Origin of the sequence: Microbispora sp. H11081, assembly GCF_012999535.1 — a bacterium.
Taxonomy (GTDB): Bacteria; Actinomycetota; Actinomycetes; order Streptosporangiales; family Streptosporangiaceae; genus Microbispora.
Genome location: NZ_JABBWV010000012.1, coordinates 1 through 57671, shown reverse-complemented (window position 1 = coordinate 57671; position 57671 = coordinate 1). Strand labels below are relative to the sequence as shown.

Genomic DNA, 57671 nt, shown 5'->3' with positions numbered 1-57671 from the left:
TGCTGGTCCTCGCCGTTGATCGGCGGCACGGGCTGGCCCGCGTCCTCGAACGCCTCGACGGCCGCGACGGCCGTGGCGCCCGCGTCCATCCAGACACCGTCGAGCTTGCCGTACCGCTGGATGTAGTCGCTGACGATGCTCTTGGTCTTCGCGGCGTCGCCGTCGGTGAACTCCACGCCGACCACCTGGAGCTCGCTCTTGTCGAACGCCACCTTCGCCGCCGACCAGCGGGTCTCCAGCACGTCCACGCCGGGCAGGATGCGCAGGGCCAGGATCTTCCCGCCCGCCGGCACCTTGTCGACGAGGAACTCGGCCGCCGCGGCGCCGAAGGCGTAGCCGCCGATCGGCTTGATGAAGGTCACCGGGCAGTCGGTCTGGACGCCCCGGTCGAATACGATGACCGGCACCTTCGGGCAGGCGCCGGACACCGCCGGGGTCAGCGTCGCCGTGGTGTTGGGCGAGACGATGAGCGCGTCACAGCCCTTGCCCTGCAGTTCGGCGATGTCGGAGATCTGCTTGTCGTCCTTGCCCTCGGCGTCCAGGGCGGTGAACTTCGTGATCTCCTTGTGCAGGGCGACCTCCGCCTGCATGGTCTTCCAGCCCACCTGCCGCCAGGGGTTGTCGACGGCGGCGTTGGAGAAGCACAGGTGGTAAGGCCCGTCCTTCTTGTACTCGGCGGTGTCGACGAGCTGGGGATCGATGCTCTGCTCCCACGGCTTGTCCGCCGCCCCGGTCGGCTGCGCCCCGCGCATCGCCATCTGGGCGTCGTAGTCGGCCTGCACGAAGAACTTCGACTGCTCCCCCGTGCCCTTGTCCGCCGCCGCCGCGGCGGCGGACGTGGCCGGCGCCCCCGACGCGGAGGTCGCGGGTTTGTCGCTGGTGCACGCGGCCGCCGCCAGGGTCAGCGCGGCCAGCGCGGCGGAGGCGAGGAGCCGCCGCGAATATGAACGCATGGTCTTCCTTCCGTCACGAGACCGCCGCGGTTCTCCTGCGCGGGAGGTTCACGACCCCCAGCGCCACCGCGGCGATGATGATCACACCCTGTACGGCCGGCTCCAGCGCCCCCGAGATGCCGTACAGGTTGAGCAGGGTGAAGAGCGCCTCCAGGGTGAAGGCGCCCGCCATGGCGGCGACCACGGAGCCGCGGCCGCCACCGAGGGCCACGCCACCGAGCACGACAGCGGTGATGGCCTGGAACTCCAGGCCCTGACCGACCTGCGCGGACACGCCGGCGAAGCCGCCGAGCAGGATCGCGGCGACCGCCGCGGACAGCCCGGAGATCATGAAGGCCGCCGTCCGCACCCGGGCGACGCGGACGCCGGACAGCGCCGCTGCCCGGTCGTTGTCGCCGGCCGCGACCAGCGTGTGGCCGAAACGCGCGCGCATCGCGCAGATCGCGGCCGCCGCCACCACGACGAGGATGAGGACCGACCAGGGCACCGGGCCGAGGCTCCCCCGGCCCAGCTCGCGGAACTCGTCGGACAGCGCGCCCCGGGGCGAGCCGCCCGTCCAGAGGAACACCACCCCCGACAGGATCAGCAGCATGCCGAGGGTCGTGATGAACGAGGGCACCCGGAGCAGCGTGGTGACCACCCCGTTGACCAGCCCGGTGAGCAGCCCGATGAGGATCAGCAGGCCCAGCACGGGCCAGGTGGCCTCCGCGGAGCCGTCGATGAGCCGGGCGGCGATCACCACCTCGGCCGTGACGAGCGAGCCGACCGACAGGTCGAACTCGCCGGACACGACGACGAAGTACTGCCCGGCCGCGAGGATCACCAGCGGCGCGGCCCGCTTGAGGAAGGCGAGGAAGGCGGCCGGCTCCAGGAAGTACGGGTTGACGACCGCGATGGCGACCAGCAGCCCGGCCAGCACCACGAAGATCGGCAGTGCGCGTCTCATGCGGTCCGCCTCCTGCGGGCGTAGATCGCCAGGGCGGCCACCAGGACCACGCCCCGCACGACGTCCTTGGCGAAGGAGTTGACCTCGAGCTGGTTGAAGATGCTGTCGAGGACCGCGAGGAGCAGAACTCCCCCGACGGTCCCCGCCACCCCGCCGCGGCCTCCGGCCAGCGCGGTCCCGCCCAGCACCACCGCCGCGATCGACTCCAGGTCGTAGCCTCCGTCGGTGCCGACCGTCGGCGCACCGGCCCCGAGCCGGGAGGCGAGCAGCAGCCCGGCGATCCCCGCGCAGACCGAGCAGAGCACGTGGGCGATGACCACGACCCGCTCGGTTCGCACCCCGGAGAGCCGCGCCACCTCGGCGTCCCCGCCGACCGCGTAGATCCGGTATCCCAGGCGCGTACGGCGGAGCAGGAGCCATGCGCCCGCCGCCACCGCGGCCCACAGCAGCGCCGACGCCGCCACCGGCCCGATGCGGTCGTATCCGAGGTGCTGGAAGGACTCGGGCACGCTGCCGGCCGGGCCGTCGTACCGCTCGTCGAGCGCTCCTCTGAGGATCAGCGCGACCCCGAGTGTGGCGATGAAGGCGTGCACCCGGAGTCTGGTGATGATCAGGCCGTTCACCAGCCCGACCATCGCGCTGACCGCGAGCGCCGCCGCGACCGCGCCCGGCACTCCTCCGTCGGCGCCCGCCATGATCTCGGCCGCGACCAGCGAGGTCAGGCTGATCAGATAGGCCACGGACAGGTCCAGGCTCCCGGCCAGGATCACCAGGGTCTGACCGACCGCGACGATGCCGAGGGCCGCCGATCGCTGCTGGATGCCGACGATGTTGTCCCGGCTGAGGAACTGCCCGCCGTCCAGGGCGAACAGCAGCCAGCCCAGCACGACGAGCAGGGCCAGCGCCACGTAGACGGCACGCGCGGGCCGGTCGGCCGACAGCCGCCGCAGGAACGAGCCCTCGGCCGGCACGCGCCGGAGTTTCAGCTGCTGGGTCATGACGCGGCCGCCAGGTGCATCACGGCTTCCTCGGTGGAGCCCGCGGGCAGTTCCCCGGCGACGCGGCCGTCCCGCAGCACCACGATGCGATCGCTCATGCCGATGAGCTCGGGCAGCTCGGAGGAGATCATCAGGACGGCCATGCCGTCGCCGGCGAGTTCGCGCATCAGGTCGTGGATGGCGGCCTTCGCGCCGACGTCGACGCCACGGGTCGGCTCGTCGAACAGCAGCACGCGCGGCGCCACCGTCATCCACTTGGCCAGCACGACCTTCTGCTGGTTGCCCCCGGACAGCAGCCGGACCTCCTGCGCGGGCCTGGGCGGGCTGAGCCGCACGCGCTCCAGCAGCCGCTCGACCCCGGTGCGTGGCCCCCCGGTGGCCCTGGCGACGAGCAGGGCGTTGTCGCGCACCCGCTGGTTGAGCAGGAGCCCTTCGGCCTTGCGGTCCTCGGTGACCAGGCCGATCCCCGCGGCGATGGCCTCGCGGACCGAGCGGGGACGGCGGGGCGTCATCTCGCCGGTGGTGAAGGGCTCCGCGCCGAACAGCGCCTTGGCCAGCTCGGTGCGGCCCGAGCCCTGCAGCCCGGCCACCCCGACGATCTCCCCCGCGCGCAGGTCGAGATCGATGTCGTGCAGCCGGGCGTTGCCGCCGCCGCGCACGCTCAGCATCACCTCTCCCGGCGGCCCGGCCGCGCGGGGCGGGTAGTAGGAGTCGAGTTCCCTGCCGACCATCAGGCGGACCAGGCTCGCGGTGTCCAGGCTCGACGCCTCGGCGGTGGCGACCCTGGCGCCGTCCTTGAGCACGGTGATCCGGTCGGCGAGGTCGAAGATCTCGCGAAGCCGGTGGGAGACGTACAGGACCGCGATGCCGCGCGCGGTGAGCCGCCGCACCAGCGTGTAGAGCAGTTCCACCTCGTGGTCGGCCAGGGCGGCGGTCGGCTCGTCCATCACCACGATCCGGGCGTTCAGCGACAGCGCCTTGGCGATCTCGACGACCTGCTGCCGGGCCACGGAGAGCCGCCGGACCAGGTCACGCGGCCCGAACGACTCCTCGCCGAGAGATTTCAGCAGCTCGCCGGTCGCGGACTCCATCGCCGCCCGGTCGACCAGCCCCCGCCGTACGGGTTCCCTGCCGAGGAAGACGTTCTCCGCGACCGTCCGCTCAGGCAGCAGGGTGAGCTCCTGGTAGATGATCGCCACGCCGGCCCGCTGCGCCTCGACCGGGTGCCCGAACGTCACGCTCCGGCCGTCGATCTCGACAGTCCCCTCGTCCGGGGCGTGCACACCGGCGAGGATCTTCATGAGCGTCGACTTGCCCGCCCCGTTCTCACCCACCACCGCGTGGACCTCGCCGGCGGACACCTCCAGATCGACTCCACCGAGCACCCGGACGCCCAGGAAGCTCTTGCCGATGCCGGTCATCCTCAGCACGCGGCCCACCCGTCGGGCCGGGCGGTCGAGCCGGGGGCCGCGGGCGGCGCGGTGGCGCCGCCGGCCGGGAGGAGACCCGGGAGGAGACCCGGGAGGAGACTCCGTGCGGTACGGAGTGAGGAGTGATGCACGAGGATCTCCAAATGGGAGAGGGGGGAGTCGTGCCGTGCGGGGGGTGTGACCGCTTCGGCCGGTCGCCTACCGGCGACGCCACGGCCACCGGACGGCGTCCGGACAGCGCGTCCCGGATGGCCCGGCAGCGCCGGGCGTCACGAGCATCCGACCTGACCTGCGACGACTAGTCGAATCGATTCGGAACGAACATAGGTCTGCCGCTGGGGCCTGTCAAGCATGCTTATCCGCGAACCAGCGGACCGCTGCGCGCCCCACCGGAGCGAGGCGCTCACCATTCAAATCAAGTACGTCCATCTCAGAGACGCACTTATCATGCAGAATCCACCCCAGCACCGCCAGAGTCATCTTGATCAGTAGTACATTTCGAGTGCTCGCCGGAGAATGAGTCTGAAACTTTCACGCCCCGCGCGGAGCGCGTCCCCGGCCCGGAGCCGGGTGGACCGGCCAGCGCGCCGGCGGACCGCTCGCCGCCGCCCGGCGCGCCCCCGCCGAAGCGGGTGAGCCGGGCCGTACCGGGAGGTCGGGCGGGTGGCGCGGCGGTCCCGGCGGACACGCGCTTAAGGCGCCAGGACCGCCGGGGGTCCCGACGATGAAACACGCCGTTCACGGCGTGAAACACGCCATTGACATCCCGCGCCGTCGCGACCTAGGCTGCGGGCGAATCGATTCGATGGTATGTCCGCGGCGGCAGCCGGGCGGTCTCCCCGGAGTCGGCCGCCGGCGGACGGCGTCACTCCCCACCCCCTCTGTCCAAGGAGCCATGAGTGGACGCGAAAGCCAGGAGGCGGCGAACAGGCCGCCGCACGATCGCCGCCCTGTTCGCCGTCGGCGCGCTCGTCGCCGGATCCCTTTTCACCGCCGCGGGTCCGGCACAGGCCGCGGACGAGTCGATCACCGTCGACTTCTCCGTGACCGGCGGCTCTCCGGCGCACCGGGCCTCCGGGTGGATCTACGGCATGACCGAGGACGGCGCCAATCCCCCGAACCGCTTCTTCACCGACGTCGGATTCCGGTACATGCGGGCCGGCGGCGCACAGCTGGACGGCCCGGGCGGCTGGGTGTCGGGCAAGTACGACCGCCGGTGGAACGCCACCCGCGCGCAACTGCTGCGCACCAGGTCGCTGGGCGGCGAGTTCATCCTGCTGGTGCACGACCTGTGGGGCGCGGACGGCTACCCGATCTCCCGCTTCCCCGGCGACAACGGCGACTGGAGCGACTACGACGCCTTCCTCACCCGCCTGATCGCCGACGTCCGGGCCACCGGCGCCCCGGTCCAGTGGGACCTGTGGAACGAGCCCAACATCACCCTGTTCTGGAACCGCCCCATCTCCCAGTATTTCGCGATGTGGACGCGTGCGTACCAGCGCATCCGCGCCGCGTTCCCGTCCCACCTGATCGTGGGACCCAGCTGCGCCTGCGTGCCGTCCTCCGGCGGCTTCTGGACGCAGTACCTCGACTACGTCAAGGCCGGCAACGTCGTCCCCGACATCATCAGCTGGCACTCGCTGCCCGGCGACCCGGTGGCCAACGTCGCGACCGCCAACGCCGCCCTCGACGCCCGGGGCGTCCCCCACCCCAGGCCGTACCAGATCAACGAGTACGGCGCGTCCAACGAGCAGAACCCGGGCGACGGGTCCTGGTACATCGCCCGGCTCGAACGGGCGGGCGCCGACGGCCTGCGGGCGAATTGGGCCGGCGGCGGCAACCTGCACAACGACCTGGGCAACCTGCTCGTCCGCGACTCCTCGGGGCAGTACCAGCCCAAGGGCGAGTGGTGGGTCTACCGCTTCTACGGCTCGCAGACCGGCCAGATCGTGTCGGTCACGCCCAGTTCCTCCTACGACGCGTTCGCGACGAAGGCGAGCGGCGAGGCGAAGGTCCTGGTCGGCGGAGGCCGTACGACGGGCGAGATCGCGGTCGGCCTGCAGCGGCTGGACGCCACGAGCGGCATCGTGCAGAACAACCAGGTCAGGGTGGTGGCCGAGCGCATTCCCTACAACGGCGGGGGCGCCGTCGCCGGTCCCGTGACCGTGCAGAACACGGTGGTGACGTTGTCGGGCAACGGCACCACGGTGCGGCTGCCGCACACCAACGCCGACGAGACCTTCACCATCACCCTGCTGCCGCCCAGCACCCCGGGGCCTTCACCGACGCCCAGCCCCACGGGCGGCACGGGGAGCACGAGCGCGCTGCGGGGCGTGGGGTCGGGCCGGTGCCTGGACGTCAACGGCGCCTCCCAGTCCAACGGCGCCCAGGTGCAGATCTGGGACTGCAACGGCCAGGCCAACCAGCGGTGGACCTCCACCAGCGCGAGTGAGCTGCGGGTCTACGGCAACAAGTGCCTCGACGTGAACGGCGGCGGCACCGCCGACGGCACGGCAGTGATCATCTGGGACTGCAACGGCCAGAACAACCAGAAGTGGCGCTTCAACTCCGACGGCAGCATCACCGCCGTCGGCGCGAACAAGTGCCTCGACGTGTCCAACAACGGCACCGCCAACGGCAGCAAGGTGCACATCTGGACCTGCCACGGCGGCACCAACCAGAAGTGGACCCGCGTCTGACCCCGTGAACCCCCATCCTCGCCGGGGACGGACGACCCGTCCCCGGCGAGGTGCTGTCCGCGGCGCTCACCCGCCGGCCGGCGGCCGCCCTCGGTCCGGCGGCCGGCGGCTGGTACCGTCGAACCGGTTCGTACGGAGGCGGTGCCCGCCGATCTCGTACGTCGGAGGGTCCGGCGGACACGGCCGGGTGCGCCGGCTCCATCGATTCGACCTACGATGATTGGTCTGGGACGAGCGGCTGAGGAGCGGGATGAACATCGGGGAGATCGCCCGGAGATCGGGCGTGTCGCGCAGCACCGTCTCCTACGCCCTGAGCGGCAAGCGCCCGGTCTCCGAGGACACGCGGCGGCGCATCCAGGCGGTCATCGACGAGCTGGGCTACCGTCCCAACGCCACCGCGAAGGCCCTCAAGGAGGGCAGGACCCGCACGATCGGCCTGGTCATCCCCCCGGCGAGCCAGCGCCTCACCGAGATGCAGCTCGGCTTCGTCGCCAGCGTGGTGGACGCCGCCGCGCGCGCCGACCTCGACGTCCTGCTGTCACCCTCCGGTGGCGAGCACGACCGCTCGTTCGAGCGGGTCGTGGGCGGCAGGCGCGTCGACGGCGTGATCCTCATGGAGATCCGGCTGGAGGACGACCGGGTCACCCGCCTGCGGCAGTCCGGGCTGCCGTTCGTCGGCATCGGCCGCACCAGCCGTCCCGACGAGATGTCCTGGGTGGACATCGACTACGAGACCCTGATCTCCCAGTGCGTGCACCACCTGGCCGACCTGGGCCATCGCCGGGTCGCCCTGGTCAACCGCTCCACCGAGCTCATGGCCGCCGGGTACGGCCCGGCCCACCGGGCACAGGCCGGTTTCACCCGGGCCGTGGCGGAACGCGGCCTGGAGGGCGTGCAGACGTGCTGCGCCGACGACGCCCGCGCCGGAGTGACCTGCGTCGGGCGGCTGCTCGCCGACGACCCCGATCTCACCGCCATCGCGACCATCAACGAGGCCGCCATGCCCGGCATGTACCGCGCGCTCGAGCGGGCCGGCCTGGCCGTGCCGCGCGACTTCTCCATCGCCGGTGTCGCGGGCCGGCACTGGGCCGAGAACCTGCATCCGCCGCTCACCGCCGCCGACGTGCCCGCGGACGAACTCGGCGCCCAGGCCGTCGACCTGCTCATCCGGCAGATCGCCGACCCCGCCACCCCGCATCGCGGCGCTCTCGTCGCCCCGCCCATCTCCCTGCGCGGGACGACCGGGCCCGCACGCGCGCGCTGAACCCGGCGAGCCCGGGGCTCCCGCAGGCGCGGCACGCGCGGTCGGCCCCGGCGCGGCCCCGTCGGGGGCCTCGCCGGGGCCGAGTCACCCGGGGGGTGGCCAGGAGAGCCCGGTGTCCGAGCTCTCCTGGCGGGAGGGGTGACCTCAGACGCGGGTCCACTTCTGGTTGGTGCCGCCGTGGCAGCTCCAGATGTGCACCTTGCTGCCGTTGGCGGTGCCGTAGTTCGACACGTCCAGGCACTTGTTCGCCCCGACGGCGGTGATGCTGCCGTCCGAGTTGAAGCGCCACTTCTGGTTGTTCTGGCCGTTGCAGTCCCAGATGATCACCGCTGAGCCGTCGGCGGTGCCGCCGCCGTTCACGTCCAGGCACTTGTTGCCGTAGACCCGCAGCTCACTCGCGCTGGTGGAGGTCCATCGCTGGTTGGCCTGGCCGTTGCAGTCCCAGATCTGCACCTGGGCGCCGTTGGACTGGGAGGCGCCGCTCACGTCGAGGCACCGGCCCGACGCCACGCCCCGCAGCGCGCTCGTGCTCCCCGCCGACGACGGGGACGGCGAGGGCGACGGAGACGGAGACGGGGACCGCGGCGGGGACGGCGAGGGCGACGGAGACGGCGAGGGTGAGGGAGACGGCGAAGGCGAGACGCCGGCCAGTTCCTTGATCCGGATGTTGCGGAACGCCGCCACGTCGCCCGACCCGTGGTTCTGGATGCCGATGTAGCCCTGCTGCAGCGAGCGGACCGGGTCGCTGTTGGTGAAGTCGTTGATCTTGGTGCCGTTCAGGAACACCTGCAGCCGCTCGCCCTCCACCAACAGCTCATAGGTGTTCCACTGGCCCGGCGGGTTCAGCGCGGCGTCGCGGGCGGCGATGTCGGCCGACTTGAAGCCGTAGATCGAGCCGGTCGTCTTGTCGGAGGTGTCGGTGGCGTCGATCTGCACCTCGTATCCGGTGTTCAGCGCCGCGTTCGGGTCGCTGGTGGCCGGGAACCCGACGATCACGCCCGAGTTCGAGTCTCCGGTCAGCCTCCAGTCGAGCTTCAGCGAGTAGGAGCGGAACTCCTTGGCGTTGTACCACAGCATGCCCATGCCGCCCTGCGAGGTCAGCGTGGCGTCACTGTTGGAGAACGACCCAGGCCCGGCCTGCGACCAGCCCGTCGTCGAGCCGTTGTACAACGCCGTGTAGCCGTTCTCCGGACGGCAGTCGGCGTTGGCCGCCTTGGCCGCGTACCGGATCCCGCCCAGCAGCAGCGTGCGGAAGTTCGTGTCCGCGTACGACTCCTGGGTGTGTCCCAGACCGGTGTAGAACGAACGGCCGGAGGACTGGGGGTGGCACCAGGTGATCGGGTGGTCGCCCATGCCGCCGCCGCTGTAGCTGCTCTCGTCCAGGTTCTGCAGCACCCGGACGTTCTGGCGGGGGTTGGAGCGGAAGCTGTACCACTCGTCCGTACGCGACCAGGTCGCGCCCAGATGAGAGGTCGCGGCGTGCGCCCGGTCCTCGTTCCGTACGGTGGCCCGCTGGATGGCCGGGTGGCTGCTGAACCAGGCTCCCATCAGCTGCCCGTAGTAGGGCCAGTCGTACTCGGTGTCGGCGGCCGCGTGCACTCCCACGTAGCCGCCACCGCCGTCCACGTACGACTGGAAGGCGGACTGCTGGCTCGTGTTGAGCACGTCCCCTGTGGTGCTGAGGAACACCACCGCCTTGTACTGGGCGAGGTTGCCCGTGGTGAAGGCGTTCGCGTCCTCGGTGGCGTCGACCGTGAAGTCGTTGGCGGCCCCCAGGTCCCGGATCGTCTGGATCCCCGTGGGGATCGAGTCGTGCCTGAACCCGGCGGTCTTGGAGAAGACCAGCACCTTGAACGCGGCGGCCTCGGCGGGCACCGCGGGGATCGCCGTCGTCGCGGCGGCGGCGGCGAGTGCCACCGCGGTCACCGACAGGCGGCGTAACAGGGAGGTCTTCCGGTCGTGCCCCGCGACGCGCCCGAGCGCGGCGGCGGTCAGATGTCGCAGCATGAATGTCCTTCCGTCGCGGCCCCGGCACGGCCTCTTTCCGGGTGGGAAGTCAGGCCGTGCCGGGTGTCGCTTGTCTCGGTGGTCGGGGTCAGACGCGGGTCCAGCGCTGGTTGGTTCCTCCGGCGCAGGTCCAGATGTGCACCTTGCTGCCGTTGGCGGTGCCGTAGTTGGACACGTCGAGGCACTTGTTCGCCCCGACGGCGGTGATGGTGCCGTCGGAGTTGAAGCGCCACTTCTGGTTGTTCTGCCCGTTGCAGTCCCAGATGATCACTGCCGAGCCGTCGGCGGTGCCGCCGCCGTTCACGTCCAGGCACTTGTTGCCGTAGACGCGCAGCTCACCGGCGCTGGTGGAGGTCCACTGCTGGTTGGCCTGCCCGTTGCAGTCCCAGATCAGCACCTGAGCGCCGTTGGCCTGGGAGGCGCCGTTCACGTCGAGGCACCGGCCCGACCCCACACCTCGCAGCGCGCTCGTGCTCCCCGCCGACGACGACGGCGAGGGAGACGGAGACGGAGACGAGGGCGGAGACGCCGACGGCGAGGGCGAGGGCGAGGGCGACGGGGAGGACGTCGTGCCGGTGCTCAGCGTGAAGGCGTCCAGGTCGAACAGGTAGCCCTGTCCGGTCGGGCCGCGGAAGACCAGGTACAACGTCGTCGTGCCGGCCGGCGCGCCGCTGAGGTTCGCCGAGACGTCGGTGAAGGTCTCCCAGCTCCCGGTGCTCGTCACGGTCGCCGTGCCGAGCAGCGTGCCCGTGGCCGAGCCCGCCCGCACCTCGATGCGGCCGCCCGCGCCCGCGGAGGACACCCGCGCGGTGATCCTCGTCGCGTTGCTCAGGTTGTACGGCTGGAAGGAGATCCAGTCGCCGTCGTCGGTGAAGCCGACGGTCTTGCCGCCCTCGGCGGTGGTGTGGTCGGCCGTCTGGACGCCCTGCTGCGCGCCGAAGTGCTCGGCCTGCCGGTGTCGCGGCTGGAGCGTGCGGACGCTGGTGGAGGTCAGGCCCCCCTTGTCGGTGTAGGAGGCCTCGAAGACGCCGAAGATGTTGGCCGCGGAGTCGTGCTCACCGTCCACCGGCACGTTGATCGAGCCGGTGCAGCCGCTCCTTGAGGTGATCTGGTGCGCGTGGCTGTCGTGACCGAGGAAGTAGGTGACGGTCACCTTCGAGCAGTCGATCGTGCCGTCCTCCGGGTCGCTGACGTTGACCTGGAACGGCACCGTGTCCCCGAAGGAGAACAACTGCCCGTCGCCCGGGGTGGTCAGCGTCACCGCCGGGGCGGTGTTGCCGACGTTCACGATCACGCTCGCGCTTCCGGTCAGCCCCTGCGGGTCGCGCACGGTGAGAGTGGCGGTGTAGGTGCCGTTCGTGGTGTAGGTCTTGCTCGGGTTGGCGGCCGTGGAGGTGGTGCCGTCGCCGAAGTTCCACGAGTACGTCAGCGTGCCGCCCTCAGGGTCGGAACTGCCCGAGGAGGAGAAGGCGACGGTCAGCGGAGCGGGTCCCGAGGTCTTGTCGGCGGCGGCCTTCGCGATCGGGTTGCGGTTGGCCTTGCCGATGTACTCGACCCGGTACAGCGCCTGGTTGTTGCTTCCCGTGCCGTAGTCGAGGACGTACAGGGCGCCGTCGGGGCCGAACGCCATGTCCATCACCTGGGTGCCGCTCCAGGGGAACGCGGAGATCTCGCCGTAGTTCCCGTCGCTCTTGACCTCGATGGCCTTGATCCAGCGGCGGCCGTACTCACCGGCGAAGAAGCGCCCTTCCAGCGTCTGGGGGAACTTGACGGACGAGTTCAGGTTGGGGTCGTAGCGGTAGACCGGGCCGCCCATCGGCGACTCGGAGCCGCTGCCGAACTCCGGCGGCGAGCCGGCGTCCCCCGCGTACCTGATCCACGCCGGCTTCGCCGCCGGCAGCGTGGTCAGCCCGGTGTTGCGGAAGGAGTTGTTGGTCGGCCCGCCCGAGCAGTTGTACTTCGGGCCGGTGCTGTTGGAGCCGAAGTCCCACTCGTTGTACGTCTCGCTCGTGGTGTTCGTCCCGGTGCAGTACGGCCAGCCGTAGTTGCCCGGGGCGGTGACGCGGTTGAACTCCACCTGGCCGCTCGGCCCCCGGTTGGAGTTGGTCACACCCGAGTCCGGTCCGTAGTCGCCCAGGTAGACGACGCCGGTCGCCTTGTCCACGCTCATCCGGAACGGGTTGCGGAAGCCCATCGCGTAGATCTCCGGGCGCGTCTTCGACGTCCCCGGCGGGAACATGTTGCCGCTGGGGATCGTGTAGCTGCCGTCCGGCTGCGGCTTGATCCGCAGGAGCTTGCCGCGCAGGTCGTTGGTGTTGCCCGCCGTGCGCTGGGCGTCGTACTGCGGGTTGCGGTTGGTCCGCTCGTCCAGCGGGGAGTAGCCGCTCGACTCGAACGGGTTGCTGTCGTCGCCGGTCGTCAGATACAGGTTGCCGGCCGCGTCGAAGTCGATGTCGCCGCCCACGTGACAGCACATCCCGCGGTCGTTCGGCACCTCAAGCACGACCTTCTCACTGCTCATGTCGAGCGTGTCGTCCGACTTCAGCGTGAAGCGGGACAGGTTCAGGTGTCCCTTCCACTGGTCGAACTGCGACTGCGTGCCGGTGCCGGGCGCGTCACCGCTCGGCGTGCTCAGCCGGGGCGAGTAGTAGAGCCAGACGTAGCGGTTCGACGCGAAGTTCGGGTCGACCGCCACCCCCTGCAGGCCCTCCTCGTCGTGGGTGTAGACGCTGAGCCTGCCGGCCACCTTCGTGTTGCCGTTGACATCGGTGACGCGCACCGTGCCGTCCCTGGCCGTGTGGAGCACGGAACGGTTGGGCATCACGGCCAGCGACATCGCCTCACCCAGCTCCGAGCCGCCCGACGCGAGCGACACCTGCTGGTAGTCGGAGGCGGGGATGGTCAGCGCGTTCGCCGTGGAGGCGGTGACCGCGAGGGCTCCTGGAGTGATCAGCGCCATCGTGGTCAGCAGTGTGAGCCACGGACGTCGGGACATCGGGGTTCCTTCCTGACATGCGGGGGACCAGTCAGGGCATGGCGCGCGCCGTCGCGCTGCTGCCTGGGTTGTGGGGGGAGTGTGCTGCTCGTCCCGCCTGATCGCTTCCGATCAGGCGGGGCGAAGGTGCCCTCGCCCCCGTGCGGGCGGCGAGGGCGGGTCGGAGGCCGTCAGACGCGGGTCCACTTCTGGTTGGTGCCGCCGTGGCAGCTCCAGATGTGGACTCTGCTGCCGTTGGCGGTGCCGTTGTTGGACACGTCGAGGCACTTGTTCGCGCCGACGGCGGTGATGCTGCCGTCGGAGTTGAGACGCCACTTCTGGTTGTTCTGGCCGTTGCAGTCCCAGATGATCACCGCTGAGCCGTCGGCGGTGCCGCCGCCGTTCACGTCGAGGCACTTGTTGCCGTAGACCCGCAGTTCACCGGCGCTGGTGGAGGTCCACCGCTGGTTGGCCTGGCCGTTGCAGTCCCAGATCAGCACCTGGGCGCCGTTGGACTGGGAGGCGCCGTTGACGTCCAGGCACCGGCCCGACCCCACGCCCCGCAGCGCGCTCGTGCTCCCCGCCGACGACGACGGGGACGGCGAGGGTGACGGGGACGGAGAGGTGCCGTTCCTGGGCCCCGCGGCCGCTATCACGGCCTGGGCGCCGGACGGCCAGTTGCCGTTGGAGACGGTGACGTTGCCGTTCACGACATTGCCGCGGTCGCCGTTGGTGACGTTGGTGCTGCCGTTGGTGGACCAGTTGCCGGTCACGGTGAAGTTCCCCATGTTCTCGGCGAACCAGTAGTTGGCGGTGGCCCAGGTGCCGGTGGACGAGAAGACGTTGCCGCTCGCGGTGTAGTAGCGCGAGCCCTCGTCGAAGTAGAGCCCGAACCAGCCGTTGGTACGCAGGCAGTGGTTGTCCTTGATCAACCCGTTCGGGTTGGCCGACAGGGTGTAGATGCACCCGCCGTCGGTCATCTGCTGCATGACGTCGTGCACGTAGTTGCCGACGAGCCTGTTGCCCGACGCGGTGGTGGCCGTCGTGTAGCGCGGCTGGTAGTTGTACAGGCCGCGGTCGGCGTAGTGGTTGCTGCCGCCCGCGTCGTTGGCGCCCCAGCCGTACCCGATCGACATGCCGGTGTACGGCATGTTGTAGACCTCGTTGTAGGACACGTCACTGCCGGCCACGTAGGTGGTGAGGACCGAGACGACGCCGCGGTAGTCCAGACCGAGGTCGTGGATCCTGTTGTCGCTCACGGTGATGTTCCTGTTGACCATCCGCTGGTCGCCGGGGTGGTGCGCGTCGGCGCGCACGCCGCCGACCACGACGCCGCCGGCCGAGCTGCGGGCGATCTCCGACCGGGTGACCGCGATGTCGCTCGCGCCCAGGCCGACCCCGCTGGTGTGCGCGTTGGCGTCGTTGCCGATGCCGATCGCCGTCTGCCCCAGGTTGACGAACTGGGACTCGGTGAACGTGATCTTCCTGGCGGCGGACACCTGCACGGCGGCGGGCATCTGGAACCAGTTCGGCCTGGTCGCCTCGAACTGCTGGCAGCCCTCCTGGCAGGACTGCGGCAGGTTGGCGGGCCAGTTCCAGTTGCCGGCGATGTAGGCGCCGGTCTGCTGGTCGGCGAAGCCCTGGTTGCTGCTCGGACCCAGCCAGCTGGTGCCCGTGAACACGATCCCGCTGAACGTGATGTCGTGCGCGGGCGCGTCGTACGTGCCGCCGACGCTCACCAGGGACTGCAGCACGGGCAGCTCGACGTTCGTGGTGCTCATGTTCTGCCCGGAGAGCGGGATGTAGTACAGCACTCCGGTGCCGGGGTTGATGTACCACTCGCCAGGCGAGTCGAGGAACTCGTAGGCGTTCTCTATGTAGAGCGGGCCGGCCCGGTGAGGGCTGGTGAACACGTCGTACCCGAAGATGTTGTTGTTCCAGCTGGGCTGCTGCATCGTGATGAAGTTCCCGCTGATGCTCTGCACCCGCACGTACCGGTCGGTGAACGAACCGATGCTCTCCAGCTCGACCCGGCTCTGGTCGGCGATGTTGTTCAGGTAGCTCAGCCCGGAGTTCGTGAACCGCATGCCCGTGCTCGTCGCGGTGAAGTCGCCCCGGTTCAGCTGGGTGCGGGCCCGCGTCGCGAGCGCGCCGTTGACGTACAGCTGCCGGGTGTCGATCCCGGCGCCGACGTCGGCCCGCCAGATGTTCTTGCCCGCGTCGGCCTGCGACCATCCGGTCACCGCGCGGGCCCCGCTGATGACGGGACGGGCGCCCGCCGCGGCCTGCCACTTGACGGTGTAGCCGTTGGTGCCGGAGTCGGCGGCGGCGAACCTGAGCGGGGAGCTCTGCCGGTACACGCCGTCGGCCAGTTCGACGACGATGTCACCGGACATGGCGCCGTTCTGCGATCGCACCGCGGCCTGCGCCGCCGTCAGCGAGCACGGCTGGGCCGAGGTGCAGGCGGTGCCGGTGCCGGAGGGAGACGCGTACAGGGTCGTGGTGGCCGCGCCGGCCGGGGCGGCCGGGCCGACGAGGGCGAACGCCGCGGCCAGCGCCGCGGCGACGACGCCGGTCAGGACCGGCCTCCGTGCCGTGGCGGGCGAAGGTGACTGCACGGTGTTTCCTTCGGGGGGGTAGGTGGGTGTGGTCAGGTCACGCCCTCCCCCTCGGACGGACGACGCCCACCCGCCCGAGGTGGAGACCGTCGTCGAACGGGGAGGTGTGCGACGGCGGCCGAGTGCGCGCTCCCGGCTCCGGGGTCAGCCGACGATGCCGGGAAGCGCCTCCGCATCCCGCCCATGTGGTCCGGCCGCGGAGGTAGCAGGACCGGGACATCGCTACCCATTACGATCGGCGCGATGATCCCCGTCAAGACCTTAAGCCCACTTATTTCACAGTACGCACACCGGTGCCTTTACCGTAGTTATCTATTTTCCGCCGCCAACCTGGCACGACGTCCGTCATGGCGTTCCTACGTACCGGACGGATCCAATGAATGATTCAGATGTGTCGTACTGATCCGCCGCCGAGCGGCCTCCGGGGTGACGACCCCGATCGGTCATACTTTGCAGGGAACGGCGAGGAGGAAGCACGGTGACCGACACCCCGCGCGAAGGCGGATACCGGCCAGGCTACGAGGTGGCCGCTGAGCAGGTGCTGGAGTTGATCGTCCGGCTCGACCTGCGCCCGGGCGACCGCATGCCGACCGAGAACGACCTGGCCCGGCAGTTGGGCACCAGCCGCACCGTCGTGCGCGAGGCGGTGAAGATACTCTCCGCGCTCGGCCGGGTCCGCGCCCAGAAGGGCCGCGGCCTGTACGTGGCCGACGACGAGGGGCTGCTCGGCGCAGGACGCCGGGCGTCCTTCTTCCTCCCGACCGACCTCGACCACGTCTACATGCTGTTCGAGTTCCGCCGTACGCAGGAGATGGAGACCAGCAGGCTGGCCGCCCGGCGCGCCACCCCCGCCGAACTGCGGGCCATCGAGGAGGCCGCGGGCGTGTGCCGCCACGGTTTCGAGACCGGCCGCGAGGACATGTTCAACGAGGGCGACGACACCTTCCACACCGCCATCGCCACGGCTTCGCACAACATGTTCCTGCAGATCACGGTCGGGGAGGCCCGGCGTCTGCAGGCGCAGTCGAGCCTCATCGGGATGCGGGGCTCGCTGGGCGGGCACGCCGCCAAGGCCGTCGAGGAGCACGACGCCATCTACCAGGCCATCCGCGCCGGCGATCCGGAGACGGCCGCGCAGGCCGCCGCGACGCACATCGACAACACGCTCGAGGACTACCGCAGGGAGATCCAGCAGCGCCTCTTCTCCTCGGACCGGTGACGGCCGGCGCCGAGGAGAAGAATCGATTCGATGACCTGGCCCGGCCGGGCCGCACGCCGCGCGCCGGCCCGATGAAAGTTTCATCGGGCGTCGCCGGCCGTACCCGCAGGGCATCGAAGTCGTGGAGAACTTTCGGCAGGCAGCGGGGTGACGCACCCCCTTGACAGGGGTGCGTCTGTCGTATGCACTACCCGGTGCACCCCTGTCCTCCCTGTCTTCGCCGGACTCGGATCGTAGGCGAATCGATTCGCTTCGCCTCTGGCGATCGGCCCGGCACGGCGTTCCCGGCCGTTCACGCCGGCCCCGGGAGCCCGCCGGGTCGCGCGCACGCCCTCCCGCGGTCTCCCGTGCCCTTTCCCGAGCGAGCCCCATCCCGAGCGAGTCCCGTCCCGAGCGAGCCCGTCCCCGCGACGCACTACCCCCAAGGAGTACGACCATGCGACCTCCGTCCGTTCCCGCACCACGCCGCGCGTCACGTGGGCACCGCTTCCGTGCCGCCGCCGTCGTGTCCCTCGCGGCGCTCGCGACCCTCCTGGCCACCGTCCTGAGCTGGTCGATGCCCGCCTCCGCGGCGACCACGCCGCTGATCGGCGTGGGGTCGGGCCGGTGCCTGGACGTCAACGGCGCCTCCCAGGCGAACGGCGCGCAGGTCCTGATCTGGGACTGCAACGGCCAGGCCAACCAGCAGTGGACCACCACCAGCGCGAGTGAGCTGCGGGTCTACGGCAACAAGTGCCTCGACGTCTACGGCGGCGGCACCGCCGACGGCACGGCAGTGATCATCTGGGACTGCAACGGCCAGAACAACCAGAAGTGGCGCCTGAACTCCGACGGCAGCATCACCGCCGTCGGGGCGAACAAGTGCCTCGACGTGTCCAACAACGGCACCGCCAACGGCAGCAGAGTCCACATCTGGAGCTGCCACGGCGGCACCAACCAGAAGTGGACCACCGGGACCCAGCCCAGCCCTTCCCCGACGTCGTCGCCGAGTTCCTCGCCGAGCCCGCCGCCGCCCGGCGCGCGCTCGTGTGACATCTACGCCTCGGGCGGCACCCCCTGCGTGGCCGCGCACAGCACGACGCGGGCGCTCTACGGCTCCTACACCGGCAACCTGTACCAGGTCAGGCGTTCCTCGGACAACACGACGCGGAACATCGCGGTGCTGACCGCGGGCGGCGTCGCCAACGCCGCGGCCCAGGACTCCTTCTGCGCGGGCACCACGTGCGTCGTCACGGTCGTGTACGACCAGTCCGGGCGGGGCAACGACCTTTGGTACCAGGGCTCCAGCGTGGTCCCCGGCTCCCCCCAGAGCAGGCCCGCGATCGCGACCACCGAGTCGCTCACCGTCGGCGGCAACAAGGCCTACTCCCTCTACATCAACCCCGGCAACAGCTACTGGCGGGACGGCCACCTGACGGGGGTGCCCACGGGCAGCGCGCCCGAGGGCATGTACATGGTGACCAGCGGCACCCACGTCAACAACGGCTGCTGCTTCGACTACGGCAACAGCGAGACGACCAGGAAGGCCGACGCCGCGGGCGCCATGGACGCCATCAACTTCAGCACGCAGTGCTGGTTCGGCGGCTGCTCAGGGTCCGGCCCGTGGGTCCAGGCCGACCTGGAGTGGGGGCTCTTCCCCGGCGGAAGCCAGTCGTGGAACCCCAACCAGCGGGCCTTCCCCCACAAGTTCGTGACCGCCACGCTGAAGAACAACGGCACGACCAGGTTCGCCATCAAGGGCAGCAACGCGCAGTCCGGCAGTCTCTACACGCTGTACGACGGCGCGCTCCCCAACGGCTACAGCCCGATGAAGAAGCAGGGCGCCATCATCCTGGGCAGCGGCGGCGACTGCTGCAAGCCCGACGGCGGCGCCAACCTCAGCGCGGGCACCTTCTACGAGGGGGCCATCGTCGCCGGCTACCCCAGCGACGCGACGGAGAACGCGGTGCAGGCCGACGTCATCGCCGCCGGCTACCGCTGACCCCGTCCCGGCTCTGGGACCGCTCCGGATGGAAGCCGCCGGTCGCCGCCAGCAGTCGGCGACCGGCGTGCTCCGGCCGGATGTGGGGGCCGTCGGCCCCGGCGTCCGGCCGGCGGGTGAACGCGCTGATCGCCCGCTCGTCGATGGTGACGCCGAGGCCCGGCGCGTCTCCGAGGACGAAGGCGCCGTCCTCCACGTGCAGGTCGAGTGACACGCCGACCGGCGGCCGCAGGTCCTGCAACTCGCTGGCCATGTGGTTGGGCACCGACGTCGCGGCGTGCAGCAGCCCGACCGGCGTGTTGCCGATGGGGCTGACCGGCAGGTCGTGGGCGTGCGCCAGGGCGGCCACCCGGAGGAAGTGGGACACCCCCCAGACGGCGGCCGTCTGGACGATGTCGACCGCCCCCGCGGCCAGCAGCGGGCGGAACTGCTCGAGCCCGGTGAGGTTCTCCCCCGTGGCGACGGAGGCGCGGACGCCGCGGCCGACGGCGGCCAGCCCTTCGGCGTCCCACCGCCGGACCGGCTCCTCGATCCAGGTGAGATCCAGGGTGCGTTCGAGCTCGCAGACGTGCCGGACCGCCTGCTTGCGCGTCCACGCCTCGTTCACGTCGAGCATCAGGCCCGGCCGCGAGCCGTGCCCGGCCTCGGTCAGGACGTCCCGTACGAGGGTCAGGCGGTGCCGGTCGCGTTCGATGTCGAGGCCGCCCTTGATTTTGGCGGCGCGCAGGCCGTGCTGGGCGTAGACCTGGTAAACGGAGACGAGTTCGTCATCGCTCAGTCCGATGTCCAGTCCCGAGGCGTAGGCGGGGAGCCGCCTGTCGCGTCCGCCGAGCAGGCGCCAGAGCGGCTCGCCGACCGCCTGCGCCTTGATGTCCCACAAGGCGGTGTCGAGGGCGCCGATCGTGCCGAACACCGCGCCCGCGTGCCCCGCCTTGAAGGTCTGCCGCAGCATGCGGTCGTACAGCGCCGTGACGCCGCGCGGATCCTCGCCCTCGATGGCGGCGAACACCGCGTCGATGTTCACGTGCGGCCCGAGGCCCACGCCGGTGATTCCCTCGTCGGTGTCCACCAGGACGATCGGCACCGAGACGACCCCGTCGGCGAAGACGCCGTTGGCGTCGCCGACGGGACGGCCCCATTCCTGAACCGTCGTCGTGGTCCGATACCCCGTGATCCTCATGTCAGCCTTTCGTGGAACCTGCGGTGACGCCGTCGGCGATCCGCCGTTGCAGAAACAGATAGATCATCAGTACGGGCACCGCGGCGATCAGGACTCCCGAGGCGAAGGTGGGGATGTCGTCCGAGTACTGGCCGCGCAGCGAGTTGACCCCGACCATGAGCGTGCGATGCTCGGGCGACGGCATCATCAGCAGGGAGATGAGCACGTCGTTCCAGCAGAACAGCGTGTTGAGGATGCCGACGGACAGCAGCGCGGGAACGCCCAGCGGGAGCATGATCCGCCGGTAGACGCCGTACACCGTGTTCCCGTCGATCCTGGCGGCGTCGACGATCTCCGCCGGGATGGTCCTGTAGTGGCTCGTCATCAGGAAGACGGTGAACGGGAGGAACTGGGCGACGTACGCCAGGATCAGCCCCGGATAGGTGTCCACGAGACCGCTGTCGGCCATGACCACGGTGAGCGGCACCATGATCACCTGGAACGGGATGAACAGCCCCGCGAGAACGCCCAGGAAGATCAGGGTGGAGCCGCGGAACCGCAGCCGGCTCAGCGCGAAACCAGCCATCGATCCCAGCAGGAGCAGCAGGGCGACGGCGCACGCCACGACGACGAAGGAGTTGAGGAAGTACCGCGCCATCCCGGCTCCGGCCCACGCCCCCCCGATGTTGTCGAAGCGGAGGGAGTCCGCCACGGAGAACCGGTCGAGAACGTAGTCGCGCCGGGTCTTCATCGCGACGTTGGCGGTGAAGAGGAGGGGATAGACCGTCGCCAGCGCGAGAACGGCCATCGGAAGGGCAGCGGCCCACCTGACCACGCGCATGCCGGGCATCAGTCCTGCCTCCCCGACCGGCGGAGCAGGCTGATCTGCAGGAGCCCCACCACGAGCATGACGACGAAGAGAACGGTCGACGCGGCCGAGGCGAGCGCGGGCCGGTTCATCTGCCCCTGCTCGTGCCAGATGTAGAACTCCGGCAGGTAGGTCGATCCCTCCGGCCCCCCGTTGGTCATCACGAAGAGCAGTCCGAACATGGACGTCAGCATTCCGATCATCGTGGTCACGAAGACGAACTGGATGGTGCGCGTCAGGCTCGGGATGATGACGTGCCAGATGCTCTGGCGGAGCGACGCGCCGTCCACCCGCGCGGCGTCCAGCAGCGAGGCGTCGAGGGTGCTGAACCCGGCGAGGAACACCACCAGCGACATCCCGAACGTCGCCCATATGTGCACGCCGACCACGGCGAACATGGCGATGTCCGGGTCTCCGAGCCAGTCGACCGGGCCCACGCCGAGCGCCCCGAGAGCCGCGTTCACCGGGCCGTCGAACCCCAGCATGAGGTTGAAGATCGCACCGACGATCACCGGCGAGAGCACGGCGGGGAAGAAGTAGACGCTGCGGTAGACCCGGTTGCCCGGCACGCGCAGATAGATGAAGGTCGCGAGCAGGCCCGGAATCGCCACCGCCACGGGAAGCAGCAGCACCAGCAGCCCGACGTTGCGCAAGGAGGTGCGGAACAGCGGGTCGCCGGCCAGCTCCACGTAGTTGCCCAGGCCGACGGGGGTTCCGTTGAGCTCGCCGTCGCCGGTGAAGGAGAAGTTGACGCCCAGGACGAGCGGCCACAGCCGCAGCACCAGGATGATCAGTACGGCCGGGGCCACCAGGACGTAGGGCGCGAGGCGCTCGGTGAGCGCCCCGCGCATGGGAGTGCGGACGGCCCCGCGGCGGCCCCGCCGCCCCGAGGCCGTCGCCGCGCCGGTGCGCCCGGAACCTGCCGGGCGCACCGGCGACGGTGAGTCTTTGACCGGCACGGGATCATCCCGCCCGATCGGAGGCGGCGAGCTGCTCAACGACCTCGTCCACCGTGGCCGACCCGCTCAGGAGCTGCTGGGACAGCCTTCCCATCAGGTCCAGCGTCTTGGACGACAGCGCGACGTGCAGGGCGGGCTTGCCGGTCTTGATCTCCTGCACGATCCCGCTGACGGCGGCGCCGGCCTGGGAGACGTCGATCGTCGTGTCCGAGGCGATCGCGCCGGCCTTGGCGTAGAACGCGGTCAAGGCGTCGGTCGAGGTGAGGGATCGCACGAGGTCGGCGGCGAGCTGCGGGTCCTTCGTCCACTTCGCGACCGCGTAGCCGATGCCCCCGTCGTACGGGAGGCTCGGGGTGGCCCCCTCCACTGCGACCGGCGCCTGCATGACGCCGAGCTTGTCGGGGGGCAGGAACTCGGAGAAGTCCTTCCAGTGCCCGATGTCCGACATCAGCCCGATGATGTGGGCGGCCTTGCCGGTCTCGAAGACCGGGAAGATGTCGTTGAACATCGCCGTGGAGTTGGCTCCGTCGTTGTTCAGCCCCTTGTCCTGCGCCTCCTTCCACAGCTCGAAGATCCGCCGCACGTGCGGCGAGGACCAGTCGCGCTTCCCGGCGACCCAGTCGTCGTACTCCTGGGGCGTCAGGATGCCGGATCCGAGACCCGACATGAAGAACTGGATCCCGGCGCCCTCCTTGTTGCCCAGCGCGAAGCACTTGGCCCCGGTCGCCTTCTTGATGGCCGCGCAGGAGTCGACGAGCTCGTCCCAGGTCTTGGGCGGGTTCGCCGGATCGAGCCCGGCCTTCTCGTAGAGCGCCTTGTTGTAGTAGATGGGGTGCCCCTGCAGGGTCACCGGCGCGGCGTAGACCTTGCCGTCCTTGCCGAACGCCTCCCAGCCCGCCAGGCGGCTCTTGTCCTCGGCCACGTACTGGTCCAGGGGAAGGAGCGCGTCCGTCCGGTCGCGGATCTGCCCGCCACCGTTGAAGAGCATGACGTCGGGCCCCTTGCCGGACTGGATCGCCGTGCCGAGCAGGGTGTAGTACTGGTCGAAGGGCTGGGCGACGAACTCCACGGTGACACCGGGGTGCCGCGCGGCGAAGTCGGCCTTCGCCTTCTCGATATAGTCCGCGGCCGCCGGTTCACTGGACTTCCAGTCCCAGACCACGAGTTTCTGTTCCTGCTGCTTCTGCGACGACTCTCCTGACGGGGACTCCGTCCGCGCCGCACTCCCACAGCCGGTCACGGCCAGCCCCGCGACCATCAGGACCGCCCACCACCGCTGCTGTCTCATCGCTGCTCGCTTTCAGGAGCGGCCGACCTGCCCGGCCGATCTCGGCGAAACGTAACTCGTATGACGTATTACGTCAATAGTGGTCGCCTATACTGGCGCGGTGGCGCTGTTCGTTGGGCCACGTGGAGGGGGATATGACGGCATCGCAGGACACCGCCGGGGGCGTCCCGGCATCCCCCGCCTGGGTACGGCGCCCGGCCAGTCTCGCCCGGGCGGTGACCGCCGAACTCGTGGAACGCATCGTCCGCGGCGTCCACCCGCCGGGAACGCCGCTGCCGCCCGAGCCCGCGCTGTGCGAAGCCTTCTCCGTGAGCCGCACCGTCGTCCGCGAGGCCGTGAAGGTCCTGCAGGAGAAGGGGCTGGTGCAGGTCCGTCAGGGCGCGGGCACCATGGTGACCCCTCCGGCGATGTGGGACATGCTCGACGAACTCGTCCTCTCCGCGACCATCGCCGAGGACGAGACGCTGGCGATCCTCGACGACGTCGTCGTCACACGGCGCGTCCTGGAGTCCGACATGGCGAACGTCGCCGCCCGCGTGGCGGGGCCCGACGTCGTCGAACGGCTGGGCGCGCTGGTCGACCGGATGGACGAACTCGTGGCCGACCACGTCGCGTACGCGGACGTCGACCGCGCCTTCCACGACACGATCATGCAGGCGTCCGGGAACCGCATCGCGCGCGGCGTCGTCAGGGCGCTGGAGAACCAGGTCATCCACACCGCACGGTACACGGGCAGGACCGAGCGGGCCCTGTGCGTGGCGTCGAACCGCGGTCACCGCCGCATCTACGAACGCATCGCCGCCCGGGATCCCGACGGCGCCGCCGAGGCCATGTTCAGCCACATCACCGAGGCCTGGATCGTCCGCCGCACCGGCGCGGCCGACCCCGTGCGGCTGCGGCGCTGACCTCGGCTTCACGTCCCCGTGAACGATTCGATCGCGGGGAGTGAAACTTTCAGTGCGGTACGGCGGCGCCGGCCACGGCCGCTTTCCCTGGCCAGGCGCGGAAGCCGCCGTCCGTCGTGGCCGGGAATTCCATGACGCCGTGAAGTCCGAGCCTTGACAGCTCCGGTCACGGTCATATTTGCTCCGCTGCACCGTCGCCTTACCAGACCACCCTGAGCGACCCGGAAGAAGGGAAATCCCCCTCAGGGCGCGTTCGGTGAGGCCGGCTCGACCAGCCGGCCGGCCCCCGCGGACCGGCGAGTTTCCGATCGGCGCGGAATCCTCCGGCGACGACGAACCGGAATTCGCCGAGTCACAGGCCGGACAGTCGGCGCCCTCATCTCCGCAATCGCCGGAACGAACGGCTTCCCCATGTTCGTGTGTCCTCATGAGAAAGGGGTTCGCGTGATGCCGGGACATCGGTCCCTCCTCACCGCTGTCGCGACCGCGGCACTGCTCCTCCTGTCCACGGCGCAGGCCGCGCTGGGCCAGACGACCGAATCGCGCGCCGCGAGCAGCGCACTCGCGGCCACCGCGGGATGCGGCAAGGCTCCGACGCTGCGAAGCGGCGCACAGTCGATCACGACCAGCGGAAAGAACCGCAGTTACATTCTGCGGATTCCCGACAACTACAACAACAACACTCCCTATCGCTTGATCTTCGGATTCCACTGGAACGGCGGCACCGCCAACGACGTCGACTCGGGCGGAACCAGCGGATATCCCTGGTCCTACTACGGGCTCAGGGCACTGTCGAACAACTCCACCATTTTCGTCGCGCCGCAGGGCTTCAACAACGGCTGGGCGAATTCCGGCGGTGAGGACATCACGTTCGTCGACGACATGATCCGGCGGATCGAGGCGGACCTCTGCGTCGACACCACCCAGCGCTTCGCCATGGGCTTCAGCTACGGCGGCGGGATGAGCTACGCGCTCGCCTGCGCCAGGGCGTCGGTCTTCCGCGCCGTGGCGGTCTACTCCGGCGCGCAGCTCAGCGGGTGCAGCGGCGGCACCGAGCCGGTCGCCTACATCGGGCTGCACGGACTCAGGGACTCGGTGCTCAACATCTCCACGGGCCGGTCGCTGCGTGACAGGTTCGTACGCAACAACGGGTGCACGGCGCAGAACCCGCCGGAGCCGGCGCAGGGCAGCCTGACGCACATCGTCACCTACTACTCGGGGTGCCGGGCGGGCTATCCGGTCGCGTGGGCGGCGTTCGACGCGGGGCACACTCCCGGTCCCGTGGACGGAAGGCCAGGCGACCTGGAACCCGGCGAGAACTCCTGGACCAGGCCGGTGGTGTGGAACTTCTTCACGCAGTTCGGAAGCGGCGGCACCCCCTCGCCGTCGCCGAGCCCCACCTCCACGCCATCGCCGTCTCCGTCGTCGCCGGCGGGGAGCACGAGCGCGCTGCGGGGCGTGGGGTCGGGCCGGTGCCTGGACGTCAACGGCGCCTCCCAGTCCAACGGCGCCCAGGTGCAGATCTGGGACTGCAACGGCCAGGCCAACCAGCGATGGACCTCCACCAGCGCCGGTGAACTGCGGGTCTACGGCAACAAGTGCCTGGACGTGAACGGCGGCGCCACCGCCGACGGCTCAGCGGTGATCATCTGGGACTGCAACGGCCAGAACAACCAGAAGTGGCGTCTCAACTCCGACGGCAGCATCACCGCCGTCGGCGCGAACAAGTGCCTCGACGTGTCCAACAACGGCACCGCCAACGGCAGCAGGGTGCACATCTGGACCTGCCACGGCGGCACCAACCAGAAGTGGACCCGCGTCTGACGCGCTGACCACGAACACCGGGGCCGCGCCCTTCCTCCCGCCGCGCGCGCCCCGCACGACCGAAACCGGCGCGGGCCCGTCACCTCAGGTGGCGGGCCCGCGCCGCTGTTTTTCCCCGCGCACCCCTCTCTCCTCCCCCGTGGAGCACCCCCGGTGTGCGCCGCGGCCCTTGCCTCCCGGTCGGCGGATTCATCGGGTTGAAGTGGCGCAGCTCGCTGATCAACTTGCCTCCCGTGCTTGACCTCGGCCGTACATGACCTTAGTGTCCATTCGTATTCATCGGATGAATTGGGGGTGGTGGTTGTGGCGGTGGTCACTTCTGTCGAGGTGGTGGACGTGCGGTTCCCGACGTCGGCGACGTTGGATGGTTCGGATGCGATGAATCCGGATGGGGATTACTCGGCGGCGTATGTGGTGCTGGGGACGGACGTGGAGGGGTTGGCGGGGTATGGGCTGACGTTCACGATCGGGCGGGGCAACGATCTGTGTGTGGCGGCGGCGCGGCAGATCGGGGCGCGGGTGGCGGGCCGGGACGTGGACGCGCTGGTAGGGGATCTGGGCGGGTTGTACCGGGAGATCATGGCCGACAGTCAGATGCGGTGGCTGGGCCCGGAGAAGGGCGTGGTGCATCTGGCCGCGGCGGGGGTGCTGAACGCGGTGTGGGACCTGGCCGCCCGCCGGGCGGGCAAACCGTTGTGGCGGCTGGTGGCGGACATGAGCCCGGCCGAGCTGGTCGCCTCCTGCGATTTCCGGTACCTGTCGGACGTGCTGACCCCCGCCGAGGCGGTGGGCATGCTGGAGCGGCTGGCGCCCACGCGTAAGGAGCGGATCGCCGAGCTGGAACGGGTGGGGTACCCGGCGTACACCACCTCGCCGGGGTGGCTGGGCTATGACGATGACAAGCTGCGCCGGTTGTGCCGGCAGGCGGTGGCCGACGGCTGGGGGCATGTGAAGCTGAAGGTCGGCGCCAGCCTGGACGATGATGTGCGGCGGCTGGCGATCGCGCGCCACGAGCTGGGCGACCGGGTGGCGTTGATGATCGACGCGAACCAGGTGTGGGATGTGCCCGAGGCGATCGAATGGGTGGGCCGGCTGGCACGGTTCGGCCCGTTGTGGATCGAGGAGCCGACCAGCCCTGATGATGTGCTGGGGCACGCGGCGATCCGCGCGGCGGTGGCGCCGGTGGGGGTGGCCACCGGGGAGCACGCGCACAACCGGGTGATGTTCAAGCAGTTCCTGCAGGCCGGGGCGATCGACTTCTGTCAGATCGACGCCTGCCGGCTGGCGTCGGTCAACGAGATCGTGCCGGTGTTGCTGATGGCGGCGAAGTTCGGGGTGCCGGTCTGCCCGCACGCCGGCGGGGTGGGATTGTGCGAGCTGGTGCAGCACATGGCGGTCGTGGACTACGTGTGTGTCAGCGGCAGCCTGGACGGCCGGGTGCTGGAGTACGTCGACCACCTGCACGAGCACTTCACCGATCCCGTCCGCGTCGAAGGCGGCCGCTACCTGCTGCCCGGCCGGCCCGGCTACAGCGCCCGGATGCACCCCGAGTCCGTCAACACCTACCGCTACCCTGATGGCCACCACTGGGGAGGCTGACGTGGGCGTCATCGAGACCGCGATCGACACGATCAAAGAGATGATCATCGATGGGCGGTTGCGACCCGGGCAGAAGCTGCCCGTGGAGAAGGACCTCGCCGAGCAGCTCGGCGTGGCCCGCAACACCCTGCGCGAGGCCGTGCGCGCGCTCGTCGCGATGCGCGTCCTGCAGACGCGTCAGGGCGACGGCACCTACGTCACCAGCCTGTCCCCCGGCCTCCTGCTCGACGGGATGAGCTTCGTCGCCGACATCCATCTGGACGCCGGAGCCGGGCAGTTCCTGCACGTCCGCAGAATCCTGGAGGCGGAGGCCACCGCGCTGGCGGCCACCCGCATCCCCGGCGACGACCTGGCCCACCTGGGCGACCTGCTCGACCACGCCGAGAAGGTCGCCGCGCACCCCACGATCGACCACGAGAAGCTGATCGCGCTCGACCAGGACTTCCACTCCCTCATCACCTCCCACTGCGGCAACCCCGTCCTGGCCGCGGTGATCCAGAACATGTCCGGCCGGACCGTGCGCGCCCGCATCTGGCGCGGCATGACCGACCCCCAGGCGGTCCACCGCACCCTGCGCGAACACCGGGCCGTCCACCGCGCCCTGCTGGCCCGCGACCCCGACCGCGCCCGCCTCCACGCCGCCCTGCACGTCCTCGGCGTCGAGGAGAGCCTGACCGGCCCACGCACCTGCGAGAGCACCGATGACTGACCACGCACCACGCGCCTCGGGGACGCCGGATGACGCGGCCCGCACGGGCCCGGCGGGCGACGCCATGGACCGGCTGACGGCCCGATTGAGCAGGGAGAGCGCCGTCGTCGTCGCCTACTCCGGCGGCGCCGACTCCGCGTTGCTCGCCTTCGCCGCCGCGAAGGCGCTCGGCGGGCGCGCTGTGGCCGTCACCGCGGTCTCCCCCAGCCTGGCCGCCTCGGAGCGTGCCGCCGCCCGTGACTTCGCGCGGCGCCACGGCCTGGCGCACCTGGAGGTCTGCACCGACGAGGCCGACCGGCCGGAGTACGCCGCCAACGGACGCGACCGCTGCTACCACTGCAAGTCCGCGCTGTTCGACGCGCTCGCTCCGCTGGCGGCCGCCATGAACGCCCGGATCGCCCTCGGCACCAACCTCGACGACCTCGGCGACCACCGCCCCGGGCAGCGGGCGGCGGCCGAGCGCGGGGCCATCGCACCGCTGGTGGACGCCGGGCTCACCAAAGCCGACGTCCGCGCGGTCAGCCGCGAGTACGGCCTGGTCACCGCGGACAAACCCGCCGCGCCCTGCCTGGCCTCCCGGGTGAGCTACGGCGACCCCGTCACACCGGAGGTGCTCCGCAGGATCGAGACCGCCGAGAGCGCGTTGCGCGATCTCGGCTTCCCGGTGTGCCGGGTGCGCGCCCATGCCGGCGGCACGCTCGCCCGCATCGAGGTGCCGCGGGCCGAGATCCCGCGCCTGTGCGAACTGCGCGAGCGCGTCGACGCCGCGGTCCGCGGCGCCGGCTTCACCTTCTGCTCCCTGGATCTGTCGGGTTTCGCGTCCGGACGCCTCAACGCGCTGCTGCCGCTGCTCCCCTCGTGAAACATTCACGGCCGTCCGTGCGCTCCCGGTGACGCCGATGTCGCGCGACGGTTGATCGGGACCGCGCCCCGCTCCCCCGCCCAAGGCCGGGACCAGCCAGCATCCCGGCCATGACGACACCGGAAGCGGGTGGACAGAGATCCCATCTTTCATCCGGCATCAGCACCGGAACTCCCAGATTTCGGCGAGCGCACTTCGCCCATTGACGGCATTGATCACATGTTCGTAGCCTTGCCCGAAGCCTCTCATCCAACCGCATCCACCACTCACCGTGTCTTGTCGACACCGAGGATGCGGTCGAAACGATTCGAATCATCCGCGCCTTCCCTCGGACTGGAGGACCGAATTGTCTGAGTTATCGCGAAGGCAAGTGCTGAAGCTCAGCGCGCTGGGAACCGGAGCCGCGCTGCTGCCGATGCAGTGGACGGCGGTCGCGCGCGCCGCGGCGGCGCCGCCCCCGGAAGTGAGCGCCGCGAACGACCTGGCGCTGTGGTACGACGAGAGCGCCGGCAGCGAATGGCTGCGCGCCCTCCCGATCGGCAACGGGCGCCTCGGCGCCATGGTGTTCGGCAACGTCGACACCGAGCGGCTGCAGCTCAACGAGGACACCATCTGGGCCGGCGGGCCGTACGACCAGAGCAACACGAGGGGCGCCGAGGCCCTGGGGCAGATCCGGCAACTGGTCTTCCAGAACCAGTGGAGCCAGGCCCAGAGCCTGGTCGACCAGAACATGCTGGGCAACCCCTCCGCCCAGCTGGCGTACCAGACCGTCGGCAACCTGCGGCTCACCTTCGGCAGCTCCAGCGGGGTCTCCGAGTACAACCGGTTCCTGGACCTGACCACGGCCACCACGACCGTGTCGTACCTGCAGAACGGCGTGCGGTACAAGCGCGAGGTGCTCGCGAGCGCGCCCGACCAGGTCATCGCCATCCGCCTGACCGCCGACAGGGGCGGCTCGATCACGTTCTCCGCGACGTTCGACAGCCCTCAGCGGACCACCCGCTCCAGCCCGGACGGCACGACGGTGGCGCTCGACGGCGTGTCCGGCGACCAGCGGGGCCTGTCCGGCAAGGTGCGGTTCCTCGCGCTGGCCAAGGCCATCGCCGACGGCGGCACCGTCAGCAGCTCCGGCGGCACCCTGCAGGTCAGGGGTGCCAACAGCGTGACGGTGCTGGTCTCCATCGGCTCCAGCTACGTGAACTACAAGGACGTCGGCGGCGACTACCAGGGCATCGCGCGGGGCTACCTCAACGCCGCCGGCGGCAGGACCTACGACGACCTGCGCTCCCGGCACGTCGCCGACTACCAGCGGCTGTTCGGGCGCACCACGCTCGACCTCGGCCGCACCTCGGCGGCCGACCAGCCCACCGACGTCCGGATCGCGCAGCATGGCAGCACCAACGACCCGCAGTTCTCCGTGCTGCTGTTCCAGTTCGGCCGCTACCTGCTGATCTCCTCCTCGCGTCCCGGCACCCAGCCCGCGAACCTGCAGGGCATCTGGAACGACTCCCTGTCCCCGTCGTGGGACTCGAAGTACACCCTCAACGCGAACCTGCCGATGAACTACTGGCCGGCCGACACCACGAACCTGGCGGAGTGCTACGAGCCGGTGTTCCGGATGATCAACGACCTCACGGTCACCGGCGCCCGCACCGCCCGGGTGCAGTACAACGCCGGCGGCTGGGTGACCCACCACAACACCGACGGGTGGCGGGGCAGCTCGGTCGTCGACGGCGCGTTCTGGGGCATGTGGCAGACCGGCGGCGCGTGGCTGGCCACGATGATCTGGGACCACTACCTGTTCACCGGCGACGTCGAGTTCCTCCGGCAGAACTACCCGGCGATGAAGGGCGCGGCTCAGTTCTTCCTGGAGACCCTCGTACAGGAACCGAGCCTGGGCTATCTGGTCACGAACCCCTCGAACTCCCCCGAACTGGCCCACCACTCGGGTGTCAGCGTGTGCGCCGGCCCGACGATGGACAACCAGATCCTGCGCGACCTGTTCAACGGCTGCGCCAAGGCCAGCGAGGTTCTCGGCACCGACGCGAGCTTCCGTACGCAGGTCCTGGCCGCCCGGGACCGGCTCCCTCCCATGAAGGTCGGCTCGCGCGGCAACATCCAGGAGTGGCTCTACGACTGGGTCGAGACCGAGCAGAACCACCGCCACATCTCGCACCTGTACGGCCTGCACCCCAGCAACCAGATCACCAGGCGCGGCACTCCCACTCTCTACAACGCCGCGCGGCGGACGCTCGAGCTCCGCGGCGACGACGGCACCGGCTGGTCCCTGGCCTGGAAGATCAACTACTGGGCGCGGATGGAGGAAGGCGACAAGGCGCGCAGCCTCATCGGCCTGCTGGTGCGGACCGACCGGCTCGCGCCGAACATGTTCGACCTGCACCCGCCGTTCCAGATCGACGGCAACTTCGGCGCGACGTCCGGCATCGCCGAGATGCTGCTGCAGAGCCACAACGGCGAACTGCACGTGCTGCCCGCGCTGCCGTCGGCCTGGCCGAGCGGAAAGGTGCAGGGCCTGCGGGGCCGCGGCGGCTACACCGTGGGCGCGACGTGGAGCTCCGGCGGGAACACCGAGATCCTCGTCAGGTTCGACCGCGCCGGCACGGTCAACGTGCGCAACCGGATCTTCACCGGCACCTACCAGGTGGTCGACGCCGAGACCGGCGCCGCCGTCACCGTGACCAAGCCCGAGGCCGACGTCGTCGCGCTGCCCGGCCAGGCCGGCCGCACCTACCGCCTGACCGGGTCGGGCGGCACCTCCACGCCGACGACCTGGGTGCGGATCTCCAACGCCACCACCGGCCTGGTGCTGGACAGCGGCGGCAACGTCGCCTCGGGATCCAACCTCAAGCAGTGGAACTGGGACGGCAGCACCAACCTGCAGTGGCAGCTCGTCGACCTGGGCGGCGGGTGGTACCGCATCGTCAACCGCACCAACGGCATGGTCGCCGACAGCTGGGGCAACTCCGCCAACGGCGCCAACGCCAGGCAGTCGGCCTGGAACGGCGGCAACAACCAGCAGTGGCGGCTCAACAACGTCGGGAACGGCCGCTACCAGATCATCAACCGCGGCACCGGCACGGCCCTGGACGGCATGGGCAACAACAGCGCCGGCTCCACCGTGGGCATGTGGGCGCCGAACAACAACACCAACAACCAGTGGACCATCACGAGCGTGTGACGGTCCGTGGCCGGCGCCTCTCCGCGTCCCGACCCCCGGTCTCGGAGAGGCGCCGGCCACGTTCACGCCGATCTCGGCGGCGCCGTGCTGTCGCGGACCACGAGGGCGGCGCCGAGCTCGACGACCGGCCGGGGAGGCCTCTCCCCGTCGGCGAGCGCCAGCGCGATGCGGGCGGCGGTGGCGCCGATCTCGGCGAACGGCTGGCGCACGGTGGTCAGCGCGGGTGCGGCCCACGCGCAGTGCTCGATGTCGTCGAACCCGACCACGCTGAGGTCGTCGGGGATGCGCAGGCCGAGGAGCCTGGCGGCCTCGTAGACGCCGAACGCCTGCAGGTCGTTGCCGCACACGACGGCCGTCGGCGGGTCGGGCAGGGTCAGCAGCTGTGACCCGAGGTCCCTGCCGTGCTCGGCCAGGAACGGCCCGCCGCGCATGAGACGCTCGTCGAACGGGACGCCGGCCGTGTCCAGGGCGGCCAGGAACCCGTCCAACCGCGCCCGCGCGGCGAGGAACCCGGCAGGCCCGGTGATCAGTCCGATGCGCCGGTGTCCCAGCTCCAGCAGGTGTCGCGTGGCCTCGAGCGCGCCGCTCCAGCTCGTCGAGCCCACCGACGGCGCAGGGTGCACGTCCCCCGTCGGGTCCAGCGCGACGAGGGGCACGCCGTGCGCCTCGAACACCCCGCGGTGCTCGGCGGTGACGTCGGGGACGGCGGCGATCACCCCCACCGGCCGCCGCAGCAGCAGCGGCTCCACCCAGGGCAGCCCCGCCGACTCCAGCGAACCCACGTCGGTGAAGCCGACGCCGAGCCGCCGGGTGGCCGCGACCTGCTCGACGCCCCGCATGATCTCGATCGCGATGGAGCCCACCATGTCGCGGAACACCACTTCGAGGCCGCTCGCCGACCCTTCGGGGACCGGCCTGCGGTACCCGTGCTCGCGCAGGAGTTCCTCCACCCGCTCACGGGTGCTCTCCCCCACCCCTGCCCTGCCGTGGAGCACCTTCGACACCGTCGGCGGTGAGACCCCGGCGAGCCGGGCGATCGCCCCGACGCTGAGGTCGCCGCGCCGCGGTGTCCGGCGTCCCTGCGACCGGCCTCCCCCGATCATGCGGGGAGTCTACGGGACCGGGGGTGGAATCGGCCGCGACCGCGAACCCCCGGCCACGACGCCGGCCCGCTGAAAATTTCACCACGACCTCGCATTCATAATTTTTTTTCCGGCGATATTTCTTATCTTTCGCGGCCTCCGCCAGCCGGGCGGCGACCGAAGCCGCCTCTCCTCCCTCAGCAGGTCTGATGTGCTTTCCGTCGCTCGGCCCTCCGATTTCAGGGTGTTTCCGCGTACGGATGAGATCCGGAAGCCGGCGGGCGGCCGGCGAACGTTGAGGAGGTTGACTGGCGAAATTTTCCTAATAACGTTCGCGCAAGTGACGTAGAGACCCCCCGTTCAGGACGCGACCGGCCCCGCGTGACCGGAATCGCGCGTCCGGCCCCCGTGTCGCGGAAGGCGCCGGACGCCGCGGGACGCCGCCGCGGCCCTCGCCGATCGGGGCGGCGGCGCCACTCACGATCAGCACCGACAGGCACCAGGAGGAGTCATGACGCAAGGCCGGAACGAGCCGGTGGGCGGCGAGCGAAGGCTGCTCAGCCGGAGATCCGTCCTGGCGACGATGGGAACCCTGCCGGTCCTCACGGCCGCGACGTCCGTCGTGTGGGCCTCGGAGGCCGCGGCGGCCACCGCGAGCGTCAATCCGTCGGCGCAGCGGCAGACGATCAAGGGCTTCGGCGGCATGGCCCACGCGGCCTGGATCGGGGACCTGACAGCCGCCCAGCGGGACACCGCGTTCCAGACCGGTGAGGGCAAGCTGGGGTTCTCCATCCTGCGCATCCCGGTCGGCGAGAGCCAGGCGGACTTCGGCCGCGACCTGGCGACCGCGCAGCGGGCGGCCGAACTCGGGGTGACCGTCTTCGCGTCGCCGTGGAATCCCCCGGCCAGCATGATCGAGACCTTCAACCGCAACGGCCAGACCAACGCCAAACGGCTCAGGTACGACCAGTACGCCGCGTACGCGCAGCACCTGAACGCCTTCACCACGTACATGAGGAACAACGGGGTGAACCTGTACGCCATCTCCGTGCAGAACGAGCCCGACTACGCGCACGACTGGACGTGGTGGACGTCCACCGAGATGGTCAGGTTCCTGCGGGAGAACGCCGGCTCGATCAACACCAGGGTCATCGCGCCCGAGTCGTTCCAGTACGTGAAGAGCATGTCGGACCCGATACTCAACGACTCCACGGCGCTCGCCAACGTGGACATCATCGGCGCGCACCTCTACGGCACGTCCTACTCGAACTTCGCCTACCCCCTCTTCAAGCAGAAGGGCGCGGGCAAGGAACTGTGGATGACCGAGGTGTACTACCCCAACAGCAGCGACTCGGCGGACACCTGGCCGCAGGCGCTCGACCTGGGTGAGCACATGCACCGCGCCATGGTGGACGCCGAGTTCCAGGCGTACGTCTGGTGGTACATCCGGCGCAGCTACGGCCCCATGCGCGAGGACGGGCAACTCAGCAAGCGCGGCGCCATCATGGCGCAGTTCGCCAGGTTCGTCCGCCCCGGATACGTGCGGATCGACGCGACGGCGAACCCGGCGACGAACGTGTACGTCTCGGCGTACCGGAACGGCGACACCATCGTCATCGTCGCCGTCAACAAGGGGACCTCCGCGGTGAGCCAGCAGTTCGCCGTGGCCAACGCCGGCTCGGCCGGTGTCTCGTCCTGGGTGACCGACGGGAGCAGGAACGTCGCGCCGCAGGCGGCGACCACCATGACGAACGGCTCCCTCACCGTCACGCTTCCGGCTCGCAGCATGACGACCTTCGTGACCAGCCTGGGCGGCGGCCAGTCGCCCAGCCCTTCGCCGGTCGTGTCGCCCATCGTGTCGCCCAGCCCGTCGCCCAGCGCCTCGCCCAGCGGCGGCACCGGGACGGGGCCCCGGGTCGGCTACACGATGAACAGCTGGGGCAACGGGTTCACCGCCAACATCAGCATCACCAACACCGGCAACTCGACGATCAACGGCTGGACGCTGGCCTTCACCCTGCCCTCCGGCCAGGCCATCACCTCCGGCTGGAACGCCACCTACTCGCCCACGAGCGGCCAGGTGAGCGCCCGCAACGTCGACTACAACGCCACGCTGGCCCCCGGCGCCACCATCGACATCGGCTTCCAGGCCACCCACACCGGCAACACCGCGAAACCGACCGCCTTCACCCTGAACGGCGTGCCCTGCACGGTGGTGTGACCCTGACGGGGGCGGCCCTTCCCCCGCGGAGGGGCCGCCCCCGGGCTGAGGCGTGGTCAGACCACACCCGCCAAATGTTAACGCTAACAACGGCATGGCACGCGTTTCCCCCGCTCCCCCCCAAGGAGGATCCTTGCGCAAGGTGGCAGCTCTTCTCTCCGCCGGCGTGCTCGTCGCCGGCTCTATCGTCCTGCAGGGCCAGGCCTCCGCCCTGGAGAACGGGGTGGCACGCACACCCCCCATGGGCTGGAACAGCTGGAACACGTTCGGCTGCAACATCAGCGAGACGCTGATCAAGCAGATGGCCGACGCGATGGTCAGCTCCGGCCTGCGCGACCTGGGCTACCAGTACGTCGTGGTCGACGACTGCTGGATGAACTCCACCCGCGACTCGGCGGGGAACCTGCAGGCCAACGCGTCGCGCTTCCCCAGCGGGATGAAGGCCCTCGGCGACTACCTGCACGCCAGAGGGCTTAAGTTCGGCATCTACCAGGCGCCGCTGGACAAGACGTGCGCGCAGTACTTCGGCAGCTACCCCGGCGCGACCGGCGCCCAGGGGCACGAGGCCCAGGACGCCAGGCAGTTCGCCGCCTGGGGCGTCGACTACCTGAAGTACGACTGGTGCTCCCCCAGCGGCACCATCGACGACCAGGTCCGCACGTTCGCCAAGATGCGTGACGCGCTGGCGGCGACCGGGCGGCCGATCGTCTACAGCATCAACTCCAACAGCATCCACTCGAAGACGGGGCCGCAGCGCGACTGGGGCGACGTCGCCAACATGTGGCGGACGACCGAGGACATCACCAACAAGTGGGACACCGGTCAGACCAACGGATATCCGATGGGCATCCAGAACATCGTCAACGTCACCGTCCCCCTGGCGTCGTACGCGCGACCGGGGGCGTTCAACGACCCGGACATGATGGAGGTCGGCCGGGGTGGCATGAACGACACCGAGATGCGCAGCCACTTCGCGCTCTGGGCGATCATGGCCTCACCCCTGATCCTCGGCAACGACGTGCGCAACATGGACTCGGCCACGCAGACGATCCTGAAGAACCGGAACCTGGTCGACATCAACCAGGACTCGCTGGGGTTGCAGGCCCGCCAGATCAGCAACGACGGCACCCGGCGCGTGCTGGCCAAGAGGCTCGCCAACGGCGACGTCGCGGTCGCCCTGTTCAACCAGGGAGGCGGCACCACCACGATCAGCACCACCGCGTCGGCGATCGGCTTGACGGGCGGTTCCTTCACCCTGCGCGACGCGTGGACGAACGCCGTGACCAGCACCACCGGCACGATCTCGGCCAGCGTGCCCGCGCACGGTACCGTCGTCTACCGGGTCAGCCCGGGCGCGTCGCCGTCCCCGAGCCCGTCGGTCTCGCCCAGCCCGTCGCCGTCCCCCAGTCCCTCGCCGTCCCCCAGCCCTTCGGTCTCCCCCAGCCCCTCGCCGTCTCCCAGCCCGTCGGCGGCGCCGGGCGCCTGCGCGGCGACGTACACGCGGATCAACGACTGGGGCAACGGTTTCCAGGGTGAGGTGACCGTCACCAACAATGGTCCTGCCGCGCTCAACGGCTGGACCGTGAAGATGACCCTCGCCAACGGGCAGAGCATCACGAACCTGTGGAACGGCGTGAACACCGGCACCAGCGGCGCCGTCACCGTCAAGAACGCCCCCTACAACGGAAGCATCGCCGGCAACGGCTCGACGACGTTCGGATTCACGGCCAACGGCAGCGGCTCGTCCGCCCCCACCGGCTTCACCTGCACGAGTCCGTGACCCGACGCGGGTGAGCGGGGACGCGGTGTGGGTTGTCCGCCCACTCCGCGTCCCCGCCGCGCCCCCGCCATGCCGTCACACCGGCTCAGCCGGCGTCACCCGCCGATGGCGACGGCGAAGATGTGCATGGTCGCCACCCCGTTCGCCGCCCGCGGGCTGATGTTGGGCAGGTCGACGCGGGACACCTCCTTGTCCTGCAGCGCCACGCCCGCGTAGTAGATGGTCGCGGCGGTGTTCTGCCGCTGGTTGTTCGGCCGGTTCTGGTAGGCGGCCACGACCGCGGCGTCTCCCTCCGGCCTGGGCGCGCCGTACCAGTCCGGGGAGCCCAGGGTGAAGGTCTGCCGTGTGCCGTCCTTGTAGACGATGGTGGCGGGTCCCGACACCGCGCCGTACGTGCCGGTCAGCAGGAAGCCGAGCGTCCTGCCTGTTCCGGTCACCTTGAGTGACTGCCCGGAGGCGATCGCGTTGTCCGGGGTGCCCACCGCGACGGCGGGCCACGTGAAGCTCACCCCGTTCTTGGTGACGGTGCTCCCCGGGGTGACCCCGGCCGCCGCCAGGGCCTGGGCGGAGATGCTGGCGCCGTTGCCGTCGAAGTTCCCCGGCGCGGTGTTCGCGTCGTCGGTGACGGCGACGTTGCTGAACAACTCCGCGAGCGGCTTCTCACTGCCGTCCCACACCCGCACCGTGGCCTGCGCCGAGGTGGCCCAGTCCTCGCCCGCCTGGGTGCCGCTCACCTCGGCGACGATGACCGCGGTGCCCGCCGTCGCGCCCGCGCCCGGGGTGACGGTGAACTCCACCGTGGCCTTCGAGCCCGGCGACAGGGGCCCCACCGTGGCCTGCGCGGGGGTCACGGTCCACCCCTCGGGGGCCTTGAGCGACACCTTCGCCCTGGGCGCCAGCGGCATCTCGATCGCCCGGACGGTGACGCTCGCCTTCGCCCCCTGCTCCGGGCTCACCTCGGCGGGCGCGCTCATCGTGACCTTCTGCAGGGCGTACGCCCGGTAGGTGTGCCGTGCCTGCGCGGTGATCTCGATGGCGTCCGGCTCGACCTTCCTGGGCCGGACCACACCGCCGCGGGTGACGTCGAGGACCCTGTAGCGCCCGGTGAACATGTCGCCGCGCAGCTTGACCACGCCCTCGCGGTCGGGCCTGACGCGGTACTCGTCGGCCTGGCCTTCGCTCCACTCCGCGTCGACGGTGTGGCCGCCGCGTCCCCGCAGGCCCCGCACCTTGCCCTCCGGCCAGGCCGACGGCAGCGCGGGCAGCACGTGCAGTTCGCCGTGGTGGCTCTGCAGCAGCATCTCGGCGATGCCGGACGTCGCGCCGAAGTTGCCGTCGATCTGGAACGGCGGGTGCAGGTCGAACATGTTCGGCGCGAGCCTGGCCGGCGTCACCAGGAGGCGGACCAGGTCGTGTGCCCGCTTGCCCTCCTCCATCCGCGCCCAGTAGTTGATCTTCCAGGCGAGCGACCAACCGGTGCCGTCGTCTCCGCGCAACTCCAGGGTCCGCCGTGCCGCCTCGAACAGTTCGGGGGTGCCGCGCTTGGTGATCTGGTTGCTGGGGTGCAGGCCGTACAGGTGCGAGATGTGCCGGTGGTTGCGCTCGGTCTCGACCCAGTCGTACAGCCACTCCTGGATGTTGCCGCGCGAGCCGACCTTCATCGGGGCGAGCCGCTCACCGGCCGCCTGGACCTGCGCGCGGAAGCTCGCGTCCACACCGAGGACCTCGCTCGCCTCGGCGCAGCCGTGGAACAGGTCGCGCAGGATCTGGTTGTCCATGGTGGGCCCGGCGGCCACGCTGGCGTTCGCGTGGTGGGCCAGTTCGGGGGAGTTCGACGGGTTCGTGACCAGGTAGCCGAGCTTCGGCTCCTCCACCAGGGTGTCGAGGAAGAACTGGGCGGCGCCCTTCATGGCCGGGTAGTTCTTCCTGAGGAACTCGACGTCGCCGGTGAACAGGTAGTGATCCCAGATCATCGTGGCCAGCCACGCGCCGCCGGTCTGCCACATGCCCCAGAACGCGCCGTCGACGACGGAGGTCGCCCGCCACGCGTCGGTGTTGTGGTGGGTCACCCAGCCGCCGGCGCCGTACTGCACCTCGGCCGTCCTGGCGCCGGTCTCGGTGAGGTCCTTGATCATGGCGAACACCGGCTCGTAGCACTCCGAGAGGTTCGTCGTGTCGGCCGGCCAGTAGTTCATCGGCAGGTTCGCGTTGATGGTGTACTTCGAGTCCCACTGCGGGCTCATCGAGTCGTTCCAGATGCCCTGGAGGTTGGCCGGCTGTGTCCCCGGCCGCGAGGAGCTGATCAGCAGGTAGCGGCCGAACTGGAACAGCAGCGCGGAGAACTGCGGGTCGTCGGCGCCGGAGTGCTGCGCGATGCGGACGTCGGTCGGCTGGTCGGCCGCGTCGGTGCGGCCGAGGTCGAGCGTCGTGCGGTCGAACAGCGCCTGGTAGTCGGCGACGTGCCGGGAGCGCAGGTCGTCGTAGCTCCGCTCGCCGGCGGCGTCGAGATGACCCCGCGCGATGCCCTGGTAGTCGCCGCTGACGTCCTTGTAGTTCACGTAGCTGGAGCCGATGGAGACGAACAGCGTCACGCTGTCGGCGGCCGACACCTGGAGCGTGCCGCCGGAGCTGGTGACGGCGCCGCCCTCGGCCACGGCCCTGGCCAGCGCCAGGAACCTGACCGAGCCGGTGATGCCCTCGAAGTTGCCCGAGACGCCGTCGAGCGCCACCGTCGTGCCGTCGGGGCTGGAGCGCGTCGTGCGCTGAGGGCTGTCGAACGTCGCGGAGAACGTGATCGACCCCGGCTTGTCGGCGGTCAGCCGGATGACGATGACCTGGTCGGGCGCGCTTGCGAACACCTCGCGCCGGTAGCGCACGCCGTTCAGCAGGTAGGTGACCGACGTGGTGGCGGTGGTGAGGTCGAGCTGGCGGTTGTACTCGGAGAAGCCTGCGGTGCCGGGGAAGCTCAGCCTGATATTGCCGACCGTCTGGTAGGCCAGCTGGCCCGCGGGTCTGCCCAGCATGTTCTGGTCGATCAGGGTCTGGGCCTCGGTCCATCTGTCCTCGAAGACCAGGCGCCGGATCTCCGGCAGTGCCGCGAGCCCCCTCGGGTTGCTCTGGTCGTACGGCCCGCCGCCCCAGACCGTGTCCTCGTTGAGCTGCAGCCGCTCGGTGTCGACGTTGCCGAACACCATGGCGCCGAGGCGCCCGTTGCCGATCGGGAGCGCGCGCAGCCAGTCGGTGCCCGCGCCCCTGTCGTACCACAGCGCCAGGTCGCCCGCGGCGCGCACCTCGGGAGGAGCCACAGATCCGGCTCGGGCGACCGCCGTCCACTGCATGGGCAGGATCAGAGCGCCCGCTCCGACCGTGCCGATCTTCATCAATTGCCTTCGCGTCAGATCTGGCATTCGCTCTCCAAGCGCACTGCGGCCTTGCCGGCGGCCGGCGCCGCGCCGAAGGGACCGCGGACCCGCCATGGGGAAGACTGCGGAGCTCTGCGGGGCCGGCTGCGTGACGAGGCTGTGTAGGGGGTGCTCGCAAAGCTACAAAGATTTGATGTATCGGTCAACGATTGCGCTAGAAAAGCCCATAAGGCGGTCATCAAGCGCATCCAGCGCCACGAAACATCTAACCTTTGGCCCGTACGCTGTCGCCGGCACCGGCGGCCGGCGGTGAACGTGGCGTCCCTTACGTCCCCGGCCGTGGTCCCCAGGTGGCGGGGCGGGCGGAGCGGTTCTGGATGGTGGTCATGATGTCCTCAGCGGTTGTCGGACATGGTCAGCGCTGGCGGGCCGGCCGTACGACGATCTCGTTGACGTCGACGTCCGCCGGTTGCGCGAGGGCGTACGAGATGGCCTCGGCGATGGCGCGGGGTTCGATCGCATGCGCCCGGTAGGTGTGCATGGCCGCCGCGGCGCCGGTTTCGGTGATGGAGTCCGCGAGTTCGGAGGCGACCACTCCGGGAGAGATGGTCGTGACGCGGATCGAGGGATCGGATTCCTGGCGCAGCCCCTCGGTGATCGCCCAGGCGGCGTACTTGGTGCCGGAGTAGACGGCGCTGGTGGGCAGGACCTGGTGGGCGCCGATGCTCGCGACCGTGACGAAGTGGCCCCCGCCCTGCTCGGTGAACACGGGCAGGGCCGCGGCGATCCCGTGCAGCAGCCCGCGTACGTTGACGTCGATCATGCGGTTCCACTCGTCGACGAGCAGGGAGTCCAGCCGCGACAGCGGCATGACCCCGGCGTTGCAGACCAGGACGTCGACCCGTCCGAAGCGGTCGCGCGCGAACTCGACGAAGGCGCCGACGTCCGCAGGGTCCGTCACGTCGAGCGGCCTGGGGTGTATGCCGCCGCCGGCGCGGGCGGCCTCCTGCGCGGTGCGTTCTGCGAGCGCCCGCAGGCGGTCGGTCCGCCGCGCGCCGGCGACAACGTGGTGTCCTTCGTGGGCCAGCCGGGCGGCGACGGCCTCGCCGATGCCGCTACTGGCCCCGGTGACGAGGACGACCTTGTGCTCGGGCGGGGTCTGTGCCTTCAGGTGGTTCGTTGCCATGGCCACCACTCTCAGCGGGCCGGCCGGGGTGGGGAAGGGTGCGGTTCTCCCTGGGAGTAGCGCACCCAGGAAGCGGGGCGGCCCGCGACCTACGATGGCGGCATGACCTCCTCCGAACTGGGCGCCTATCTCAAGGCCCGGCGGGCCCAGGTCACGCCTGAGCAGGCCGGCCTTCCCACTGCGGGACACCGCAGGGTCCCCGGCCTGCGGCGCGAGGAAGTGGCGTCGCTGGCGGGCGTCAGCGTCGACTACTACGTCCGGCTGGAACAGGGCCGGGAACGGACGCCGTCCGCGCAGGTGGTCGAGGCCCTGGCCGTCGCCCTGCGCCTGCCGGAGGACGGCCACCTGCACCTGTTCCGCCTGGCCGGCCTCAGCCCACGCACCCGCGGGGCCGCCGTGAACGATCACGTCGACCCGAGCCTCCTGCGGCTCATGAGCGCATGGCCGAACAATCCGGCCATCGTCTACAACCGCGCGTTCGACATCCTCGCGTCGAACGCGATCGCCGACGCGCTCTTCCACGACTGGTCGCACTCGCGCAACCTCATGCACGTCGTGTTCACCGAGCCCGCCGCGCGAAGCTTCTACCTGGACTGGCACGACGTCGCGCGCAACTCGGTGGCCGGCTTCCGGCTCGGCTACGGCAAGGCGCCCGACGATCCGCGGATCCGGCAGGTACTCACCGAGCTGCTCCGGGAGAGTCCCGAGTTCGCCCGGCTCTGGGCCCGGCACGACGCTCGTGGCAAGGGCCTGGAGACCAAGCGTTTCCACCACCGCGACGTCGGATCGTTGACGCTGTCCATGCAGACCTTCGACGTCCGCGCCAGCCCGGGCCAGGAGCTCGTCGTCTACCACGCGGAACCTGCCTCGCCGAGCAGCGAGGCCCTCGGACTCCTCGGCTCCCTCGCCGCTGGCGCGCGGCAGGGAGCCTGAGCGACCACCGGGCGGCAGGCCCGCGCGGGACGGCGGCGGGGCAGGCCGCGCCCGCCGGGTAGCGTTGGGAGGTCGCGTGCTGTATCCGTAGAGCGGCACCAATTCCCCGACGAGCACGGGCGACGACGCGCGGGCAGGCCGCATTCGCCCTCTGACTGCCCGTGGTGACGGGGAAATCCCCCGCTCCGTCCGGACTTTGGGAACCTACCTGCCATGTCACGCACAGACGATGTAGTGGACAGCATCAAGCGGATGATCCTCGACGGCGTCCTGCGGCCCGGCGACCGCCTGCCCGTCGAGAAGGACCTCGCCGAGTCGCTGGGCGTCTCACGTGGAGCGCTCCGCGAAGGGGTCTCGGCGCTGTCGATCCTCGGCATCGTCAGCACCCGGCAGGGTGACGGGACGTACATCACGAACCTCGACGCGACGCAGTTGCTCGCTCCGATGGGCTTCGTCGTCGACCTGCACGGTCAGGGCGACCCGCGGCACGTGTTCACCGTCCGGCGCCTGCTCGAGTCGGAGGCGGCGCGGCTGGCCGCGACCGGAATCACCGACGAGGCGCTCGACCAGGCCCGGGACCTGCTCGCGGAGTCGGCCAGGATCGTCGGTCAGGCGCCGCACGACCACGAGCGGCTCATCGAGATCGACATCGCCTTCCACCGCGTCATCGCCGCGCACACCGGCAACCCGGTCCTGGTCGGCCTGATCGAGGCGTTCGCCAGGCGCACCGTACGCGGCCGGCTGTGGCGAAGCCTGCATGTGGAGGGCGCCGACCGGCGCACCCATGACGAGCACGTGGCGATCTGGGCGGCGCTCGCGGCGCGCGACCCCGAACGGGCGCGCATCCGGATGGCCAACCATCTCATCGGGGTCGAGGAGTCACTGCACCGGCTGCCCGCCGAGGGCGACGCGCCGCCCGGTCCCGCGGCCTGCTGACCCGGGCCGTACGAGACGGGGCCGTACCAGGCAGGGGCGTACGAGGCGGGGGCGCGAGAGGCGGCGCGGCATGGCGTCCGCGGCGGGGACCGCGTCCAGGTCAGGGCGCGGCCCTCGGGCCCGCGCCGGATCGTGAGGGGCCGAGGTTGTCGCGCAGCCAGGTCTCCGTGGTGCTGACGTGCATGAGCGCCGCGGCGTGGGCGAGGGGCGCGTCGCCGGCCGCGAGCGCGCGGTAGATGGCGGCGTGCTCGGCGATCGTACGGCCGGCCGCGTTCTCCTCCACGAGCCCGCGCCAGACGCGCGCCCGCAGCGTCCGGCTGGCGATGCCGCCGAGCAACGCCGACAGCGACTTGTTGCCGGTCGCCTCGAACACCGAGCGGTGGAAGGCGTCGTCGTGGTGGTTGAGCGCCTCGATGTCGTCCTGCGCCCCGATCATCGCGTTGAGATGCCGTTCGACCTCCGCGAGCTGGCCCGCGGTGATGCGGGAGGCGGCCAACGCGGTGGCCACCGGCTCGAACAGCCGCCGCACCTCGGTGATCTCGAGCAGGTCGTCGCCCCGCATCATCTCCACGGCGAGGCCGACCCCTTCGAGCAGCAGCTCCGGCGACAGGCTCGTGACGTAGGTGCCGTCGCCTCTGCGCACCTCCAGCACGCGGGTGGTGACGAGGGACCTGACCGCCTCCCTGAGCAGGTTGCGGGACAGGCCCAGCTCGGCGGCCAGCTCCTGCTCGGGAGGCAGCCGGGCGCCCGGGGGCAGCGTCCCGTCCTTGATGAGCTGCCTGATTCGTTCGATCGCCTGCTCCGTCAACGACATACCTGCATTTTGGTACGCCACGACAACGATCCTCTACAGGACTCCACGGAGCGCGCGGCGGGGCGGGACGGGGCGTCCAGGCCGGTCGAGCCAGGCCCGCAGCGGGGGTGGACATCCGATGTGTCCGGCATTCGCGATCGCGGCGAGGCACCGATAGATCGGATCCCTGAGTGCCGAAGTCGCTCAAATAACGGAATTTCACCATTCTGCCGCCTAGGTCTGGACACTGCCCAGGGTTTGAGCATAGAAAGACATCCCATGTCCTGTCAGTGACGAGTCCCCTCACGGCGAGCTTCGCCGGCCCCCGCACAGCGGGGGTGTCCCTGGAGTGCGGCGCGGTCAGCGACGGCATGCCAGCCGTGGTGCTTCAAAAGGAGAGACGATGGAACGCAGACGGTTCGCGCTCGCCGCGGCCTTGACCTTATCGGGGTGCCTCGCCGCCGCGGGCTGCGGCGGGAACAGCGGCACGGGGGACGCCGGCTCCGGCGGGGGCGACGCGGCGGCGAAGCCGGTCATCGGCGTCGACTACCCGCGTTCCGACACGGACTTCTGGAACTCCTACATCAGCTACGTGCCGAAGTTCGCCGGCGAGCTGGGCGCGGAGGTCAAGACCACCAACTCCCAGAACGACATCGCCAAGCTCACCTCCAACGTGCAGACCCTGGTGGGTCAGGGCGTGAAGGGAGTGGTGATGGCGCCGCAGGACACCGCGGCGGTGGCGCCGACGCTGCAGCAACTGGAGGGCAAGAAGATCCCGGCCGTGCTGGTGGACACCCGGCCCGACACCGGGAACGCCTACATGGTCGTACGCGCCGACAACCGCGCGTACGGCGAGAAGGCCTGCAAGTTCCTGGGCGAGAAGCTCGGCGGCAAGGGCAAGGTGGTCATGCTGGAGGGCGACCTGGCCTCCATCAACGGCCGGGACCGCACCGAGGCGTTCAACGACTGCATGAAGCAGAACTACCCCGGCATCACCGTCTTCGGCGAGGCGACGAACTGGGACGGCGCCGTGGCGTCGCAGAAGCTCTCGACGGTCATGACCGCGAACCCCGACGTCAAGGGCGTCTACATGCAGTCGAGCTTCGCCCTCGCCGGCACGCTGCAGGTGCTCAAGCAGCGCGACCTGCTGGTTCCGCCGGACGACCCCAAGCACGTCTTCGTCGTCTCCAACGACGGCATCCCGCAGGAGCTCAAGGACATCGCCGCCGGGAACATCGACGCCACCGTCTCCCAGCCCGCGGACCTGTACGCCAAGTGGGCGCTGTCGTACGCCCAGGCCGCGATCGAGGGCAAGACCTTCCAGCCGGGCGAGACCGACCACGACAGCACGATCATCGAGGTGCGTCCCGGCCTGCTGGAGGACCAGCTGTCCGCACCGCTCGTCACCGCGGACGGCGGCACCTACGGCGGGATCCCCAGCGTGAAGCACGACGACAAGTCGCTGTGGGGCAACAACCTGAGCTGAGAGGGCGTGGCCATGGAAGAGTTCGCGGGAGGGCCCGCGAGCCCTCCACCCACCGATGACAGCGGGCGGATCCGCACGGGCCCGCCCGTCGCCGAGGCGGAGCGCATCACCAAGAGGTACGGCGAGACGACGGCGCTGGACGCCGCCCGCATAACGATCAATCCGGGAGAGACGCACGCGCTGGTCGGACGGAACGGCGCGGGCAAGTCGACCCTGGTCTCCATCCTGACGGGACTGCAGGCGCCGGACGAGGGCGAGGTCCGCTTCGCGGGCTCCCCCGCGCCGCGGCCGGCGGACCGCGACGCCTGGCGGGAACGGGTCGCCTGCGTCTACCAGAAGTCCACGATCATCCCCGAGCTGAGCGTGGCGGAGAACCTCTACCTGAACCGGCACGACCGCAACCGGCTCGGGCTCGTCGGGTGGAAGGGCCTGTGGCGGAAGGCCGCCGACCTCCTGGAGGCGTGGTCGGTGGACGTCGACGTCCGCCGGCCCGCCGGGGAGCTCGGGGTGGAGCAGCGGCAGTTCGTGGAGATCGCCAGGGCGCTGTCGTTCGGCGCGAGGTTCATCATCCTGGACGAGCCCACCGCGCAGCTCGACGGCGCGGCGATCTCCCGGCTCTTCGACCGGATGCGGGCGATGCGCGAGCAGGGCGTCACCTTCCTGTTCATCAGTCATCACCTGCAGGAGATCTACGAGATCTGCGACATGGTCACCGTCTACCGGGACGCCAGGCACATCCTCACCGCGCCGGTGGCGGACCTGCCGCAGGGCGAGCTGGTGGCGGCGATGACCGGTGAGGCGGCGGGCCTGCGGCAGCACGCCGTACGGCCGCCGGTCCCGCAGGAGGCCCAGGTGGTGCTTGACGTCAGGGGCCTGTCCGACGGCGATGTCTACCAGGACGTCGACCTCCGGGTCCGCGCCGGGGAGATCGTGGGGCTCGCGGGCCTGGGCGGCAGCGGGAAGGCCGAGCTCGCCGAGACCATCGTCGGGCTGCGCGCCGCCAAGGAGGGAACGCTGGAGGTGGCCGGGAGCCGCCCGCGCCCGGGAAGCGTGCCGGAGTCGCTGGCCGCCGGGGTGGGCTTCGTGCCCCGTGACCGCCACCACCAGGGGCTCGTCCCCCTGATGTCCATCGCCGACAACGCCACGATGACCGTGCCCGAGCGGCTCGGCCAGGCGGGCTTCGTCAGCGGCCGGCGCAAGGACGCGCTGGCCCGCGAGATGATCGGCAATCTCGCGATCAAGACACCCGGCCCGGAGCTTCCCGTCTCCGGGCTGTCGGGCGGCAACCAGCAGAAGGTCGTGATGGCGCGCGCCCTCGCCAGCGACCCCCGGCTGCTCGTGCTGATCACGCCGACCGCCGGGGTCGACGTCCGGTCGAAGGAGTTCCTGCTCGGCAAGGTCGAGGAGATCGCCGGCAACGGGACCGGTGTCGTGATCGCCTCCGACGAACTCGACGATCTGCGGCTGTGCAACCGGGTGCTGGTGATGTTCCACGGCCGCGTCGTCGCGGAACTGCCCGCCGGCTGGCACGACCACGAGATGGTGGCCGCCATGGAAGGAGTCGACCTCGATGCCTGACAGCACCACCGCGCACGCGGAGACGGGACACCCGCCGAGCCCTCCGGCGCCGGAGGAGGCGGGCAGGCGCCGCCCGCCGATCCGCCTGGCGCGGCTGCGGGACTTCGCGCTCGTCCCCGCGATCATCGTGATCGCGATCGTCGGGCAGATCGTCAGCCCGATCTTCCTGCAGAGCGACAACCTGATCAACATCCTGCAGACCATGTCCGAGATCTCGCTGCTCGTCCTGGCGCAGACGCTCGTGCTGGTCGCCGGCCGGATGGACCTGTCGCTGGAGTCGACGTTCGGGCTCGCCCCCGGCGTGGCCGCCTGGCTGACGATCGCCGCGGGAACGGGACCGGGGCTCGGGCTGCTGCCCGGCGCCTGGGGGATTCCCGTCACCCTCGCGACGGGAGTGCTGATCGGGGCGGTGAACGCGCTGTTCATCGTCCGCTTCGGGCTCAACGGCTTCATCGTCACCCTGGGCATGCTCATCGTGCTGCGCGGCCTGCTCACGGGGATCTCCGGCGGGCAGACGTTCTTCAACCTGCCGGACTCGATGACCTATCTCGGCTCGGCGATGTGGCTCGGCGTGCCCGCGTCAATCTGGATCTGCCTGCTGCTGTTCGCCGCCGGCATCGTGATCATGGGGTTCACCCGGTTCGGCCGGGCGCTGTACGCGATCGGCGGGAACGTCGACGCCGCCAAGGCGGCCGGAATCCGCACCGACCGGGTGCTGTGGATCGTGCTGATCTCCGCCAGCCTGCTCGCCGCGATCGGCGGCCTCCTGCTGACGGGCCGGCTCGCCTCCGTCGCCGCCGCCCAGGGCGACGGCGCGATCTTCACGGTGTTCGCCGCCGCCGTCATCGGAGGGGTCAGCCTCAACGGCGGCAAGGGCACCGTGTTCGGCGCGTTCACCGGCATCCTGCTGCTCTACATGATCCAGAACGTCCTCACCCTGGCGGGCGTCCCCGCGCAGTGGATCCAGGCGCTCAACGGCGCGATCATCCTCACCGCGCTCGCGATCTCCCGCCTGACCGGCGGCAAGTCGCAGGACTGACGAAGGGGGAGGCCGTCCCGTGCCGGCCTCCCCCTTCGTCTTCGCGCGAGGTTCGCCTGGTCAGCCTCCCCAGTGGTGGCCATCAGGGTAGCGGTAGGTGTTGACGGACTCGGGGTGCATCCGGGCGCTGTAGCCGGGCATGGTGGGCAGCAGGTAGCGGCCGCCTTCGACGCGGACGGGATCGGTGAAGTGCTCGTGCAGGTGGTCGACGTACTCCAGCACCCGGCCGTCCAGGCTGCCGCTGACACACACGTAGTCCACGACCGCCATGTGCTGCACCAGCTCGCACAGTCCCACCCCGCCGGCGTGCGGGCAGACCGGCACCCCGAACTTCGCCGCCATCAGCAACACCGGCACGATCTCGTTGACCGACGCCAGCCGGCAGGCGTCGATCTGGCAGAAGTCGATCGCCCCGGCCTGCAGGAACTGCTTGAACATCACCCGGTTGTGCGCGTGCTCCCCGGTGGCCACCCCCACCGGCGCCACCGCCGCGCGGATCGCCGCGTGCCCCAGCACGTCATCGGGGCTGGTCGGCTCCTCGATCCACAACGGCCCGAACCGTGCCAGCCGGCCCACCCATTCGATCGCCTCGGGCACATCCCACACCTGGTTCGCGTCGATCATCAACGCCACCCGGTCGCCCAGCTCGTGGCGCGCGATCGCCAGCCGCCGCACGTCGTCGTCCAGGCTGGCGCCGACCTTCAGCTTCACATGCCCCCAGCCGTCGGCCACCGCCTGCCGGCACAACCGGCGCAGCTTGTCATCGTCATACCCCAGCCACCCCGGCGAGGTCGTGTACGCCGGGTACCCCACCCGCTCAAGCTCCGCGATCCGCTCCTTACGCGTGGGCGCCAGCCGCTCCAGCATGCCCACCGCCTCGGCCGGGCTCAGCACGTCCGACAGGTACCGGAAATCACAGGAGGCGACCAGCTCCGCCGGGCTCATGTCCGCCACCAGCCGCCACAACGGCTTGCCCGCCCGGCGGGCGGCCAGGTCCCACACCGCGTTCAGCACCCCCGCCGCGGCCAGATGCACCACCCCCTTCTCCGGGCCCAGCCACCGCATCTGACTGTCGGCCATGATCTCCCGGTACAACCCGCCCAGATCCCCTACCAGCGCGTCCACGTCCCGGCCCGCCACCCGCGCCCCGATCTGCCGCGCCGCCGCCACACACAGATCGTTGCCCCGCCCGATCGTGAACGTCAGCCCATACCCCGCCAACCCCTCCACGTCCGTCCCCAGCACCACATACGCCGCCGAGTAATCCCCATCCGGATTCATCGCATCCGAACCATCCAACGTCGCCGACGTCGGGAACCGCACGTCCACCACCTCGACAGAAGTGACCACCGCCACAACCACACCCCCAATTCATCCGATGAATACGAACCGAACAGTAGGTTCACACCCGGACAAGGTCAAGACAAAGTGGCATATCCCCGATGATGGTCTTTACTTCAACCCGATGAATCTGGCAGGCTCGGCACGGCATTACGGCCCTGTGAACCAGCGGGAGAGGCCAAGATCGTGAAGCTGTTGCGAGTGGGTCCGGCGGGCGAGGAACGGCCCTGCGTGCTGGCGCCGGACGGGCGCGTGCTCGACCTGTCGTCACTGACGGCGGACATCGACGGCGCGTTCCTGCGGAGCGGCGGTGTCGAGCGGGTGCGGTCCGCGCTCGACGCGGGCCTGCTGCCCGAGGCCGGGACCCACGAACGCGTCGGGGCGCCGGTCGCCAGGCCCGGCAAGATCGTGTGCATCGGCCTGAACTACTCCGACCACGCGGAGGAGACCGGGGCCGCGCTTCCCGCCGAGCCGGTGGTGTTCATGAAGGCGTCCAACACGCTCGTCGGACCCGACGACGAGGTGCTCGTGCCGCGGCGCAGCCAGAAGACCGACTACGAGGTCGAACTGGCCGTGGTGATCGGCCGTACGGCCCGCTACCTCGACTCCCCCGAGGAGGCCGCGGACGTGATCGCCGGATACGCGATCGCCAACGACGTGTCGGAGCGGGAGTTCCAGAACGAGCGCGGCGGCCAGTGGGACAAGGGCAAGTCGTGCGAGACGTTCAACCCGCTCGGCCCGTGGCTGGTGACGGCGGACGAGGTCGGCGACCCGCAGGCGCTCGGCCTGCGACTCTGGGTCAACGGCGAGTTGCGCCAGAACGGCAACACCAAGAACCAGATCTTCGGGGTGCATCACGTCATCTGGTATCTCAGCCAGTTCATGGTGCTCGAGGCGGGCGACGTGGTGAACACCGGCACCCCCGCCGGTGTGGCGCTCGGCCGGGGCCCCGGGGCCTACCTCCGGGAGGGCGACGTCGTGGAACTGGAGATCGACGGCCTGGGCCGCCAGCGTCAGCGCATGGGCCAGGCATGAGCACAGGCACGGGTGAGGAGTTCGAGGGCCTCGTGGCGATCGTCACCGGCGGCGCCTCGGGCATCGGCAGGGCCGTCGCCGAGGAGCTGACCGGGCGAGGCGCCCAGGTCGCCGTGCTGGACCTCCAAGGCACCGAGTTCGCCTGCGACGTCACCGACGACGCCTCGGTGCGCCGCGCGGTGGCCGCGGTGGCCGAGCGGCACGGCCGGATCGACGTGGTGGTGAACAACGCGGGCATCGGCGCGCAGGGCACGGTGGCCGACAACGACGACGCGGAATGGCTGCGGGTGTTCGATCTCAACGTGGTGGGGATCGTCCGGGTGAGCCGGGCCGCGCTGCCGCACCTGCGCCGCTCACCGCACGCGGCGATCGTCAACACGTGCTCGGTCGCCGCGACCGCGGGACTTCCCCAGCGGGCGCTGTACTCGGCGTCGAAGGGGGCGGTGCTGGCGCTGACCCGGGCGATGGCGGCCGACCACATCCGCGAGGGGATCCGGGTCAACTGCGTCAACCCCGGCACCGTCGACACCCCCTGGATCGGCAGGCTGCTGGACGCCGCCCCCGATCCGGAGGCCGAGCGGGCCGCGCTGAGCGCCCGCCAGCCGCACGGCCGCCTGGTGACGGCGCAGGAGGTCGCCCAGGCGGTGGCCTATCTGGCGAGCCCGAGGGCCGGGTCCACGGTCGGGATCGAACTGGCCGTGGACGGCGGGATGGCCGGGCTGCGGCTCAGGCCGGTGACCCCGTGACGGCCGATGACCCCGTGACGGCCGATGACCTCGGTGCGGCCGGCGACCCCGTGACCGCCAGCGGCCTGGCCGGCAGGCTGGGACCGTACGGGCTGGGCACCGCGCCGCTGGCCGGCCTGTTCGCGCCGGTGAGCGAGGAGCAGGCCGAGCAGGCGCTGGCCGCGGCCTGGCAGGCGGGCATCCGTTACTTCGACACCGCGCCGCACTACGGCACCGGGCTGGCCGAAGAACGCCTCGGGCGCTTCCTGCGGGGCCTGCCCGGCGGCGCCGCGCGTGACGCCGTGGTCTCCACGAAGATCGGCCGCGTCCTCGTCCCCGGCCAGGGTGAGGAGGACGGCTTCCCCGGCAGGTCGGGGTTGGTGCGGGTGCGGGACTACAGCCGCGACGGCGTGCTGCGCTCCCTGGACGACAGCCTGCGGCGCACCGGGCTCGACCGGTTCGACCTGGTGCTCATCCACGACCCGGACGACCACTGGGAGCAGGCCGCGGGCCAGGCCTACCCGGCGCTGGCCGAACTGCGCGACCAGGGCGTGATCGGCGCGATCGGCGCCGGGATGAACCAGGCCGAGATGCTCACCAGGTTCGTCCGCGAGACCGACATGGACGCCGTCCTGGTCGCGGGACGCTACACGCTGCTCGACCGCTCCTCCGCGGCCGAACTGCTGCCCGAATGCGCGCGGCGCGGCGTCGCCGTCATCGCGGGCGGGGTGTTCAACAGCGGCGTGCTGGCGGGCGGAACCACCTACGACTACGCCTCCGCCCCGCCCGAGGTGCTGAAGCGGGCGCGCGAGCTGAGCCGGATCTGCGCCGCGTACGGCGTGCCGCTGCCCGCCGCGGCCCTGCGCTTCCCGCACCGGCACCCGGCCGTCTCCACGGTCCTGGTCGGGGCGCGCAGCGCGGAGGAGGTCAGGGAGGACGTCGACCTCGCCGCCACGCCCATCCCCGACGCGCTGTGGCAGGAGCTGGACGATGCGGGTTGATCTCGCCTACGGCGCCGACGGGCTCGTGGTGGACCTGCCGGACGACCGCACCACGGTGATCGCGCCCGTCGCCCGGCCCGCCGTGGCGGACGAGGCCGCCGAGGTGCGGCGGGCCCTGCGCGAGCCCATCGCGGGCCCGCCGCTGCGGGAGCGGGTGCGGCCCGGGCAGACCGTGGCGATCTCGGCCTGCGACGGGACCCGGCCGCAGCCCCGCCACCTGATGATCCCGGCCATCCTGGACGAGCTGGACGGGCTCGTGGACACCGGCGACATCGTGATCCTGGTCGCCACCGGCACCCACCGCGGCAACACCGACGCCGAACTGCGCGCCATGTTCGGCGACCAGGTCGTGGACAGCGTGCGGATCGTCAACCACGACGCCCGCGACGCGGCGTCGCTGCGGTGGATGGGCCGTCACGGCAAGGACGTGCCCGTCTGGCTGAACCGCGAGTGGACGGACGCCGACGTGCGGATCACGACCGGGTTCGTCGAGCCGCACTTCTTCGCCGGGTTCTCCGGCGGCCCGAAACTGGTCGCCCCCGGCCTCGCCGCCCTGGAGACCGTGCTCACGCTGCACGACGCGGCGCGCATCGGCGATCCCCGCGCAACTTGGGGCGTCATCGAGGGCAACCCCGTGCACGACGACGTCCGCGCGATCGCCGCCGCGACCGGCGTCACCTTCGCCCTCGACGTCGTGCTCAACCGGGAGCAGCGGATCGTCCGGGCCTTCGGCGGAGACCTGCCCGCGATGCACGCCGCCGCCACGGCCGCCGCCCGCGCCGCCGCGATGCGCCCGGTCGCGGAGCCCTTCGACGTGGTCGTCACCACCAACGCCGGCTACCCGCTCGACCAGAACCTCTACCAGTCCGTGAAGGGCATGAGCGCCGCCGCCCAGGTCGTCAGGCCAGGCGGCACCATCATCTGCGCCGCCGAGTGCCGGGACGGGTTCCCCGACCACGGCTCCTACCGCGACGTGCTCACCTCGGCGGCCTCCCCCGACGCGCTGTTCGAGGAGATCTCCCGCCGCGCCGAGACGGTGCCCGACCAGTGGCAGGTGCAGATCCAGGCCCGCATCCAGCGGCACGCCCGCGTGATCATGCACACCTCTCACCTGAACGACGCCGACCTCGCCGCCGCCCATCTGGAGCGGACCGGCGACATCGCCGCCACGGTGCGCGGGCTGCCCGGCCGGGTATGCGTCCTGCCGGAAGGGCCGATGACGATCCCCTATCTCGCGGGAGAGTGACGGTGCACCGCCATCACCAGACTCGCCGCCCCCTGACCCGCCGCCCCCTGACCCGCCGCCCCCTGACCCGCCGTCCCTTGATCGGCCTCGCGCGCGCCGGTGTACGGACCGCGGCACGAGGGGACGGTGCGCGGTGAGCGAGACGCTCGACCTCGGCTACGCCCGCCTGGACCTCGGCCGCGAGGCCCGCCAGGGGCTGCCCGAGATCGTGTACGGGCCCGGCAAGCGCGTGAGCGAGATCGCCGGGATCGTCACCGCCCTGCTCGACCGCAACACCGGGCCGGTCCTGGTGACCCGGATCGACCCGGACGCCGCCGCCGAGGTGCGCGCCCTCGTCTCCGGCGGCGCGTACGACCCGGACGCCCGGCTGCTGGTCTGGCGGCCCGCGCCGCCGGCCGGGCACACGGTGGCCGTGGTCACAGCGGGAACGGCGGACGGCCCCGTCGCGGCCGAGGCGGAGGCCGTCGCCGCCGCGCTCGGCCTGCGGACCACGACGGTCAGGGATGTCGGTGTGGCCGGGCTGCACCGCGTGCTCGCCGCCGCCGACGACCTGCGCGCGGCCGACAGCGTGATCGTCGTCGCCGGCATGGAGGGCGCGCTGGCCAGCGTCGTCGGCGGGCTCGTCGAGACGCCGGTGATCGCGGTGCCCACCTCCACCGGGTACGGCGCCGCGCTTGAGGGCGTGACTGCCCTGCTGGCCATGCTGACCTCCTGCGCCGCCGGGCTGACCGTGGTGAACATCGACTCCGGCTTCGGCGCCGCCCTCGCGGCCTACCGGCTCACGCGGCGGGCCTCGCCCCGGACGGCGGCCACGACGGAGGGCACAGGGACCGAGACGGGGACCGAGACGGGGACGCGCCGGTGATCCTGTTCGTCAACCCGTTCACCGGGCTCGCGGGCGACATGCTGCTCGGCGCGCTGCTCGACGCGGGCGCCCCGATCGAGGCCGTACGGCAGGCGGTCGCCGCGACCGGCCTGACCGGCTGGCGGCTGGACGCGGAACGGGTGCGGACCGGAGCGCTGACCGCCACCCGCGTGCGGATCGACGTCGAGGACGACGCCACCGAGCGCCCGGCCGCGGAGCTGATCGCGATGGCGGCCCGCGCCGGCCTGCCCGTCGCGGACGCGGCGCTGACCGCGATCGCCGAGGCCGAGGGCGCGCTGCACGGCGTCCCGCCCGCCGACGTACACCTGCACGAACTCGGCGGGCACGACACGCTGATCGACATCGTCGGCTGCGCGGCGGCCCTGCGCGCTCTGGGCGTGACGCGGGTCCACTGCGCTCCGCTGCCGCTGGGCGGCGGAACGGTGCGCACCCGCCACGGCGTGCTTCCCGTGCCCGCGCCCGCCACGCTCGCCCTGCTGGAGGGAGCGATGGTGCGGGGCGGAGCGGCGGGCGAGGCGGTCACCCCGACAGGGGCTGCGCTGCTGCGCGCCGCGCGCACGGCGTACGGGCCCGTTCCCGAGATGACGCTGCGCGCCACGGGCTACGGCGCGGGCACCCGCGAACTGCCCGACCGCCCCAACGTCACCGTGGCAATGCTCGGAGAGCCGGCAACCCCGGCGGGTGAGCAGGTCGTCCTGTCGACGAACCTCGACGACGTGACCGGGGAGGTCCTCGCGCACGTCATCGAGCGTGCCCTCGCGGCAGGCGCCGCGGACGCCTGGATCACGCCCGCCGTGATGAAGAAGGGCCGCCCCGCGCACGTCCTGCACGTCCTCACGCCCGTCGAACTGGCCGGCGACCTGCAGAACCTGGTTCTCGCCGAGACGGGCAGCCTCGGGCTGCGGCGCACCGTGGTCGAGAAGGTCGCCCTGCCCAGGCACACCACGACCGTCCGCCTGCACGGCCGGGACGTACGGATGAAGCACGGACCCTGGGGGGTCAAACCCGAACACGACGACCTCGCCGCGCTCGCCGCGGCCACCGGCAGACCGCTGAGGCAACTCGCACGAGAGGCTTTCGACGCACTGTGACACCCCCCGTGACACCAACCGAAACCCCCGCTGGGACCCGCATCGACGCACACCACCACCTGTGGGATCTCTCCCGGCGCCCGCAGCCCTGGCTGGAGCCCCCGCACGTGGCCTCCATCCACCGAGACTTCACCCCATCCGACTACGCCGCCGCCGCGGCGGAGGCGGGCATCGGCCGCTCCGTGCTCGTCCAGGTCCTGGCCGACGCCCAGGAGACGCGCGAGTTCCTCGCCCTCGCCGAGCAGTCGCCGACGATCGCCGCGGTGGTGGGGTGGGCCGACCTGACCCGGCCCGACCTCGCCGACGAGCTCGCCGCGCTCGCCGCCGCACCCGGCGGCCACCTGCTGCGCGGCATCCGCCACCTGGTCCAGGGCGAGGAGGACCCGCGCTGGATCGCCCGCGACGACGTCCGCCGCGGGCTGCGGGACGTGGCGGCGGCCGGCCTCGTCTACGACCTGCTCGTGCTGCCCCACCAGCTGCCCGCCGCGATCGAGACCGTACGGGCCGTGCCCGAGCTGAGCTTCGTCCTCGACCACCTGGCCAAACCGCCGATCACCTCCGGGCTGCTCGAACCCTGGGCGGGTCTCGTCCGCGACCTCGCCGCGGAACCCAACGTGACCGCCAAGCTCTCCGGCCTGATCACCGAGGCGGCCTGGGACGACTGGGACGCCGCCACGCTGCGGCCGTACGCCGACGTCGCGCTCGACGCGTTCGGCCCCGGCCGTCTCATGTTCGGTTCCGACTGGCCCGTCTGCCTCCTCGCCGGTTCCCTGCCCGCGTGGGCCGAGACCGCGCAGACGCTCCTCACGGACGCCGGGCTGACGGCCGCCGAGCGGGACGAGGTCTTCCGGGGAACGGCGACGCGGGTCTACCGGCTGTAGAGATGAAACGCGGCAGCGACGCCCCCGGGGAGAGGGAACTCCCCCCGGGGGCGTCGCCATGATGCGTTATGGGGTGGTCAGGTCGAATCGGTTGACGGTGACGGCGCCGCCGAGGGATTGGGTGGCGTAGTTGAAGATGGCGAAGCGGTAGCCCATGAAGAACTGCCAGGCGTTGCCCATGGTGAAGGCGGGGCCGAAGGTGGTGAAGTTCACCCCGTCGGTGCTGTAGGAGAAGCGGGCCTGGCGGCCGGTGCCGGGGCGGATGTCGGCGTTGACCCGCAGCCAGATCCGGCCGCCGGAGATGGCGGTGGAGGCGACCTCGGTGCCGGTGGAGGTGGTCTGCCAGCTGCTGTTCATGGTCAGGTTGTTGGTCGCGACCAGGCGGGTCTGGCCGTTGTCACGGCGTACGCCGATCCACGCTGAGGAGTCGCGCAGCATGGCCAGGCCGGTGCGGTCGCCGTCGCGCATCTGGGAGTAGTCCAGCTGGATGGTGGCGGTGGAGGACGGTCCGAGGATGCGGTGGGTGAGGGTGTTGCGGGCCCAGTACAGGTCGTTGGTGACGGTGGCGGTCTGCAGCCGTAGCCCGTTGCCGACGCTGAACTTGCTGG

41 protein-coding genes (1 of these 41 running past the window's edge) are annotated in these 57671 nt (G+C 70.8%); 24 read left to right on the top strand and 17 right to left on the bottom strand.

The annotated features are described in order from the left end of the window. The 4 genes in view from HHX31_RS25390 to HHX31_RS25375 are tightly spaced (at most 13 nt apart) and all read right to left on the bottom strand, a layout consistent with a single transcriptional unit that may run on beyond the window. Window positions 1-953, bottom strand: partial view of a substrate-binding domain-containing protein gene (locus HHX31_RS25390; RefSeq protein WP_169950893.1) — the 5' portion only. Its footprint begins 265 nt before the window's first position; only the first 953 of its 1218 coding nucleotides appear in the window; its start codon is at window positions 951-953; the stop codon falls past the left edge of the window. A 13-nt stretch (window positions 954-966) separates the two neighbouring features. Beyond that, a complete protein-coding gene (locus HHX31_RS25385) occupies window positions 967-1899 on the bottom strand; it encodes an ABC transporter permease (RefSeq protein ID WP_169950892.1) in 933 nt (310 codons plus the stop codon). Further along, a complete protein-coding gene (locus HHX31_RS25380; RefSeq protein WP_169950890.1) occupies window positions 1896-2897 on the bottom strand; it encodes an ABC transporter permease in 1002 nt (333 codons plus the stop codon). Before HHX31_RS25380 ends, HHX31_RS25385 begins: the two co-directional genes overlap by 4 nt. Then, a complete protein-coding gene (locus HHX31_RS25375; RefSeq protein WP_211590336.1) occupies window positions 2894-4318 on the bottom strand; it encodes a sugar ABC transporter ATP-binding protein in 1425 nt (474 codons plus the stop codon). The genes HHX31_RS25380 and HHX31_RS25375 overlap by 4 nt, the downstream gene beginning before the upstream one ends. Before the next feature lie 908 nt (window positions 4319-5226). Between HHX31_RS25375 and HHX31_RS34655 the strand changes: the two genes are divergently transcribed. Beyond that, the gene (locus HHX31_RS34655; RefSeq protein WP_169950886.1) at window positions 5227-7026 is read left to right on the top strand and encodes an RICIN domain-containing protein; all 1800 of its coding nucleotides are present in this window, start codon (window positions 5227-5229) and stop codon (window positions 7024-7026) included. A gap of 250 nt (window positions 7027-7276) precedes the next feature. Next, window positions 7277-8290, top strand: coding sequence for a LacI family DNA-binding transcriptional regulator (locus tag HHX31_RS25365; RefSeq protein WP_169950884.1), 1014 nt, complete (start codon window positions 7277-7279; stop codon window positions 8288-8290). Between the two features lie 144 nt (window positions 8291-8434). On the opposite strand, the gene HHX31_RS25360 is transcribed toward HHX31_RS25365, so the two are convergent. The 3 genes from HHX31_RS25360 to HHX31_RS35800 all read right to left on the bottom strand — a co-directional run bounded on the left by HHX31_RS25360 (window position 8435) and on the right by HHX31_RS35800 (window position 15889). Beyond that, the gene (locus tag HHX31_RS25360) at window positions 8435-10297 is read right to left on the bottom strand and encodes a lectin (RefSeq protein ID WP_169950882.1); all 1863 of its coding nucleotides are present in this window, start codon (window positions 10295-10297) and stop codon (window positions 8435-8437) included. Between the two features lie 88 nt (window positions 10298-10385). Continuing rightward, on the bottom strand, window positions 10386-13292 hold the full coding sequence (locus HHX31_RS25355) for a lectin (RefSeq protein ID WP_169950880.1): 2907 nt from the start codon (window positions 13290-13292) through the stop codon (window positions 10386-10388). A 170-nt stretch (window positions 13293-13462) separates the two neighbouring features. Continuing rightward, window positions 13463-15889 carry an RICIN domain-containing protein gene (locus HHX31_RS35800; RefSeq protein WP_169950878.1) on the bottom strand — a complete coding sequence of 809 codons (2427 nt, stop codon included), beginning with the start codon at window positions 15887-15889 and terminating at the stop codon, window positions 13463-13465. A gap of 478 nt (window positions 15890-16367) precedes the next feature. Between HHX31_RS35800 and HHX31_RS35795 the strand changes: the two genes are divergently transcribed. Both HHX31_RS35795 and HHX31_RS25340 read left to right on the top strand, forming a co-directional pair. Continuing rightward, window positions 16368-17108, top strand: coding sequence for a FadR/GntR family transcriptional regulator (locus HHX31_RS35795; protein WP_211590317.1), 741 nt, complete (start codon window positions 16368-16370; stop codon window positions 17106-17108). A gap of 436 nt (window positions 17109-17544) precedes the next feature. After that, the gene (locus HHX31_RS25340; RefSeq protein WP_169950876.1) at window positions 17545-19089 is read left to right on the top strand and encodes an arabinofuranosidase catalytic domain-containing protein; all 1545 of its coding nucleotides are present in this window, start codon (window positions 17545-17547) and stop codon (window positions 19087-19089) included. On the opposite strand, the gene HHX31_RS25335 is transcribed toward HHX31_RS25340, so the two are convergent. From HHX31_RS25335 to HHX31_RS25320, 4 genes are read right to left on the bottom strand one after another with little or no spacing between them, the layout of a single operon-like run. Next, entirely contained in the window at window positions 19067-20269 is a 1203-nt protein-coding gene (locus HHX31_RS25335) for a mandelate racemase/muconate lactonizing enzyme family protein (protein WP_169950874.1), read from the bottom strand. The genes HHX31_RS25340 and HHX31_RS25335 overlap by 23 nt on opposite strands. A 1-nt stretch (window position 20270) precedes the next feature. Next, window positions 20271-21098, bottom strand: coding sequence for a carbohydrate ABC transporter permease (locus HHX31_RS25330; RefSeq protein WP_169950872.1), 828 nt, complete (start codon window positions 21096-21098; stop codon window positions 20271-20273). After that, complete coding sequence (locus tag HHX31_RS25325) at window positions 21098-22075, bottom strand: carbohydrate ABC transporter permease (RefSeq protein ID WP_211590316.1); 978 nt, start codon at window positions 22073-22075, stop codon at window positions 21098-21100. Before HHX31_RS25325 ends, HHX31_RS25330 begins: the two co-directional genes overlap by 1 nt. A 4-nt stretch (window positions 22076-22079) precedes the next feature. Further along, window positions 22080-23363, bottom strand: a complete 1284-nt coding sequence (locus HHX31_RS25320; RefSeq protein WP_169950870.1) for an ABC transporter substrate-binding protein — start codon at window positions 23361-23363, stop codon at window positions 22080-22082. Window positions 23364-23497: 134 nt separating this feature from the next. On the opposite strand from HHX31_RS25320, the gene HHX31_RS25315 reads away from it, so the two are divergent. The 6 genes from HHX31_RS25315 to HHX31_RS25290 all read left to right on the top strand — a co-directional run bounded on the left by HHX31_RS25315 (window position 23498) and on the right by HHX31_RS25290 (window position 32461). Further along, window positions 23498-24268 (top strand): FadR/GntR family transcriptional regulator, encoded by a 771-nt coding sequence (locus HHX31_RS25315; protein ID WP_169950868.1) that lies wholly within the window; start codon window positions 23498-23500, stop codon window positions 24266-24268. Between the two features lie 447 nt (window positions 24269-24715). Further along, window positions 24716-26092: a lectin gene (locus HHX31_RS25310; RefSeq protein WP_169950866.1), complete on the top strand. Its 1377-nt coding sequence runs from the start codon at window positions 24716-24718 to the stop codon at window positions 26090-26092. 378 nt (window positions 26093-26470) lie between these two features. After that, window positions 26471-27691, top strand: a complete 1221-nt coding sequence (locus HHX31_RS25305; protein WP_211590315.1) for an enolase C-terminal domain-like protein — start codon at window positions 26471-26473, stop codon at window positions 27689-27691. A 1-nt stretch (window position 27692) separates the two neighbouring features. Then, a complete protein-coding gene (locus tag HHX31_RS25300; RefSeq protein WP_169950865.1) occupies window positions 27693-28400 on the top strand; it encodes a FadR/GntR family transcriptional regulator in 708 nt (235 codons plus the stop codon). Continuing rightward, window positions 28393-29262 (top strand): ATP-dependent sacrificial sulfur transferase LarE, encoded by an 870-nt coding sequence (larE, locus tag HHX31_RS25295; RefSeq protein ID WP_211590313.1) that lies wholly within the window; start codon window positions 28393-28395, stop codon window positions 29260-29262. Before HHX31_RS25300 ends, larE begins: the two co-directional genes overlap by 8 nt. Before the next feature lie 370 nt (window positions 29263-29632). Then, window positions 29633-32461: a glycosyl hydrolase family 95 catalytic domain-containing protein gene (locus HHX31_RS25290; RefSeq protein ID WP_311932232.1), complete on the top strand. Its 2829-nt coding sequence runs from the start codon at window positions 29633-29635 to the stop codon at window positions 32459-32461. 62 nt (window positions 32462-32523) lie between these two features. Here the strand turns inward: HHX31_RS25290 and HHX31_RS25285 are convergent, their stop codons facing one another. Continuing rightward, window positions 32524-33564 carry a LacI family DNA-binding transcriptional regulator gene (locus tag HHX31_RS25285; RefSeq protein ID WP_169950861.1) on the bottom strand — a complete coding sequence of 347 codons (1041 nt, stop codon included), beginning with the start codon at window positions 33562-33564 and terminating at the stop codon, window positions 32524-32526. A gap of 490 nt (window positions 33565-34054) precedes the next feature. On the opposite strand from HHX31_RS25285, the gene HHX31_RS25280 reads away from it, so the two are divergent. Next, window positions 34055-35764 (top strand): cellulose binding domain-containing protein, encoded by a 1710-nt coding sequence (locus HHX31_RS25280; RefSeq protein WP_169950859.1) that lies wholly within the window; start codon window positions 34055-34057, stop codon window positions 35762-35764. Between the two features lie 142 nt (window positions 35765-35906). Further along, window positions 35907-37544 carry a cellulose binding domain-containing protein gene (locus HHX31_RS25275; protein ID WP_211590312.1) on the top strand — a complete coding sequence of 546 codons (1638 nt, stop codon included), beginning with the start codon at window positions 35907-35909 and terminating at the stop codon, window positions 37542-37544. A 95-nt stretch (window positions 37545-37639) separates the two neighbouring features. Here HHX31_RS25275 and HHX31_RS25270 read toward each other — a convergent pair whose 3' ends face one another. Further along, entirely contained in the window at window positions 37640-40924 is a 3285-nt protein-coding gene (locus HHX31_RS25270; RefSeq protein ID WP_249346546.1) for a glycosyl hydrolase family 95 catalytic domain-containing protein, read from the bottom strand. A gap of 397 nt (window positions 40925-41321) precedes the next feature. Continuing rightward, window positions 41322-42092: an SDR family oxidoreductase gene (locus HHX31_RS25265; protein ID WP_169950855.1), complete on the bottom strand. Its 771-nt coding sequence runs from the start codon at window positions 42090-42092 to the stop codon at window positions 41322-41324. Between the two features lie 102 nt (window positions 42093-42194). On the opposite strand from HHX31_RS25265, the gene HHX31_RS25260 reads away from it, so the two are divergent. Then, window positions 42195-43025, top strand: coding sequence for a helix-turn-helix transcriptional regulator (locus HHX31_RS25260; protein ID WP_169950854.1), 831 nt, complete (start codon window positions 42195-42197; stop codon window positions 43023-43025). 213 nt (window positions 43026-43238) lie between these two features. Beyond that, window positions 43239-43961 carry a FadR/GntR family transcriptional regulator gene (locus tag HHX31_RS25255; RefSeq protein ID WP_169950853.1) on the top strand — a complete coding sequence of 241 codons (723 nt, stop codon included), beginning with the start codon at window positions 43239-43241 and terminating at the stop codon, window positions 43959-43961. A 100-nt stretch (window positions 43962-44061) separates the two neighbouring features. Here the strand turns inward: HHX31_RS25255 and HHX31_RS25250 are convergent, their stop codons facing one another. After that, on the bottom strand, window positions 44062-44775 hold the full coding sequence (locus HHX31_RS25250) for a FadR/GntR family transcriptional regulator (protein ID WP_169950852.1): 714 nt from the start codon (window positions 44773-44775) through the stop codon (window positions 44062-44064). Window positions 44776-45157: 382 nt separating this feature from the next. On the opposite strand from HHX31_RS25250, the gene HHX31_RS25245 reads away from it, so the two are divergent. From HHX31_RS25245 to HHX31_RS25235, 3 genes are read left to right on the top strand one after another with little or no spacing between them, the layout of a single operon-like run. Then, the gene (locus HHX31_RS25245; RefSeq protein WP_169950851.1) at window positions 45158-46240 is read left to right on the top strand and encodes a sugar ABC transporter substrate-binding protein; all 1083 of its coding nucleotides are present in this window, start codon (window positions 45158-45160) and stop codon (window positions 46238-46240) included. 12 nt (window positions 46241-46252) lie between these two features. Then, a complete protein-coding gene (locus HHX31_RS25240; RefSeq protein WP_169950850.1) occupies window positions 46253-47818 on the top strand; it encodes a sugar ABC transporter ATP-binding protein in 1566 nt (521 codons plus the stop codon). Then, the gene (locus HHX31_RS25235; protein ID WP_169950849.1) at window positions 47811-48857 is read left to right on the top strand and encodes an ABC transporter permease; all 1047 of its coding nucleotides are present in this window, start codon (window positions 47811-47813) and stop codon (window positions 48855-48857) included. The genes HHX31_RS25240 and HHX31_RS25235 overlap by 8 nt, the downstream gene beginning before the upstream one ends. A gap of 60 nt (window positions 48858-48917) precedes the next feature. Here HHX31_RS25235 and HHX31_RS25230 read toward each other — a convergent pair whose 3' ends face one another. Next, window positions 48918-50138: an enolase C-terminal domain-like protein gene (locus HHX31_RS25230; protein ID WP_211590311.1), complete on the bottom strand. Its 1221-nt coding sequence runs from the start codon at window positions 50136-50138 to the stop codon at window positions 48918-48920. 246 nt (window positions 50139-50384) lie between these two features. On the opposite strand from HHX31_RS25230, the gene HHX31_RS25225 reads away from it, so the two are divergent. The 7 genes from HHX31_RS25225 to HHX31_RS25195 all read left to right on the top strand — a co-directional run bounded on the left by HHX31_RS25225 (window position 50385) and on the right by HHX31_RS25195 (window position 57063). Then, a complete protein-coding gene (locus HHX31_RS25225; RefSeq protein ID WP_169950847.1) occupies window positions 50385-51233 on the top strand; it encodes a fumarylacetoacetate hydrolase family protein in 849 nt (282 codons plus the stop codon). Beyond that, window positions 51230-51979, top strand: coding sequence for an SDR family NAD(P)-dependent oxidoreductase (locus HHX31_RS25220; protein ID WP_169950846.1), 750 nt, complete (start codon window positions 51230-51232; stop codon window positions 51977-51979). Before HHX31_RS25225 ends, HHX31_RS25220 begins: the two co-directional genes overlap by 4 nt. Continuing rightward, the gene (locus HHX31_RS25215; RefSeq protein ID WP_311932231.1) at window positions 51976-52959 is read left to right on the top strand and encodes an aldo/keto reductase; all 984 of its coding nucleotides are present in this window, start codon (window positions 51976-51978) and stop codon (window positions 52957-52959) included. Before HHX31_RS25220 ends, HHX31_RS25215 begins: the two co-directional genes overlap by 4 nt. Further along, on the top strand, window positions 52949-54205 hold the full coding sequence (gene larA, locus HHX31_RS25210) for a nickel-dependent lactate racemase (RefSeq protein ID WP_169950845.1): 1257 nt from the start codon (window positions 52949-52951) through the stop codon (window positions 54203-54205). The genes HHX31_RS25215 and larA overlap by 11 nt, the downstream gene beginning before the upstream one ends. Window positions 54206-54338: 133 nt before the next feature. Next, the gene (gene larB, locus HHX31_RS25205; protein ID WP_169950844.1) at window positions 54339-55070 is read left to right on the top strand and encodes a nickel pincer cofactor biosynthesis protein LarB; all 732 of its coding nucleotides are present in this window, start codon (window positions 54339-54341) and stop codon (window positions 55068-55070) included. After that, entirely contained in the window at window positions 55067-56182 is a 1116-nt protein-coding gene (gene larC, locus HHX31_RS25200) for a nickel pincer cofactor biosynthesis protein LarC (protein WP_169950843.1), read from the top strand. The genes larB and larC overlap by 4 nt, the downstream gene beginning before the upstream one ends. 8 nt (window positions 56183-56190) lie before the next feature. Next, complete coding sequence (locus HHX31_RS25195; protein WP_169950842.1) at window positions 56191-57063, top strand: amidohydrolase; 873 nt, start codon at window positions 56191-56193, stop codon at window positions 57061-57063. Between the two features lie 66 nt (window positions 57064-57129). Here HHX31_RS25195 and HHX31_RS25190 read toward each other — a convergent pair. Further along, a partial coding sequence (locus HHX31_RS25190) for a hypothetical protein (protein ID WP_211590310.1) occupies window positions 57130-57671 on the bottom strand: 542 nt, incomplete at its 5' end.

Bases quoted from the DNA above. Each gene is read 5' to 3' on its own strand.
- HHX31_RS25385 (WP_169950892.1), bottom strand. From the start codon at position 1,899: ATGAGACGCGCACTGCCGATCTTCGTGGTGCTGGCCGGGCTGCTGGTC.
- HHX31_RS25380 (WP_169950890.1), bottom strand. From the start codon at position 2,897: ATGACCCAGCAGCTGAAACTCCGGCGCGTGCCGGCCGAGGGCTCGTTC.
- HHX31_RS25375 (WP_211590336.1), bottom strand. From the start codon at position 4,318: ATGACCGGCATCGGCAAGAGCTTCCTGGGCGTCCGGGTGCTCGGTGGA.
- HHX31_RS25365 (WP_169950884.1), top strand. From the start codon at position 7,277: ATGAACATCGGGGAGATCGCCCGGAGATCGGGCGTGTCGCGCAGCACC.
- HHX31_RS25360 (WP_169950882.1), bottom strand. From the start codon at position 10,297: ATGCTGCGACATCTGACCGCCGCCGCGCTCGGGCGCGTCGCGGGGCAC.
- HHX31_RS25355 (WP_169950880.1), bottom strand. From the start codon at position 13,292: ATGTCCCGACGTCCGTGGCTCACACTGCTGACCACGATGGCGCTGATC.
- HHX31_RS25340 (WP_169950876.1), top strand. From the start codon at position 17,545: ATGCGACCTCCGTCCGTTCCCGCACCACGCCGCGCGTCACGTGGGCAC.
- HHX31_RS25335 (WP_169950874.1), bottom strand. From the start codon at position 20,269: ATGAGGATCACGGGGTATCGGACCACGACGACGGTTCAGGAATGGGGC.
- HHX31_RS25330 (WP_169950872.1), bottom strand. From the start codon at position 21,098: ATGCCCGGCATGCGCGTGGTCAGGTGGGCCGCTGCCCTTCCGATGGCC.
- HHX31_RS25320 (WP_169950870.1), bottom strand. From the start codon at position 23,363: ATGAGACAGCAGCGGTGGTGGGCGGTCCTGATGGTCGCGGGGCTGGCC.
- HHX31_RS25315 (WP_169950868.1), top strand. From the start codon at position 23,498: ATGACGGCATCGCAGGACACCGCCGGGGGCGTCCCGGCATCCCCCGCC.
- HHX31_RS25310 (WP_169950866.1), top strand. From the start codon at position 24,716: ATGCCGGGACATCGGTCCCTCCTCACCGCTGTCGCGACCGCGGCACTG.
- HHX31_RS25305 (WP_211590315.1), top strand. From the start codon at position 26,471: ATGAATCCGGATGGGGATTACTCGGCGGCGTATGTGGTGCTGGGGACG.
- larE (WP_211590313.1), top strand. From the start codon at position 28,393: ATGACTGACCACGCACCACGCGCCTCGGGGACGCCGGATGACGCGGCC.
- HHX31_RS25285 (WP_169950861.1), bottom strand. From the start codon at position 33,564: ATGATCGGGGGAGGCCGGTCGCAGGGACGCCGGACACCGCGGCGCGGC.
- HHX31_RS25280 (WP_169950859.1), top strand. From the start codon at position 34,055: ATGACGCAAGGCCGGAACGAGCCGGTGGGCGGCGAGCGAAGGCTGCTC.
- HHX31_RS25270 (WP_249346546.1), bottom strand. From the start codon at position 40,924: ATGAAGATCGGCACGGTCGGAGCGGGCGCTCTGATCCTGCCCATGCAG.
- HHX31_RS25265 (WP_169950855.1), bottom strand. From the start codon at position 42,092: ATGGCAACGAACCACCTGAAGGCACAGACCCCGCCCGAGCACAAGGTC.
- HHX31_RS25260 (WP_169950854.1), top strand. From the start codon at position 42,195: ATGACCTCCTCCGAACTGGGCGCCTATCTCAAGGCCCGGCGGGCCCAG.
- HHX31_RS25255 (WP_169950853.1), top strand. From the start codon at position 43,239: ATGTCACGCACAGACGATGTAGTGGACAGCATCAAGCGGATGATCCTC.
- HHX31_RS25250 (WP_169950852.1), bottom strand. From the start codon at position 44,775: ATGTCGTTGACGGAGCAGGCGATCGAACGAATCAGGCAGCTCATCAAG.
- HHX31_RS25245 (WP_169950851.1), top strand. From the start codon at position 45,158: ATGGAACGCAGACGGTTCGCGCTCGCCGCGGCCTTGACCTTATCGGGG.
- HHX31_RS25240 (WP_169950850.1), top strand. From the start codon at position 46,253: ATGGAAGAGTTCGCGGGAGGGCCCGCGAGCCCTCCACCCACCGATGAC.
- HHX31_RS25235 (WP_169950849.1), top strand. From the start codon at position 47,811: ATGCCTGACAGCACCACCGCGCACGCGGAGACGGGACACCCGCCGAGC.
- HHX31_RS25230 (WP_211590311.1), bottom strand. From the start codon at position 50,138: ATGAATCCGGATGGGGATTACTCGGCGGCGTATGTGGTGCTGGGGACG.
- HHX31_RS25220 (WP_169950846.1), top strand. From the start codon at position 51,230: ATGAGCACAGGCACGGGTGAGGAGTTCGAGGGCCTCGTGGCGATCGTC.
- larA (WP_169950845.1), top strand. From the start codon at position 52,949: ATGCGGGTTGATCTCGCCTACGGCGCCGACGGGCTCGTGGTGGACCTG.